We start from the raw sequence: 56,053 nt of genomic DNA, 5'->3' as shown, positions 1-56,053 counted from the left end.
GCTTTTCGGACAGCGGATCGATCGGGTCATAGCGATAGCCGGTGTGATCGGTGATCCAGCCGCGCTCGCCGCAATTCGTCATCGCTACCGACATCTGATAGCCGCCGGGCGTCGTCATCTGCCGAAACGACGACTGCGCCGTGATCGCGCGGACGGCGGTAATCAGCGCGTGCTCGATCGGCTTCGCAAATCCACGCAGCAGCACGGCTCCGTCCGCGATGTCTTCGCGCGGTGGCTGCGCCTCGGCGAGGCTGTCAAACAAATCCGCCGTCAACGGCTGCGCTCACTTCGCATCATGAAAGATCACCCCCAGCGTATGGCGTTGTCCGGACCGGATCCGGCTGACGCCGTGGCGCAGATTAACCCGATAGGTGCCGCGTGTCCCATGCACCGGGCGATGATGCACGGCGAAAGCCACCGCATCGCCCTGTGCGAGAGGCACGACCTCGGCGCGCGACTGCATGCGCGGGCGCTGCTCGGTCAGCACGAACTCGCCGCCAGTGAAATCGCGCCCGGGCTCCGAAAGCAGGATCGCGACCTGGATCGGGAAGACGTGCTCGCCATAGAGATCCTGGTGCAGGCAGTTGAAGTCGCCGGCCTCGTATTGCAGCAGCAGCGGCGTCGGCCTGCTCTGCCCCGCCTCGTGGCAACGCTTCAGGAACGCCGCATGCGCCGCGGGATAACGGATGTCGATCCCCATCGCCTCGTTCCAACGATTGGCCACGCCATGCAGATGTGCGTAGAGCGCCGGGCGCAATTGCGCGATCAGATCGGGGAGCGGATAGGAGAAATACTTGTACTCGCCCCGGCCAAAGCCATGACGGCCCATGACGATGCGGCTGCGGAAGTGTGCGTCGTCGGGATAGAGCGCGGCTACGCTGCGGCATTCGTCGGGCGTGAGCAGGCTCTTCAGAACTGCGCAACCCTGCGCGTCGAGCTCGCCCTCGATGTGCGCCCAGTCGAGTTCGTCGACCCTGGCGGCACGAGCTGCGGAGGAGAATTGGGCTGGTTTTCGTGCGATCGCTGTCATGGCATTCATCCTCGCACCCCCGGCGCCCACGCCGCCACCCGATTTCCGACCGCCTCCCCGTCATTGCGAGCGAAGCGAAGCAATCCAGAATCTTCCCGCGGAACCGCCTGGATTGCTTCGTCGCCTCAGCGCAAAATTGCTTCGCAATTTTGTCGCGAGCTCCTCGCAATGACGGTGGAGACGCATCAGCCCAGCACCGGCAGCGTAATCACATCATAGGCGTGCTTGATCGTCCGCTTCAGCACCGGATCCTCCAGCTCGAACTCGAAGCGGTCGGCGGGGCGGATGCCGCCCTTGGCCGCGAAGGTGCCGCCGAACATCGCGCAACCATCGGGCAGCTTCTTATCGTCGAACCCGCGCGCGATCAGCTCATCGACCGGCAGCATCGCCTCCAGCGTGCCTTCCTGATAGAGCACGCGCTCGCCCTCGATCCAGGCGTAGGAGCGCAGGATCATCTTGTCCCAGTGGTCGATCACATCCTCGAGTTCCCACAGCACGGGCGCGACGACCTTGTCACACATCTGCTTCGAGACGGTCACACTGTAGGCCTCGACCTTGCGGTCGGTATGATCAGAGCCGCAGCCGACGAAGATGCGGCCCTGCCAGCCGATCAACACGAATTCGACCTCGCCAGAGGACTCGCCGCCGCAACATTCGATGCAGTCTTCCATCGTCAGCCGCCGCGCCGAGACGCGGTAGTAGATCGGCGTCGATGCCGGCCGCGCGATGCCGACGGCCTCAAGCTCGGCAATGTGCTTGTCGCGCGCGACGGGATCGCGGCCGGTCCAGCCGGCGATGACGGCCTGGTCGATCGCAAGCGTCAGCGGCGTTGTCGTGTCCTGGGCGTCGACGGTGAAGGTCAGGTCAAACACGGATCACGGCCTCCATGCCGGCAGCAAGCTCGAAAATGCGATGGTCCGATCCACCAGCGCCTGCCAGCATCAGGCCGACGGGAACCTCGCCCTCGCGATGGGCCGGCAGCGAGATAGCGCAGCCATCGATCATGTTGATGAGCGTGCAGTTGCGCAAGGCACGCAGGTTAGCCGTGGTGAACGCCTTGTCGTCGGCAAGATCGGCGATCTTCGGCGGCGTGTTGGCGGTGGTCGGCAGCACCAGCGCGTCATAGGGCGCGATCCGTGCATTGACCCGCGCGATCAGCGAGCGGCGCTCGTTGAGAAGATCGATGTAGTCGGCCGCAGTCTGCGCCTCGCCGCGCATGATCCGAACCGCGACGCGGGGATCATAGACGTCACCCTTGGCCGTGATGAGGTAGCGATGCCATGCGAAGCTTTCGGCGGCCGCAAAGCCGCCCTTGGCGTTCATCGGGCCGATGTCGTGGAATTCCGACATCTCGATGCGCTCGATGGCGGCGCCGTGACTGGCGAGCGCTTCCAGCGCCCGCTCGAAGGTCTGCGCCACGGCCGTATCGAGGTCGTCGAGTGCAATGGTGGTCGGCACCGCAAGCCGCATGCCCTTCACCGGGCGCGGCTTCAGCGGAACGATCGGCTCGTCCGCCAGCACGGCGTCGAGTACCGCACAGCAACTGACCGTTCGCGCCAGTGGGCCGATGCTGTCGAGCGAGAATGACAGTGGCACTGAGCCATCGAGCGGCACGCGACGTTGCGTCGGCTTGTAGCCGACGATGCCGTTATAGGCCGCCGGAATGCGGCAGGAGCCACCGGTGTCGGTACCGAGCGCAGCATGCGCCATACCGTCCAGCACGGACACCGCCGCGCCGGAGGACGAGCCGCCAGGCACGTGGCCCTCGGCCCGGTTCCAGGCGCCCTTCGGCGTGCCAAAATGCGGATTGATGCCGATGCCGGAATAGGCGAACTCGGTCATGTTGGTCCGCCCCATCACCACGAAGCCGGCACGGCGCAGCCGCGCCACCGCCGCCGCGTCGTGCTCCGCCGGATCGGAATCGTCGAGCGCCCGCGAGCCCGCGCGCGTCGTCTGCCCCTTGATGTCGAAGAGGTCCTTGATCGAGATCGGGATACCAGCATAGCGCGACGGCGCCGCGTTGGCCTTGCGCAATCCATCCATCGCATCAGCCGAGGCGAGCGCCGCAACCTTGTCGACATGGATGAAGGTGCGTTGGCCTTCGCCGGCCGGATCGGCGATCCTGGCGAGGCATTCCTCAACCAGCTTTCGGGAGGTTGTGCGGCCACTCTCGAGGTCTTCGGCAAGCTTCGCCAGTGTCGGAAAAAAGTTGGGCATGTCTGTCTCACGGAATATTGGCACGCGCAATCTATCGCGCTGGCTCAGTTCGACACAAGCATTGCGCGCGAGACGGTATAGTTACCATGCGCGCACGTCGCTGGACCGTTGACTGCCAATAGTCAATTGTCGCATCAAGATCGAAACGGGCGGGCGTGACGCCTGCGTCTTGGGAGGACATACTTGGGAGGACCTGCCGCAATGGCCGAACCGCAGCGCGCGCGACCGAAGCCGACGCCGGAAACGCAGCATTTCTGGGACGGCACGAAAGCGGGCGAGCTGCGCCTGCAACGCTGCGTCGCCTGCGCGCATGTCTATTTCCCTCCGCGTCCGTTCTGCCCGTCCTGCGCTTCCCGCAAGGTCAGCATCTTCAAGGCGAGCGGCAAGGGTTTTCTCTACAGCTATGTGATCAACCACCGCCCCGCCGCGCCGGGCTTCACTCCACCGTACGCGATCGCTGTGGTCGAGCTTGCGGAGGGGCCTCGGATGATGAGCAACATCATCGACTGTCCGCAGACGCCGGAAGCACTCGCGCTCGACATGAAGCTCGAGGTCGTCTTTCAGAAGCTCGATGATGCCATCACCCTCCCCGTGTTCCGTCCGGCGAAGGGATAGGCCATGCGCAGGAACCAGGTTGCCGTCGTGGGCGCAGCCGAGACCACCGAGCTCGGCGTCATCCCAACCATGTCGCAGCTCCAACTTCATGCGGATGCGGCGCTCAATGCCATCGCGGACGCCGGACTGGAGCTGTCCGACATCGACGGCTTTGCCACCGCCGTCGAGACGCCGCAGCAGGTCTGCCATTATCTCGGCATCAAGCCGACCTGGGTCGACGGTACGTCGGTCGGCGGATGCTCGTTCATGCTCCACGTTCGCCATGCCGCCGCAGCCATCGAAGCCGGCCTGTGCAAGACCGTGCTGATCACCCATGCCGAGAGCGGCAAGTCGATGATCGGCAAGCAGCCGCGCTTTACCGCGCCGGACAGCCTCAACGGCCAGTTCGAGGCACCCTTCGGCGTCTACGGCCCGCCCAGCATGTTCCCGATTCCCGTGCTGCGCTTCATGAAGACCTACGGCATCACCCATGAGCAGCTTGCGATGGTGGCGGTGGTGCAGCGGGAATGGGCGGCGAAGAACCCGCGCGCGATGATGAAGGAGCCGATCACGGTCGCCGACGTGCTCAACTCGCGCATGATCGCCTACCCGTTCCGGCTGCTGCAGTGCTGTCTCGTCACCGACGGCGGCGGCGCGCTGATCCTGACCTCGGCCGACCGCGCCAGGGATTTTCCGCACAAGCCGGTCTACATCATGGGCACCGGCGAGAGCGTGGAGACGCCGATGGTCAGTCAGATGGAGACGTTCAACTCCTCGCGTGCCTTCAAGGTCGCGGGTCCGCTCGCCTTCAAGGAAGCCGGCATCGCGCACAAGGACGTCGATCATCTCATGATCTATGACGCGTTCGCGCATCTGCCGCTGTTCGGTCTCGGCGATCTCGGCTTCATGCCCTATGAGGAGACAGGCAGTTTCATTGCCGACGGCAACACGCGGCCCGGCGGCAAGCTGCCGCTCAATACCAATGGTGGCGGCCTCTCCTACATGCATTCGGGCATGTACGGCATGTACGCGCTCCAAGAGAGCGTGCGCCAGATGCGCGGCATCGCGCCGGCGCAGGTACCGAGCGCGAAGATTTCGGTGTGCCACGGCGTCGGCGGCATGTTCGCCGCGAGCGGCACGATCGTGTTCACGAACGAGAGGTGACAGCCCGTCATTCCGGGGCATGCGTGGCATGAACCCGGAATCTCGAGATTCTCAGGTGCGCAATTACGCACCATAGTTCGCGCTTCGCGCCCCGGAATGACGGCGGAGATTGGAACAGATAGCGGAGAACTCACATGACAAATTCACTGCAGGACAAGGTCGTCGTCGTCACCGGCGCGGGCCGCGGCATCGGACGAGAGATCGCGCTGCTGTGCGCAGCCGAGGGCGCCAAAGTCGTCGTCAACGATCCCGGCGGAGCGTCGGATGGCTCGGGCTCCAGCGCAGCACCGGCGGAAGAGGTCGTGGAGGAGATCAAGAAGCGTGGCGGCACGGCGGTGGCCAATTTCGAGAGCGTCGCCGAAGCCATTCCCGCCAGCAAGATCGTCAAGAGCGCGACCGATCGTTTCGGCCGGCTCGACGGCGTCGTCAACAACGCCGGAATTCTGCGCGACATGATCTTCCACCGCATGAGCGTGGAAGCCTTCGAGGCCGTCATCAAGGTGCACCTGATGGGCTCGTTCTATGTCAGCCACGCCGCCGCACGGCTGTTCCGCGAGCAGGAGAGCGGCTCCTTCGTGCACTTCACCTCGACCTCCGGCCTGATCGGCAATTTCGGCCAGGCCAACTACGCAGCGGCCAAGCTCGGCATCGTCGGCCTGTCGAAGTCGATCGCGCTCGACATGAACCGTTTCAACGTGCGCTCGAACTGCGTCTCGCCGTTCGCCTGGAGCCGCATGATCGGCACCATCCCGACCGAGACCGACGCTGAGAAGGCGCGCGTGGCGAAGATCCAGAAGATGGGCCCGGAACTGATCGCGCCGGTCGTCGCCTATCTCCTCAGCGACGCCGCCAAGGACGTCACCGGTCAGATCTTTGCCGTCCGCATGAACGAGATATTCCTGATGAGCCAGTCACGCCCGATCCGCTCCGTGCAGAGCAGCGATGGCTGGACACCGCAGTCGATCGCCGAGCACGCGATGCCGGCGCTGAAGGGTTCGTTCTACAAGCTCGATCGCTCGGCCGACATCTTCACCTGGGATCCGGTGTGACGGTCACCGCTTAGCGCCCATCGCCTCCACACGTCATGGCCGGGCTTGCCCCGGCCATCCACGTGCAGACACGACTGCGCAGAGACGTGGATGCCCGGGTCAAGCCCGGGCATGACGACTGAATGTGTTGCGCTAACCCGTATTCCGCAAGCCCGCCGAGATGCCGTTGATGGTGAGCTGAATGCCGCGCAGGACCTGCTCGTCCGGATTCTGCGCGCGGTGCTCTTTCAATAGCTCGACCTGCACGTGGTTGAGCGGGTCGAGATAAGGGAAGCGGTGACGCACCGAACGCTCCAGCAGCGGGTTGCCTTGCAGCAGCCGGTCCTGCCCCATGATATCGAGCAGCGTCTCAATGCATGAATGCCATTCGCGGCGGATGCGGCCAAAAATTTTCTCGCGCAAGGCTTCGTCCGGCACGAGCTCCGCATAGCGCGAGGCGATCGCGATCGAGCTTTTTGCAAGCACCATGTCCATGTTCGACAGCAGCATGCGGAAGAACGGCCATTCCTTGTAGAGTTCTTTGAGGAACGGCATGCCCTTGTCGGGATGCTCCGCGATCCAGGTCTCGACCGCGCTGCCAAAACCGTACCAGCCGGGCAGCATCAGGCGGCACTGCGCCCAGGAGAACACCCAGGGGATCGCCCGCAGATCCTCGATCGCGCGGGTCTTCTTGCGCGAAGCCGGGCGGCTGCCGATGTTGAGCGTCGCGATCTCGTTGATCACGGTCGACGACCAGAAATAGTCGACGAACCCATCGGTCTCGTAGACGAGGCCGCGATAGGCCTTGAAGGCGAGGCTCGAGAGTTCGTCCATCGCGGTCAGATATTCGCGCCGCGGCGCGCTCTGGCGCGGATGCAAGAGACTCGCCTCCAGCGTCGCGGCGGCGAGGATCTCCAGATTGTTGCGACCGACTTCGGCGTTGGAATATTTCGACGAGATGATCTCGCCCTGCTCGGTGATGCGGATCTGGCCGTTCACCGCGCCGCCCGGCTGAGCGATGATCGCGTCATAGCTCGGCCCGCCACCACGGCCGACCGAGCCGCCACGGCCGTGGAACAGGCGCAGGCGCACGCCGTGGCGCTCGAACACTTCGACGAGATTGATCTCCGCCTTGTAGAGCTCCCAGCCCGAGGTGACGAAGCCGCCGTCCTTGTTGCTGTCGGAATAGCCGAGCATCACCTCCTGCACGCTGCCCCGGCTGTCGACGAGCCTGCGGTAATCGTGCAGCGCCAGCATGCGGTCCATGATGCCGGATGAGGCCTGCAGGTCCTCGATGGTCTCGAACAGGGGCACGACGTTGATGGCGCTGCGCCCCGACGGATTGACGAGACCGACCCCCTTGAGCAGCACGGCCACTTCGAGCATGTCCGACATGCCCTTGCACATCGAGATGATGCATTGGGGAATGGCGTCCGAGCCGAACTTCGCATGCGCCTCCGCGGCAGCATGGAATACGTTGAGCTCGCCCATCGTCTCGTCACTGTACTTGATGAATTGCGAGACCAGCGAGCGCGTGCTGCGCAATTCGTTGGTGAGCAGCGCAATGCGCGCCTCCTCGCCGAGCGCGAGATAGGACATGCCGGGATTTGCCGCATCGATCAGCTCGGCGATGGTGCGCTCATGCACCGCCGAGTTCTGGCGGATGTCGAGTCGCGCCAGATGGAAGCCGAAGCAGTCCACGGCGCGGCGCAATAGCCGGAGCCGGCCGCGGGCGATGACGCGGGCGTTGTTGGAGATCAGCGAGCGATGCAGCACGTCGAGATCGGCCTGCAGTTCCCTGACGCTCTCGTACGGCGCGCCCTTGCCGACCGGGCGGCGCGTGATCTCGACCTGGAGCTTTTCGGCCGTCGCGGTCAGACGGGCATAGATGCCAGAGACCGCGAGGCGATAGGGTTCGCCGCTCCGGTGCGGCGAGGTGTCGGGCGAGCGCTCGGCGAGCGCGCGCAGCTCCTCGGAAATATCGGCAAGATGCGCCGCGATCGACAATTCCGAGCCGAGCACGTGCAGCTCGTTGAGATAGAACTGCATCACCCGGCTCGATTGCAGCCGTAGCGTGCCCCGCATGACGTCGGCGGTGACAAAGGGATTGCCGTCACGATCGCCGCCAATCCAGCTTCCCATGCGCAGGAACGAGGCGAGCTCGGCTGCCGCCTGCTCGCCGCCCTCTTCCAGCCGATCCTCCAGCGCGTTGATGAGGCGCGGAACCTCGCGAAGGAAGGTGTAATCGTAGAACGACAGGCCGTTGGCGACCTCGTCGAGCACGGTGAGCTTGGTCCGGCGGAGCAGATTGGTCTGCCACAGCGTCAGCACCTCGCGCCGCAACTGCTCGTCGCTGGCCGCGGCCTCGTCCGCCGTCATGGCAAGGCGCTCGCGGCTGTCCAGCAGCGCCGCGATCTCCATCTCGCGGTCCATGGTGCTCTTGCGGCGGACCTCGGTCGGATGCGCCGTCAGCACCGGACTGACGAGGGCCTCCTTGAAGAAGCCGCGCAACGCGTCGGCGCTCACGCCCGCGCTCTTCGCATGCGCCAGCGTCTCCGCCAGCACGCCCGATCCGCCGCGTGATCCGGTTTCCTTGGCGGCGCTCCGGGCGCGCATCTGGCGGATGTTGTTCTGGTCCTCGGCGATGTTGGCGAGGTGGGAGAAATAGCTGAAGGCGCGGACGATGCGCAAAGTATCGGGGATCGACATGCTGTCGAGGATCTGCTCGAGCTCGCGGCGAGCGAGCCGGTCCTCGTCGCGGTGGAACCGGATCGAGGTCTGGCGGATCCGCTCGACCAGGTCGAACACGTCGGCGCCCTCCTGGTCACGCACCGTGTCGCCCAGGATGCGCCCGAGCAGGCGAATATCGTCCCGCAGCCGGACATCGGCCTCCAGCGCCTGGGCCTCCTCGGCGCGGTTGGAACGATCGATCGCTGTGTCAGATGGTACGGTCTGGAGGGACATGGCTAAATTCCCTTCGAAGTCCCTTGGCTGCCCGGCTCGGCGAGTGTGCAAGTTTTTTGCCGCGGTGCAAGATAAACTTGGGGGCGGCGCACACTGGAGGGCGAAGGGCAACGTCGTTCAGACGACTGCCCTAACGGCGCGCGCGATTTCATTTTCCTCGAAATCAACCCCATGCAAAGTAGGGCTTGCCCGACGCATCGAACCAGAAACACAAGATGTTGTAGATGGGATGGTTGGGGCTAGGCCGGCACGATCACCTTGCCGATCGGCCAGAGCGCGATGCCCGCGAGCTTCAGGTGAGCCCAGGCGAAGGGAATGCCGATGATGGTGATCGCCAGGATCACGGCGGTAATGACGTGGCCGAGCGCCAGCCACCAGCCGGCGAGCAGGAACCAGACGATATTACCGAGCACGCCGAGCGGGCCAGTGCCGATATCGCTCTCTCCGGTGACCTCGTCGCGCCGCACCGCTTTTGAGCCGAACGGCAGGAGCGTGTAGACGGCGATGTTGAACGCCGCCCTCGCCCAGGGCAGGCCGATGATGGTGATGGCCATGATGATGGAAGCCACCAGCCAGCCGAACGCCATCCAGGCACCGCCGATGAGAATCCAGAGCAAGTTGAGCAGGATCGAAACCGGAGCCATGAGATAATCCGCCGTCAATGACCCCGCTTGTATAAGCTCGAAAGCTGTTGCTGCGAAGACAGCTCCGAAATTCGCTCCAGGCAATGCCGGGAATTGGCCTTCGCGTTGGTTAAGAGCTTGTAGCCCGCATGAAGCGAAGCGGAATGCGGGTCGGTACCGTCAAAGTCCCGGATGTCGCTTCGCTTATCCGATTTATGAAACAGCGATAGACCTCCGAACTTCCGCCCCACCTATCAAGGCGCAACCTAGGACACGTTTCGTTGTTCAGGACGAAGAGGGCAGAATTCGGAACAAGCGGATGCGCAAGATTCCCGAGCACGGCGGCAGTCCAACACGAGTGGCCGCAGGTCAGAGGATTTTTCAGACTTCGGGGCTTGATCTACGTCAAAGGGCTCGAGTCTCGGCCACTTAGCCTTCCAATAGTATCTGAAGCATTTTTCCCAAGAACGGAGTAAGAAGATGCTGAAGCGCCTTCTGATTGCTCTGGCCTTGCTAGCATCTCCACCGGCTCTTCATTCCCAGGCGGTAGCGGAAGACGTTGCAGCATCGCCAACAATCCAAGAGGAAATCTGGGCGCTCCCCTTCCCACTTCCTATGCTTGCCTTCGTGGTAAGGCCGATCGGCGATGGCCCATTTCCTCTTGTGATCATGAATCACGGAATTGCGCTCGGCCTTCAGGAACGGACTATGTTCCCGACTATCGAGTACCGCGCGGCTGCGCGGTGGTTCGCGAGCCGCGGCTATTTTGTCATATCACCGGTGAGATACGGAGCCAGTAGCCTGGATGACAAAGATCAGGGGCTCTATGGAGCGGTCTTTGCGCACGTTGGCACCTGCAACAACCCTAACTTCAAAGGCCCGGGACTTGCCATCGCCACCATGAATGAGTGGGTCATCGACTACATGAGCAAGAAGAAATTCATTCAGCCCGGCAAGGTTGTCGTCGTGGGTCAGTCTGGCGGTGGATGGGGGTCGATGGCTCTCGCGAGCCTCAACCCATCGTCAGTTCAAGCTGTCATTACCTTTGCGGCAGGACGCGGAGGCAGAGTAGATGGCAAACCGAACAACAACTGTGCTCCCGACGAACTCGTCGCAACGACAAGCGAGTTCGGTCAGTCGGCGCGAGTACCGATGCTATGGATATACACGGAGAACGACACCTATTTCGGGCCAGAGCTGACGAAGCGGATGCATGATGCTTTCGTAGCGGCGGGAGGAAACGCCGAATATCATGTGCTGCCAGCATTCGGAGGCGACGGCCACTTCATGATCGATTCCCCCGACGCAGTACCCATCTGGTCTCCGCTGGTAAGCCAATTTCTTGAGAAGCATTCAGCAACCAGCAGCGCGCAGCAACAAATGGGCGGCTCCCGTTCTGGTGCGGAGTTACAAGCAAAAGCTCCCAGGGTGCGCCTACCTCAAACGATTCAATACTTGGCTTGGAGAAAGCTCTGTTTCAATTCCAGTGATGGGACTGCGATCTGCCGTACGACATCGACCGGCACCGACGATCTTGGTCAGGTCGTGGCCAGAGTCGATCTGATCCGGCGCGCTGACGGCGCTGCTCGCATGCAACTTTTCGTTCCACAAGGGGCGAACCTGCAAAAGGGCGTCAAAGTCAGCGTGGATCAGGGACCCCCGACTCAGTTTCCTTTCAATTGGTGCCTGACTAACATCTGCATTGCAGCCGCCCCCGTTAACTCTAATCTCATCGCGAAGCTCGACTCCGGAAAGCAACTGAAGCTCGAACTTGCGGACCTGAACTCCTCATCCATCGCGTTGACGCTATCGCTTGATCAATTTGGCACCGTTCGGAAGGGAGCACCCGCGGAGACATTTGACTTCGGCATGGATCAGGAATGAGCCGTTTTCCGGTGTTTCAAAGAAAGCGTTAGAGCCCGCCATGCGCAGTGTCGTCGGTTCGCGTCAGCCCGCGACATAGGCGGGCAACAGCGCAACCGCGATGACGTTCCAAGCAAGCCATGCGACGGGATACGGTTACCTTGGTTCTTGATGTACCCCGTCCCTCGTGGGGCCTATTAAAAGCACGGTTCGGCATCGGATCGGCTCCAGTCAGATACGAGCATTGTTAGTGGCGGGCTCGCGCAGACGGTTGACCTGAATCAATCTTCCAAAAGAGACGGAAGGTATGATTTGCAGTCGAACGCCCGGTGTTGCGTCCGATTGAGGCTCGCGAGCCAAGATGAAGATTACAGCCGTCTTTCCTTCTCAGGGCCGCGACCTGCGTCTTGATTTGCTGCGAGGAGTGGCAAATTGGGCGATTTTTCTCAATCACATGCCGAATAACGTGGTCAACTGGATCACCACGCGCAACTACGGCTTCAGCGATGGGGCCGATCTATTCGTGTTCATATCAGGATACACGGCAGCGCTAGTCTTTGGCCGCATGATGCGAGACCATGGGTTTGTCGTCGGTGCGACGCAGCTATGGAGGCGGGTTTGGCAACTCTACGTCGCGCATGTCATGGTGTTTGTGCTCTACGTCGCGACGGTCGGATATGTCGCTTATCGCTTTCAATTTGACACCCTTGTCCATCAATTCAATGTGGCAAGACTGGGCGACAGACCTTTCGCGATGCTGATACAAGGCCTCCTGTTGCGGTTCAAGCCGGTCAACCTCGACGTCCTACCTCTCTACATCGTATTGATGGCGCTGTTTCCGTTGGTGCTATGGATCATGCTGCGACGCCCTGGTCTCACGCTACTAGCGTCGTTCTTGCTCTATCTCGCGGCCCGTCATTTCGGCTGGAACCTTGCCGCCTATCCCGAAGGCCATTGGTTCTTCAATCCCCTCTGCTGGCAGTTCCTGTTCTGTCTGGGCGCGTGGACTGCACTCGGTGGAGGCACAGAAATCCGACCTTTCCTCATTTCACGGTGGGTCGTGAGTTTGGGCATCGGCTATCTGGTTTTTGCCCTCATCCTAACGCTGGCGGCTTCCGTCGAAAGCATCAGGCAGATCGTTCCAGACTGGATGTTTGATGCCTTCAATCCGAACGACAAGACAAATCTTGCGCCTTACCGAGCCGTGCATTTCGTTGTGATCGCATTGCTCGTGATCCGCTTCATGCCAATGGATTGGAAGGGGCTGAAGAGCCCCATTTGCGATCCGCTCATCAAATGCGGCCAACAGTCCCTGCGGGTGTTCTGCGTCGGCATATTTCTCTCGTTCCTCGGCTTTTTCGTGCTGACGACTAGCTCAGGAACGTTACTTGCTCAAATTCTGATAAGCGTCGTTGGGATCGGAATTCTATGCGCCCTGGCGTACTACGGCGACTGGTCGAAAAAGGTCGACAAGATCATCAAGCGGCCACGCAAGGAAGCACCCATCGCGGCCAAGTCGGGTGCGAGAATGGTGGTTTGAACGTAACCGTCGGTTCTATGCCGCGTGTGCACACCGAGCCTGAAGCAACTTCTCAAGCGGACATCGGGAGCAAAATCGTGATAGATTGCTCAGTCTGCCAGCGATCTCACGCGCAACCTCGAACGCGGCCGCCCGGAGATCATCGCGGATGCGCGTGGATACGCGGAGCCGATCCCGGATTGCGCTTCGCTCCATCCGGGCTACTGCACGACCTCAGATCCTCCGTCCCGCCTCGTCCCAATAGGGATCGCGCAGACGGCGCTTGAAGATCTTTCCGGAATCTTCGCGCGGCAGCTCCGTGCGGATCTCGATGTGCTTCGGCACCTTGTAGTCGGCGAGCTGGGCCTTGAGCCGGGTGCGGATAGAGCCCTCATCGAGCGTGATGCCGGCTTGCGGCTCGACCACCGCCATCAGCGCCTCACCGAATTCGGCGTCGGGGATGCCAAACACGGCGCAATCGTGCACGCCGGGAACAGCGTGCAGCACGGACTCGATCTCGGCCGGATAGATGTTGACGCCGCCCGAGATCACCATGTCGCGCTTGCGGTCGCAGATGAAGACGTAGCCGTCCGCGTCGATATAGCCGACGTCACCCGAGGTGATGAAGCCGTCGCGATCGATCTCCGTGCGCTTCTCGGGCTTGTTGTGATAGGTGAAATCCGCCGTCTCGCGCATGCGCGAATAGATTTCTCCGATCTCGCCCACATCAAGCACGCGGCCGTCTTCGCCCAGGAAGCGCAGCTCGGCGCCAGGCGAGATTTTGCCGACCGTGCCGGGTTTCCTCAGCGCGTCATCTGACGTCGCGAAGGTCACGGCGCCGGATTCGGTCGAGCCGTAGAATTCGTAGATCACCGGCCCCCACCACTCGATCATCGCGCGTTTGACGTCGGGCGGACAGGGCGCGGCGGCGTGGATCACGTGGCGCAGCGAGGAGATGTCGTACTTTTGGCGTACCTCGACCGGCAGCTTCATCAGGCGGATGAACATGGTCGGCACCATGAAGATGGTGTCGATGCGATAACGTTCGATCAGTGCCAGAAACTCTTCCGGCTCGAAGCGCGGCATCAGCACAAGAGCACCGCCGAGCCTTCCTGCGCGGATGCCGAACGAGTTCGGCGCGGAATGATAGAGCGGTCCCGGCAAAAGCGCGCGCGAACCGGGTTTCAGGCCATAGATCATCGCGCGCATGCGATCGCCCGCAGCCATCTGTTCCGGTGTAGGCGCACTGCGCCGCACGCCCTTGGGATGGCCCGTCGTGCCCGAGGTGTAGATCATGTTCATCGGCTGCGGCACGACGGGGCCGTCATAGGGCTGAAATTGTGCGAGCCACAAATCGAAATCGATGGCGGAGTCCGGTATTGCCAGATGACCGGGATCGATCTTGTAGGTCTTCAGGATTTCCGGCGGCGTCGGCACGCTGAGCACGGTGATGCCTTCAGGAATAGCATCGTGCAAGGCGTGCAGCATGTCGGCATGCGCGATCAAAACGCGCGTGCCGGAGTCTTGCAGGATGTAGTTAATCTCGTCCGGCTTGAAGTGCCAGTTGATCGGCACGCCGTAGGCACCTAGCCGCATCGCGGCGTAGGCAGCTTCCAGGAAGGCGATGTCGTTGCGCATGAGCATGCAGACGCAATCGCCTTGTCTGACGCCGATCCCGGCGAGCCCGCTTGCGATGCGATCGGCACGGTCGGCGACTTCCGCATGGCTGCGGTGGCGTTCGCCGGAGGCGAGGCCGAGGAAGAGTTGGGACGTTTCGCTCATTTTTGCTTTTCTTCGTTGACCGGCGACAGGTCGGTTATTTCGTCATCACCGGGCTTGTCCCGGTGATCCACGACCTTGCTTCGTCGCCTTCGACCAACAACGTGGATGGCCGGGACAAGCCCGGCCATGACGAAGAGTTCATCAATCCGCGAACTTCGGCGCGCGCTTTTCCATGTTGGCGCGAACGGCTTCGGTCTGGTTCGCACTACCGATCAGCTTTTGCTGCTCGACGGATTCGGCAAGCAGCGCGGGAGCCGGATCGACCGAGAGATTGTTCAGCATGCGCTTTGCGGCGCGGATCGCATCGGGGCTCTTGCCGGCGATCTCGCGCGCCACCTCGAGCGCGACAGCACGTGGGTCATCGCAGATACGCGTCGCGAGGCCGTAGGACATCGCCTCCTGCGCCGAGAAGATGCGGCCCGTATAGGTGAGCTCGCGCAGGATGTCGTCGCGCACGAGGCTTGCCAGGATCGGCGTGCCCGCCATGTCGGGCACGAGGCCCCATTTGATCTCCATGATCGACATCCGCGCATCGGGTGCGACGAAGCGCATGTCGGCGCCGAGCGCGAGCTGGAAGCCGCCACCGAAGGCGACGCCGTGCACGGCGGCGATCACGGGCACCGCAAGTTGACGCCAGCCCCACACCGCCTGCTGCGCAAAATTCGCCTTGCCGTGCGTGCGCACGGTGAGATCACGATTTTCGCCACCCGGAATTCCATTGCCGCCCTTCTCCTTCATCGCGGCAAAACGACCCATGTCGAGGCCGGCGCAGAACGCCCGCCCCTCGCCGGACAGCACGACGACGCGCACGCCTTTTTCCTTGGAAAGCCGGTCGGTTGCGTCGACCAATGCCTGAAACATCGCCTGATCGAGCGCATTCATCTTGTCCGCCCGCACCAGGCGAACGTCGGCGACGCCTTCCGAAACCGAGATCGACACGCGCTCTTCCATCGACGGATTCTCCCCTGTTCTTGATCGGTCGCGGCTTTACAGGACGGCGGCGGCCAGATTTAGTCAATCGACCAATTAACTCAAAATCCATCGAGGGGAACCGCCATGTTCAAGGAAAATCTTCTGGCCGGCCGGCGCATCCTTGTGACCGGTGGCGGCACCGGTCTCGGCAAGTCGATGGCGGCGCGCTTTCTCCAGCTCGGCGCCGAGGTGCACATCTGCGGCCGGCGCAAGATCGTGTGCGACGAGACCGCGACTGAGCTGATGGACCTCTACGGCGGCCGCGTCACCAGCCATGGCGTCGACATCCGCAACGCGCTCGCGGTCGAGGAGATGATCGAGAACATCTTTCGCGAGGGCGCGCTGACCGACCTCATCAACAACGCCGCCGGAAATTTCATCTCGCGCACGGAAGAGCTCTCGCCGCGCGGCTTCGACGCAGTCGCCAACATCGTCATGCACGGCACGTTCTACGTGACGCATGCCGTCGGCAAGCGCTGGATCGCCGCGAAGCAGCCGGGCAACGTGGTGTCGATCACCGTGACCTGGGTGCGCAACGGCTCGCCCTACGTGGTGCCGTCAGCGATGAGCAAGTCCGCGATCCACGCCATGACGATGTCGCTTGCGACCGAATGGGGCCGCCACGGCATCCGGCTGAACACGATTGCGCCGGGCGAAATTCCAACCGAAGGCATGAGCAAGCGCATCAAGCCGGGCGACGAGGCCGGCGCGCGCACCAAAGCGATGAACCCGATGGGCCGCGTCGGCAGCATGGAGGAATTGCAGAATCTCGCCGTGTTCCTGATCTCCGGCGGCTGCGACTGGATCAACGGCGAGACCATCGCCATGGACGGCGGGCAGGCGCTGGCCATGGGCGGCAATTTCTACCAGCTCCGCGACTGGAGCGACGACGACTGGAAAGCGGCGCGGGAGTCCATCATGGCGCAGAACGAGAAGGACCGGGCTGCGAGGGGCTAGGTCTCGTGCCCCGGACGCAACGCAGCGCGGGGCGCTTGCGGCGTGATGCGTTGCAGAGCCGGGGCCCAGCCTGCTCGCACGTGCGCGAAAGTGTGGGTCCCGGCTCTGCGCAGCAGCGCATCGGACGAAGCTTCGCTTCGCCGGGAGAGCGCTGCAGCGCGTCCGGGACACGAAACCGAAGCTCCCCTCCCCCGTATTGTCTTTACCTGCGGATGACGCCACACTCCGCGGCATAAAAACAAGACGCCACGGGAGAGACATGTCCACATCACAGCCATTGGCGAACCTCGCCGAGATGGTGCGCGAGCGCGCGAAGAGCCGCGGCAACGCCACCGCCTATGAGTTCGAGGGACGCCTCACCAGCTTTACCGAATTCGACGTCAAGACGAACAAGGTCGCCAATGCGCTTCTCGCGATGGGCGTCAGGCATGGCGACCGCATCGCCTATCTCGGCAAGAACAGCGACGTCTACTTCGAGCTTTTGATGGGTGCGATGAAAGCCGGCGTGGTGATGGCGCCGGTGAACTGGCGGCTCGCGGGGCCGGAAGTTACGTTCATCGTGGAGGACTGCAAGGCGCCGGTGTTGTTCGTCGGGCCTGAGTTCATCGCGCTGGCGCGCCAGATCAGGGACAAGCTGCCGAACGTGCGCAGCGTGATCACCACCGAAGGCGGCGCGCCGGAATGGCCCGATTTCACCGCCTGGCGCGATGCGCAAGAAGGCAACGACCCGAACGTACCGATCAACGCGAAGGACATTGCGATCCAGCTCTATACGTCCGGCACCACCGGCAAGCCGAAGGGCGCGATGCTGTCGCATGCGAACTTCCTCAATCTCGTTCAGACCGGAAATGCCCAGGACAAGCCTGAGTGGAACAGGTGGTCGACCGACGACGTGTCGCTGGTCGCGATGCCGATCTTCCACATCGGCGGCTCAGGCTGGGGTGTGATGGGACTCTATCATGGCGCCCGCGGCGTGATCGCGCGCGAGTTCGATCCGACAAAGGTGCTCGACTTCTTCGAGCTGTCGGGCATCACGAAACTCTTCATGGTGCCGGCGGCAATGCAGTTCGTGGTGCGCCAGCCGCGCGCAAAAACGGTCGATTTCTCGCGCCTGAAATACATGCTCTATGGCGCCTCACCGATCCCGGCGGCGCTGCTGAAGGAATGCATCGAGGTCTTCAAGTGCGGATTCGTGCAGATGTACGGCATGACCGAGACGACGGGCACGATCGTCGCGCTGCCGCCGGAGGATCATGTCGAGGGGCTGGAGCGGATGCGCTCCGCCGGCAAGGCGCTGCCGGGCGTCGAGATCGCGATCCTTGATGCCAATGGCAAGCCGCTGCCGCCGCGCCAGGTCGGCGAGATCGCGACACGCTCGGGCTCCAACATGGCGGGCTACTGGAACTTGCCGGAGGCAACCGCCGCGACGCTTCGCGCCGACGGCTGGCTGCGCACCGGTGATGCCGGCTACCAGGACGAGGACGGCTACCTCTACATCCATGACCGCATCAAGGACATGATCATCTCCGGCGGCGAGAACATCTATCCGGCCGAGGTCGAGAGCGCGCTGTGCGACCACCCCGATGTGGCAGAAGCCGCCGTGATCGGCGTGCCCGACGACAAATGGGGCGAGGCGGTGAAGGCGATCGTGGTGATGAAGCCCGGTAAGGAGGCCAGCGCCACCGACATCATCAATTTCACCCGCGAACGGATCGCCGGTTTCAAGACCCCGAAGAGCGTGGAGTTCATCCCCGCGCTGCCGCGTAATCCGTCAGGCAAGATTTTGCGGCGACAGTTGCGCGAGCCGTATTGGGCGGGCAAGGATCGAAGGGTGAATTGATTCTCGCTCGTCGTCTCGGGGCGCGCGCAGATTCCGTAGGGTGGGCAAAGGCGCGAAGCGTCGTGCCCACCATCCCACCGCGTCTTCGGCAGAAGTGGTGGGCACGCTTCCGCCTTCGCCCTTCGAGCTACGGCGGATGAGTCGCTTTGCCCACCCTACGACTTCGCGCCTCAATGCTTCCCCGGGCCCATATACCCGAACAAAAATCCCGCCACCTTCCGCATCTGGATCTCCTCGCTCCCCTCCGTGATGCGGTAGCGTCTGTGATGCCGGTAGATATGCTCGAAGGGCTTATGGCGTGAATAGCCCATGCCGCCATGGACCTGCATGGCGCGGTCGGCGGCTTCGCAGCAAAGGCGGTTTGCCCAGTAGTTGCACATCGAGACGCGGTCGGAGAGCGTTCGCTCGATCTGCTCCTCGGTGAGCCCATCCATTTCCCACGCGGTCTTGCGGATCAACAGGCGCAGCATCTCGGCTTGGGTGGCGAGTTCGACCAGCGGGAACTGGATCGCCTGGTTCTCCGCGAGCGCCTTGCCGAAGGGCTTTCGCTCGCGCGCGTATTTGACACTTTCGTTGATGCAATAGACCGCAGCGCCGAGCGAGCTTGCGGCCTGACGGATGCGGTTCTGGTGCACGAAGCACTGCGCGAGCGACAGGCCGCGGCCGACCTCGCCGAAGAGCGCGTCCCCGGGCACGAACACGTCCGTAAAACTGACACGGGGATGGTCCGTCGGCATGTTGAAGGTCCACATGTACTCCTCGACCTTCACACCATGGCTGGTCGCCGGCACCAGGAAGCAGGTGATGCCGCGCGCATCGCCATCATTGCCTGACGTGCGCGCGAACAGCGCGCAATGGGTCGCGACGTGCATGCCGGTCGTCCACATCTTCTGGCCATTGATGATCCAGCCCTTGACGTTGTCGCGCGTCGCAGCAACGGCACGCGTCTCCATGTGGGTGGCATCCGAGCCGTGATGCGGCTCGGTCAGGCCGAAGGTGATGCGATACTTGCCTTTGATCGAGCCGTCGATCATCGCCTTCTGGTCGTCGCGACCGTAGCGGTCCAGCATGGTCACGACCGGGAAATTGCCGACGATGGAATGCTCGTTCTGAAGATCGTTGTGCAGGCCGAGACCCTTTGCGGCGAAATGTTCGCGAATGACGGCCATCCAGAGGTTGGAACCGTCCTTGCCGCCATATTGCCGGGACACCGCGAAGCGCAGATGGCCGGCGGCATCCGCGCAATCCTTCGCCCTGCGCAGCAACGCCTCCCATTCATGCCGCGGCAGGCCGCCATTCTCGAAATCGGTGCGCGCCCATTCGCGGCGATGATCGAAGAAGCGGATGTTGTCGTCGGCCTCCTCCATCGGCCTGATCTCGCGTTCGATGAAACGGTCGAGCTCTCCGAGGTAGGCGACGAGATCGGCAGGCAATGAGAAATCCACGGCAGTCTCTCCCGGAGCTATCTTGTTGTTTTGCGTTAAGGCGCTACGCGCTTTTTGCTTGCCTCGAATAAGGTGAGAAGAGCGCTGGCAAGTCAAGCAAGCCGAGAGGCGCCGGTTACGCAATGCGCGCTTGCGCAATTGGATGGTGCTGAGGTCCGGCCGCGCGTTAGTATGGCGATCAATTCCTTCCAACAGAAAATGCGGGAGCGATCATGGAGCTGAAATTTTCCAAGGTGGAACGCAAGGGTCCGCTCACCATCGTCACGCTGTCGCGGCCCGAGGTCTACAACGCGCTGCATATCGATGCGCATTTCGAGCTCAACAAGGTGTTCGACGATTTCTCGGCAGACCCTGCGCAGTGGGTTGCGATCGTTACGGGAGCCGGCGACAAGGCGTTCTGCGCCGGCAACGACCTGAAATGGCAGGCGGCGGGAGGAAAACGCGGCTGGGACAAGGGCGGCTTTGCCGGCCTCACCTCGCGCTTCGACTGCGACAAGCCGATCATCGCCGCCGTCAATGGCGTCGCGATGGGCGGCGGCTTCGAGATCGCGCTCGCCTGCGACCTGATCATCGCCTCGGAGAATGCGACCTTCGCGCTGCCCGAGCCACGCGTCGGCCTCGCCGCGCTTGCCGGCGGCCTGCATCGTCTGCCGCGGCAGATCGGATTGAAGCGCGCCATGGGCATGATCCTCACCGCGCGCCACGTCAGCGCCAAGGAGGGCCTTGAGCTCGGTTTCGTCAACGAGGTGGTGCCGCAGGGCGAAGCGCTCGCGTCAGCGTTGCGCTGGGCGGAGATGATCACCAAGAACTCGCCAATGTCGATCCGCGCGTCGAAGCAGACCATCCAGAAGGGGCTCGCCGTGTCGTTGGAACAGGCGATCGAGGAGCAGCGGGAGTACCCGGCGGTGAAGGCGATGGTGGCCTCGCAGGATTACATCGAGGGGCCGAAGGCGTTTTCCGAGAAGCGGCCGCCGAAGTGGCTGGGACGGTAGGGCTCTGCGCCTGTCATGGCGAGGGCCCTTTCACATCACCGGTGTCATGCCCCGCGAAAGCGAGGGCATCCAGTATTCCAGAGGCAGCGATATTCATAACAACTGCCGCGGCGTACTGGATCGCCCGGTCAAGCCGGGCGATGACGGCTGCGAATGGGGCTGGATCATCCACCCCTCGACAACTCCCGCTTGTACGATGCGTAATTCGGCTGATCGACGGCGAGCTTGTCCATCGTGGTCTGCCAGAGATGTTCGGCGAGCCCCGGCGTCGCAAGGTCCAGCTCGCCTTTCGCGATGCGCTCGGCGAGCGCGCGATTGAGCTCGGTCAACGCGCCGTCCATGCCGAGCAGCACGCGCAGCCGCGTCATCTCGCGCCCATCACTCCCCTCCTCCAGAGTCAACTGCCGCACAACGAGGTCGAGGGCGTTGATGGCGACGCGCAGCTTGAATGCCTGGTGGCCGGAGATCAGCGGCACGATCTCACTGCGGAGGAAATCGGCGACCGCATGGGTCAGCTCGATCGGGCTCGGCTCGTCCTGCATGCTCAGCTCCCTCGCGGCGCCAGCAGGCGCAACAGGTCGATTTCGGTCTCTGAGGCGCGGCGGCCGATCATGGCGCGCTCCATGGAATGATCGGGGCCAGCGCGAAACCGCTGCATCATGGCGCCGCACATCAATCCCCAGCGCAGCGTGCCCATCACTTCCCAGAACTTCACCCGCGCCGCATCGACCCTGCGGCCAGCAGCCTCGTAGCCGGCAAACATTTCCTCGCGTGGGCCGAAACCGCCGACCGGCTTGTCGATCTCGCCGAATCGCCAGGAGTTGACGCAGATCCAGCCGAGATCCTCCATGGGATCGCCAAGATGAGCGAGCTCCCAATCCAGCACCGCGCGCACGCCATCCGCCCCAATGATGAGGTTGCCGTTGCGGAAATCGCCGTGGACCAACGTCACCTCGTCGGACGGACCGGGATCGTGGTCACGCAGCCAGCGCAGCGCAAGTTCGAACACCGGTTTCGGCCAGTTGAAGTTGCGATAGTCGCGCTCCAACTCGTCGAGCTCCTTTCTCGCGGTCATGCGGCGAAGCTCCGGCAGCTCGGCTTGCGGCAGCTTATGCAGGCCGGCGAGGATGCCGCCGATCTGGCGCGCCAGCAGCGGGCGTGCCGCGGCGAACTCATCGTCCCGCAAGATCTTGCGGGCAATCGTCTCACCCTCAACCCGCTGCATGATGAACCCGGTGCCGAGATCGTCCTCCGCCGTCAGGACATGCAGCACGCGCGGCGACGGCACTCCCGCCTCGTATGCAAGCTGCATCAGCCTGGCCTCGGCGACGAAGCCTGCCGCTCGCGACGGCGCCACGCGATAGTCCCTCGACGCACGACGCAGGATCGCGCCAACGTTCCCATTGGGATGCAGAATGTCGAAGCGCCAGCTTTCCTGGTTGGCACCGCCGGACAGTTTTGCAGCCCCCGTGACGCCGGTTGCCCCAGGACACCAGCGCGCGACGCTACGCGAAAGCTCCGCCTCGATCATTTGCCTCTGATCATTTACCTCTGAATTTGGCCGGACGCTTCTCGAGGAAGGCGCCGACGCCCTCGCGGAAATCCTCGGTGTCACCCGCACGAAGCTGGCACTGGAATTCGAGATTGAGCTGCTCCTCGAAGGAATTTTCCGGGCTGTCCCAATAGAGCTTGCGGATCAGCGACAGCGCCACCGTCGGCCCGTTGGCAAGCTCATGCGCGAGCTTCATCGCCTCCTCCATCAGCGCGCCGTCGTCATGGACGCGGTTGACGAGGCCCCATTCCAGCGCCTTTTCCGCCGGCAGCCGCTCGCCCATCAGCGACAGCTCGATCGACCGCGCCTTGCCGACGAGGCGCGGCAACAACCAGGTCGAGCCGCAATCGGGCACGAGGCCGATGCGGCGGAAGGCTTGCAGGAAATAGGCCGATCGCGCGCATAGGATCATGTCGCCGAGCAGCGCAAAGCTCATGCCGGCGCCGGCAGCCGGACCGTTGACCGCCGTAACGATTGGACAGTGCAGATTGCGGATCCGCCGCAGGAACGGGTGAAAGCCGGTCTCGAGTGTCAGGCCGGCCTTGGTCTTCTTCGACTGATTGTTGCGGCCCTGCAAGTTCGCGCCGGTGCAGAACGCGCGCCCCGCGCCGGTCAGCACCACGCAGCGGACCTCGCTCTTCCGTTCCTCGATCTCGTCGAGCGCCTCCGTGAGCCCGCCCAGCATGTCCACCGACACGGCGTTCATGACCTCCTGGTGATCGAGCTTCAGAATGGCGACCGGCCCGTCGAAATCGAGCGCGACGTGTTTGAACTGCATGGTTTCCTCACCCCCGTTGCGGCCGCGATGTTCCGCAGACCGGAATTGCTTTTCGTCGGAGCGCATATTTGATTTTTGTCGGCGGCTTGTCCATGGTGATCGGGACATAGCGGACAATCTTGTGCGCACAGGCTGATGCGCGTCATGCCAAGAAACAGCGGGGAAACACCCATGACCATTTTCGATCTCACCGGCCGCGTCGCCGTGATCACCGGCGGCAATGGCGGTATCGGGCTCGGCATCGCGCAGGCGCTGGCCGCACAAGGCTGCAACGTCTCGATCTGGGGCCGCAACGCCGAGAAGAACAAGGCTGCCGTCGCCAGCATGGCCGGCTCGCCCGGCAAGGTCGATGCCCGCGTCTGCGACGTCACCGATCCTGCGTCAGTGAATGCGGCGATGAAGGCGACGCTCGACACGTTCGGCCGGGTCGACGGCTGCTTCGCCAATGCCGGCATCGGCGGCGGCGGACGGCGCTCCTTCATCGAACGCACCGAGGAAGAATGGAGCTCGATGTTTGCGACCAATCTCGACGGCGTGTTCCACGCCTTCCAGGCCGCGGCCAGGCACATGACCGACCGCGCCAATGCCGGCGATCCCTTCGGCCGGCTGGTTGCAACCTCGAGCCTCGCCTCGATCTTCGGCACCGCGCGTAACGAGCATTACGCCGCGACCAAGGCCGCGATCAACGCGCTGGTGCGCGCGCTCGGCGTCGAGCTGGCGCGCTACGGCGTCACCGCGAACGCGATCCTGCCGGGCTGGATCAGGAGCGACATGACCGCCGGGATCATGGCCAACGAGAAATTCGTCGCCAACGTGATGCCACGGATTCCGCAGCGGCGCTTCGGCGAGCCATCCGATTTCGGCGGCATCGCGGTGTACCTGATGAGCAAGGCATCATCCTATCACACGGCGGATACATTCGTGATCGACGGCGGCTATACCGCGTTTTGAGATTTGTAGGGTGGGTTAGCCGAAGGCGTAACCCACCATGGAATTATCCGCGTGAAAGAGATTGGTGGGTTACGCTTCGCTAACCCACCCTACAAACTGAGTCACAACAACAGGGGGAAAAGAGCAATGTTCTCGCACGTGATGATCGGCACCAACGATCTGGACAAGGCCAAGGCGTTCTACGACAAGCTGCTGGCGACACTCGAGGTGCGGCCGGCGCGGGTCGACGGCCATCGCATCTTCTACGTCACCAGGGCCGGCGTGTTCTCGGTGAGCAAGCCGATCAATGGCGAGCCTGCGACGCACGCCAATGGCGGCACCATCGGCTTTGCCTGCAATTCGCCCGAACAGGTCGAGGCCTGGCACGCGGCCGGCATCGCGGCCGGCGGGAAGACCTGCGAGAATCCTCCCGGCATTCGTGAGGGCGCGGCGGGCAAGGCTTACCTCGCCTACTTGCGCGATCCCGACGGCAACAAGATCTGCGCGATGCACCGGATGGTGTGAGCGGGCAATCGCTCCCGCCCAATCGAAGCTGTCATTCCCCGCGAAGGCGGGGAATCCAGTACGCCGCGGCCTCTCGTTGGACTCACTGATCTCACGGAGTACTGGATCGCCCGATCAAGTCGGGCGATGACGCCGGGGACTGCGGCGGGCATGGCGTTTCAAACGCTGTTTGATCTACATCGATTCAAAAAACCACGCTCGCGCTTTGACCTCGCCGCGTCTATTGTCGCGGCAATCGCGGCCCACTCAATCGGGAGGAACAAGAATGAAACACGCCTATGTGCCCCGCACCACCAACTACACGCTCAATCCCGGCGACGAGCTCAATGATCTCAGAATGTCTGACCAGGTCCGGCCGCTCTATGACCACGTGAAGAAGTTCATCCGCGAGACCGTCGAGCCGATGGCGGTGGAGTTCATCAAGCATGGCGAGAAGAAGGACGACCGCTGGAGCTTTACGCCGGGTCAGCTCGAGGTGCTGGAGAAGGCCAAGAACAAGGCCAAGGAGGAAGGCCTCTGGAACTTCTTCCTGCCCGATGACGACACCGGCCAGGGCCTGAAGAACCTCGACTACGCCTATATCGCCGTCGAGCTCGGCAAGAGCCCGCTGGCTTCGGAAACCATGAACTGCTCGGCGCCCGACACCGGCAACATGGAGGTGCTGGAGCGCGTCGGCACCAAGGCGCAGAAGGAGACGTGGCTGAAGCCGCTTTTGAACGGCGAGATCCGCTCGGCCTACGCGATGACGGAGCCGAACGTCGCTTCATCCGATGCCAAGAACATCTCGACCACTGCAAAGCTGGTCGGCGACGAATGGGTGATCAACGGCGAGAAGTATTACATCTCGGGTCTCGGCGATCCCCGCTGCAAGATCATGATCGTGATGGTCAAGACCAATCCCGATGCGCCGCCGAGCAAGCAGCAGTCGCAGATCCTGGTGCCGAAGGACACGCCCGGCGTCGAAATCCTGGGACCGATGCACGTGTTCGGCCAGGACCACGCGCCGCGCGGACACATGCATATGCGCTTCAACAATGTGCGCGTGCCCAGAGACAACATCCTGCTCGGCGAAGGCCGCGGCTTCGAGATCTCGCAGCTCCGCCTTGGACCCGGGCGTATCCATCACTGCATGCGCACCATCGGCAAGGCCGAGAAGGCGCTCGACATGATGGTGCAGCGCGGCCTCACGCGCGAGGCCTTCGGCAAGAAGATCGCCCATCTCGGTGGCAACCTTCAGATCATCGCGCAGGCGCGCTGCGAGATCGAGGCGATGCGGCTGATGGTGCTGAAGGCGGCAAAGGCCATGGACGTGCTCGGCAACAAGGAGGCGCGCGTCTGGGTCTCCATGGTCAAGGCCATGGTGCCGGAGCGCGCCTGCACCATCATCGACCAGGCGATCCAGATGCACGGCGCCACCGGCATCTCGCAATGGACGCCGCTCGCCGAGATGTACCAGGACGTTCGCCACCTGCGCTTTGCAGATGGCCCGGACGAGGTGCACTGGATGGTGGTGGGACGGCATGAGCTGAGCATGCCGTAAGCCTGTTGCTGTCGGTGGGCAAGGGCGCGCTCTTCGCGCGCCATGCCCACCATCCTTCCGCATTGGTTGACATGAGCGGTGGGCACGCTTCGCTTTGCCCACCCTACGACTACAACTCGTGGAGGGGCTTACGACGCAGCCGCCGTCTGAAGCTTGTCCTGCGTCTTGGTCTCGAAGTCGGAAGCGTCGTGACGCTCGTGCAATTGGCTTGCGGGGTCGCCGGAGACGCGGTTGACCATGCGGCCGCGCTTCACCGCCGGGCGCTTGGCGATCTGATCGGTCCAGCGCTGCACGTTCTTGTAGTCCTGCACGGACAGGAATTCGCCAGCGCCATAGACGAGCCCCTTGGCGAGCGCGCCATACCACGGCCAGACCGCGATGTCGGCGATCGTGTAGTCACCGCCCGCCAGGTACTCGCTCTCCGCAAGCCGCCGGTCGAGGACGTCGAGCTGGCGCTTGGTTTCCATCGCGAAGCGATCGATGGCGTATTCGATCTTGGTCGGCGCATAGGCGTAGAAATGACCGAAGCCGCCGCCGAGATAGGGTGCGCTGCCCATCTGCCAGAACAGCCAGGACATCGCTTCGGTACGCGTCTTGATATCTTTCGGCAGGAAAGCACCGAACTTTTCGGCAAGGTAGACCAGGATCGAGCCGGACTCGAACACGCGGATCGGCTCGGGACCGGAGCGGTCCAGCAGCGCGGGGATTTTCGAGTTCGGATTGATGGCGACGAAGCCGCTGCCGAACTGATCGCCCTTGCCGATATTGATCAGCCAGGCGTCGTATTCCGCGCCCTTGTGGCCGAGCGCAAGCAGCTCCTCCAGCATCACGGTCACCTTGACGCCATTCGGCGTGGCCAGCGAATAGAGCTGGAACGGATGCCGGCCGACCGGCAGCTCCTTGTCATGCGTCGGGCCTGCGATCGGCCGGTTGATGCTGGCAAACTGCCCGCCGCTCGGCTTATTCCAGGTCCAGACTTTGGGCGGCTCATAGGCGGGTGCGTCGGTCATGAAAAAGAGCTCCAGCGCGGAAGGGCGCGTGGGCTGTTAGCTAGCGATACCGGCGAGATTGGCAAGAGCGCCGGGTTGCATTGGCGGATGGGCGCCCTCCCCGTTTCGTCATGGCCGGGGTGCTCCGTCCGTCCGGCGCCTACACGCAAGAAGCCCATGGCGAAGCGGCTTTGCATGGTGGCGAGGCCAAGCCAGCGTTTTCGCCAAAGCAAGAGCAACGCGAAGGCGGCCGCCGGGGAGAGACAGATGAAATCGCCTATCTGCGAGATGCGGGGAATCAAGTTCCTCCTGTTCGCCTTCAGCCATTGCCGCGACGTCGTGGCCGCCGTGAGCCGCGCCGGCGATTTTGGCGTGCTGGGCGCCACCGTGCACACGCCGGCCCGCGCGGCCGCCGCGGGCAATGCGCGGGCACGCTACTTCGTCCAGAATCTTTCCGCGGAGACAGCCTGGATTGCTTCGCTTCGCTCGCAATGACGAAATAACCGACACCGTGAATTGGAAGTCATGACAGGCAAGACCAGCATCCCCCCAGACCGCGTTCCCGTCATCGTCGGCATCGGCGAGATCGTCGATCGTCCCAAGGAGATCACCGCGGGCCTCGAGCCGCTCGATCTTCTCGAACAGGCGCTCCGGCGGGCCGAAGAAGATGCTGGCGCAAGGCTGCTTGGCGAGGTGCAATCGCTCGACGTCGTCAACTTCCTGAGCTGGCGCTATCGCGATCCCGAAAAGCTGCTGGCGCGGCGGCTCGCTGTTCAACCTTCGCATTGCTACTACGGGCCGGTCGGCGGCGAGAGCCCGATCCGCTATCTGCATGAGGCGGCGCAGCGCATCGCGCGCGGCGAATGCAGTGTGGCCGCCGTCTGCGGCGCGGAGGCGCAATCGACCGCGACCAAGGCGGAACGCGCCGGAGCAAAACTGCCATGGACGCCGTTTGCGCATGACGTCGAAGAGCCGAAGCGCGGCGCAGCGTTCCAGAAGCCGCTCGCCGTGAAGCTCGGCGTGTTTCGTCCCGTCACGGTCTATCCCTTCTACGAGGCCGCATCCTCCGCGCATTGGGGGCAGACGCCGCGCGAGGCGATGGCGGAATCAGGCACGCTGTGGTCGCGCTATTCGGAGGCCGCCGCGCAAAATCCGAACGCCTGGTTGAAGCGGCGCTTTGCGCCGGCCGAGATCACGACGCCGACCGCGGACAACCGCCTGATCGCGTGGCCCTACACGAAACTCATGGTCGCCAACCCAATGGTCAACATGGGCGGCGCGCTGCTGCTCACCAGCCTTGCGAAGGCGCGCGCGGCCGGCATTGCCGAGGACCGGCTGGTCTATCCGCTCGGTGGCGCCTCGGCCGAGGAGCCGCGCGACTATCTCCTGCGCGATCAGTTCTATGAGAGCCATCCGCAGAATGCGGTGCTGAAGGCGGTGATGGATCTCGCCGGCGGTGACGGCACGCAGTTCGACGCAATCGAGCTGTATAGCTGCTTTCCTTGCGTGCCGAAGATGGCGCGGCGGACGCTGGGGCTCGGGCCCGATGTGCAGCCGACCGTGACCGGCGGCCTTACCTTCTTCGGCGCACCGCTCAATAACTACATGACCCACGCGGCCTGCGCGATGGTGCGCAAATTGCGCGGTGGCGCGAAACTCGGCCTGCTCTACGGCCAGGGCGGTTTCGTCACCAAGCACCACGGGCTCGTGCTCTCGAAAACGCCGCCGCGCGCGGCGCTGGCGCAGGCCTCGAGTGTGCAGCTTGATGCCGACCGCAACAAGCGCGCGGTGCCGGAGTTCGTGACCGAGGCCTCAGGCCCGGGCAAAGTCGAGAGCTTTACGGTACTCTACGGCCGCAATGGCAACGTCGAGCACGGCGTCGTCATGCTGCGCACGGAGGACGACCGGCGAACATTGGCGCGCATTCCGGCAAGCGACAACGCGACACTGGCGCATCTGCTGAACATGGACCGCACGCCCGTAGGATCGCTCGGCGGGATCGCGATGGCGGAAGACGGCGTGCCCGAGTGGAAGGTGAGCTAGTTCTCGTGTCCCGGACGCGGTGCTGCGCTTAGCGCTGCTCCGCAGAGCCGGGACCCAGATGGGCAACAGGCTGCGCTTTGGCAAGTGGGCCCCGGCTCAGCACCGCATCACTTCGTGCTGCGCTGCGTCCGGGGCACGAGACCACCCTAGCTCCTCGGCGCCTGCTTTTCGGACGCGGTGGCGGGCTTGCCCTTGGCGCCACCGTTCACCACCCGCACCTGGTCGCCGTCGGCGAGGCCGTCGGGCGGCGCGGTGATGACGCGGTCGTCGGGAGCCATGCCGGAGGCGATCTCGATCTCGCGGCCGAGATCGCGCGCGATGGTCACGGTCTTGAACGCCACCTTGTCGTCGGGCGTGACGGTCGCGACGCGCAGGCCGCTGCCGTTGAAGATCAGGGCGCTTGCGGGAATGCTGAGCGGCGCGGAATCACGCTGCAAGTGCAGCTTCACGCTGGCATAGCCGCCGGGCATCAGCTCGCCGCTGGAATTGTCGAGCCCGAGCTGCATGCGCGTGGTGCCCGAGGAGACGTCGACGGCCTGCGAGGAGGCTTCAACCGTCGCCGGGAAGGTCCGGTTCGGATACTCCGGCAGCGTGATACTGGCCTTGGCGCCGATCTTGATCGCCGGCACATAATTCTGCGGCACGCTGACGTAAACGCGCAGCTTGGTGATGTCTGAGATCACGAACATCGAAGGGCCCGAGCCGCCGCCCGCATTGATCAACGCGCCGACATCGGTGTCTCGTGCAGTGACGACCCCGTCGAAAGGCGCAGTAATCTTCTTGTAGCCGGCGAGCGCCTCGAGGCGCTCGACATTGGCCTGGCCCGAATTGACGGCAGCCTTCTTGTTGGAAAGATCGGCGGTGCGCTCGTCGATCTCCTGGGCGGAGACGAAGTTGGAGGCGACCAGCGTCTTGCGCCGGTTCAAGGTCGCTTCCGAGAGCCTCGCGCTCGCCTGCTGGCTGGCGAGATCCGCGCGGGCTTGCAGGAGTTGCTGGTCGAGGTCGGGCGCCTCGATCTCGGCGATCACCTGCCCTGCCTTGACGCGAGTGCCGATGTCGGCGCTCCAGCTCTTCAGATAGCCCGAGACGCGGGCGAAGATCGGCGCGCGGTAGTAGGCTTCCAGCCGGCCCGGCAGGTCGATGGTGGCGTTGAGTACCTTGGCGTTGGGTAGCGTCACCGCGACACTTGGAATGGCCTGGTCGTCAGTCCACTGCTTCAGCTTCGAGCCCTGCTCCTCGCGGGCGCGGATACCAGTGCCGACGACGAGACCCGCCGCGATCAGCGCCACGACGCCAAATATGCCCAGTTTCCGGCGCGACACCGGCGAGCGGGGTTCAGTGGACGGCATGCGGCTTCTCCGGTGAGGCAGCGGCGGCGGCCTTGGCGCCTTGTTTCTTGTGTACCATACTAAAGACCACGGGAACAAACATCAGCGTGGCGAAGGTCGCGAAGATCAGGCCGCCGATCACGGCGCGCCCGAGCGGTGCGTTCTGCTCGCCGCCCTCCCCCAGCCCCAACGCCATCGGCGCCATGCCGATGATCATGGCGAGCGCCGTCATCAGAACCGGGCGGAACCGGACAAAGCCGGCTTCCAGCGCCGCTGCGACGGGATCGCCGAGCTCTTCGTAGCGCTCGCGGGCAAACGAGATGACGAGCACGCTGTTCGCCGTCGCCACGCCCATGCACATGATGGCGCCCGTCAGCGCAGGCACCGACAGCGTCGTCTCGCTCGTGAACAGCATCCAGACGATACCAGCGAGCGCCGCCGGCAGCGCGGTGACGATCACGAACGGGTCGGACCAGGATTGGAAGTTCACGACGATCAGGAAATAGATCAGCACCACGGCCGCCAACAGGCCGAACAGCAGCCCGGCAAAGGCGCTGTTCATGGTCTGCACCTGGCCGAGCAGCACGACGGAAGACCCCTTCGGCACCTCCTTGGCGGTATCGGCGATCACCTGGCGGATATCGGTTGCAACCGCGCCGAGGTCGCGGCCTTGCGTGGTCGCAAAGATCTGCACCAGCGACTGGATGTCGTATTGCGACACCACCGCGCTCGATGTCGAGCGCTTGATGTCGGCGATGCCGCCGAGGATCGGCGACTGTGAATTTCCGGCAGCCGTGATCGGCAGCGTCTGGAGGGCACTCAGAGAATCGATCTGATACTGCGGCGTCTGCATCACGATGGAATAGGACACGCCGTTGTCGGGGTTGAGGTAGTAGGTCGGCGCGACCTGCGAGGAGCCGGCGAGGTTGACCACGAGGCTGTTGGTGACGTCGCGCTCGGTCAGGCCGACATATTGCGCGCGGGTGCGGTCGACGTCGATGTTGAAGGTCGGGTTGTTCGGCGACTGCTGGATGCGCACATCCGCCACGCCGGGAATGCGGCGAACCCTGGCAAGCAGCTTGTTGGCGTAAGCGAAGTTCGCTTCGAGATTGGCGCCACGGATCTGCAAATCGATCGGCGCCGGAGCGCCGAAGTTCAGGATCTGGCTGACGATGTCGGCCGGCAGGAAAGCGAAGCTGACGCCTGGGAACAGACGTGGCAATTGCTCGCGCAGCACACGCACATGTTCCTCGGTCGGCTTGTGACCCTCCTTCAGCTTGATCTGGATGTCGCCATCCTGCGGGCCGATCACGCCGGTGTTGTTGTAGGTCATGTTGATGCCGGAGATCGGCATGCCGATGTTGTCGGTCAGCGTCTCGATCTCACCCGGGATCAGCTTGCGAATCGCCTTCTGCACGTCGGCGAGCTGGTTGGCGGTCTCCTCGACGCGGGTGCCGACCTGGGTGCGGACATGCATCAGGATATTGCCGGCATCGACCGCGGGGAAGAAGTTGCGTCCCAGGAATGGTACCAGTGCGAATGACGCGCCGATCACGCAGAGGAAGCCGATCACGAACACCGCGCGATGCGCGAGCGCGAGCGACAGCAGGCCGCGATAGCCGCCGCGGATGCGCTCGAACCGTGCCTCGAAACCACGCTGAAACCAGACGAGCGGATTGCGCGACTTCGGCTGCGCTCCGTCGTGATGGACATGCGCCTGCAACAGATAGTTCGCCATGGTCGGCACCAGCGTGCGCGACAGGATGAATGACCAGATCATCGCGAACATCACGGCTTCGGCCATCGGCACGAACAGGAAGCGCGCGACACCGGTGAGGAAGAACATCGGCACGAACACGATGCAGATGCAGAGCAGCGAGACGAAGGCCGGCGTCACGATCTGGTTGGCGCCGTCGAGGATCGACTGCTCGACCGGCTTGCCCTGCTCCAGATGATAGTTGATGTTCTCGATCGTCACGGTGGCGTCGTCGACGAGAATACCGACCGCAAGCGCGAGACCGCCGAGCGTCATGATATTGAGCGTCTCGCCGATCGCCGAGAGCATGATGATGGCGCCGAGCACCGAGAGCGGGATCGAGACCGCGATGATCACGGTCGAGCGCCAGCTTCCGAGGAAGAGGAGAATCATCACGCTGGTCAGCAGCGCCGCGATCACGCCCTCGAAGGCGACGCCCTCGATCGCGCCGCGGACGAACACCGACTGGTCGCCGATGAAGCCGATCTTCAGCGCATCCGGCAACTGGTCCTTGACCTCGATCACTTTCTGCTTGATGCCGGAAATGATATCGAGCGTGGAGGTCGCGCCGGCCTTCAGCACCATCATCAGCACCGAACGATTGCCATCGACGTGGACGATGTTGGTCTGCGGCGGGTTGCCGTCCCTGACGGTCGCGACGTCGCGCACATAGACCATCGCGCCGTTGACGGTCCTGATCGGCAGATTGCCGAGCTCCTCCATCTTCAGGGGCGAGTTGTTGAGCTGGATGTTATACTCGAAGCTGCCGATCTTCTGGGTGCCGACCGGCGTGATCAGGTTTTGCGCAGCAAGCGCGTTGGCGACGTCCTGGCCCGACAGCCCACGCGCCTGGAGCGCGGTCGGATCGAGATCGATCTGCACCTGACGCTGCTTGCCGCCGAAGGGATAGGGAATCGCGGCGCCCGGCACGGTGACCAGCGGCGTGCGGAGCTGATTGATGCCGATATCGGCGAGGTTCTGCTCGGTGAGCCCTTCGCCCGACAGTGCCACCTGGATGATCGGCACGGTTGAGGCCGAGTAATTCAGGATCAATGGCGGCGTCGCGCCCGGCGGCATCTGCTTGAGCAGTGTCTGCGAGATCGCGGTCACTTGCGCGTTGGCGGTGCGGATGTCGACGTTCGGCTGGAAGAAGATCTTGATGATGCCGAAGCCATTGTAGGAGTTGGCGGCGATGTGCTCGATGTCGTTGACCGTCGTCGTCAGCGCGCGCTGGAAGGGCGTGGTGATGCGGCCAGCCATCTGGTCCGGCGGCAAGCCGGTGTACTGCCAGACCACGCCGATCACGGGGATGCGAATGTCCGGAAAGATGTCGGTCGGCGTTCGTAGCGCCGCGAGCGGTCCGATGATCAGAAGCAGGAGCGCGAGCACGACAAAGGTGTACGGCCGGCTCAGGGCGATGCGGACCAGAGCTATCATTCGCCAGTCAGTTCCAGGTCAAGCGAGAGATGGAATCCGCCCCCGCGGGCATTCCTCTTTCCCTTTACCCGAACCCCGTCGCAAGCGCCAACGCGAAGCAGCGCCGCAGCATTCACTTCCCTGCTACCGCACTGCGGAACAAGCATCGCAGCTATGCGCCTCGCCTGCAATGTCGTCCTGGCGAACGAAAGCCAGGGACCCACACCCCAGGGAAAAGTTGAGGAGCGAAGACGGTGATCACGAGTCTTCGCCAAACTGCTCCCTGGGTAATCGCGACGAGCCCAAGGCGCTCGCGCGGGGGTCCAGGATCTGCGCTCCGCTTGTCCAGGACGACAGCAGAGACTCGACGATCACGCCGCGCGAACGTTGGTCAGGAATTTGCTGACCTCGGTCTTCAGCCGGCTCGAATCGTTGGACAGCATCTGCGCCGCCGACAGCACTTGCGAGGAGGCCGTGCCGGTCTCGGTCGCGCCGCGCTGCACGTCGGTGATGTTGGAGGAGACCTGCTGGGTACCCTGCGCCGCCTGCTGCACGTTGCGGGCGATCTCCTGGGTCGCAGCGCCCTGCTCTTCCACCGCCGCCGCGATGGCCGAGGATATCTCGGAGAGGCGTTCGATCGTCGAGGAGATTTCCTTGATCGCGCCGACGGAGTCGTTGGTGGCGGCCTGGATGCCAGTGATCTGCTGGCCGATCTCGCCGGTCGCCTTCGCGGTCTGCTCGGCGAGCGCCTTCACTTCGGATGCCACCACCGCGAAGCCGCGGCCGGCCTCGCCCGCACGCGCCGCCTCGATGGTCGCGTTCAGCGCCAGAAGGTTGGTCTGGCCGGCGATGGTGTTGATCAGCTCGACGACGTCGCCGATGCGGGAGGCTGCCTTGGACAGCTGGCTGACGCGTTCGCTGGTGGTGCGGGCCTGGCCGACGGCGTCGCCCGCCATCCGCGCCGATTCCTGGACCTGCCGGCTGATCTCGCCAACCGATGACGCCATTTCCTCGGTGGCCGAGGCCACCGACTGCACGTTGGTGGAGGCTTCTTCCGAAGCCGCCGCGACCGTGGTCGCCATTTTCTGTGAGCGATCGGCACTCGCCGTCAGCGTCGAGGCGGAGGCTTCGAGCTGGGTGGAGGCGGACGAAACTGTCTGCACGATCTCGCCGATCATGGATTCGAATTCGCGGGTGATATTGTCGACGCGGCGACCGCGCTCGATCTTGACCTCCGCATCGCGCGCGGCGGCTTCGTCGGCCGCCTTCTTGGCGATCAGCGCTTCCTTGAACACCTGGAGCGCGTCGGCCATGGCGCCGATCTCAGTCTTCTCTCCCCGATGCGGCACTTCCGCGCTCAGGTCGCCCTTGCCGAGCGCCTGCATCGGCTCGACGATAGAATTGATGCCGCCGGAGACATCACGGATCATGTAGAAGCTGAGGCCGATACCAATGACGAGTGCGACGCCGAGAATGACGGATACCAGCATGAAGGCGGAGGCATAGCTGTCGGCGGCGTCCTGGGCAGCCTGGTCGCCACCTTTGTTGTTGAGCTCGATATCCTTTCTCAGCACCTCGTCCGATCGCTGGCCGATCTTGCCAGCGGTTTTGTTCAGCTCAAGCGCTTCGTGCGGAATCTTGCCGATATCCTTGCGCGACAGCGCCATGACATCGTCCGTACTGTTCTTGTAGTCGTCCCACAGCTTGGACCATTCGGTGTACAGTGCTCGCTCCTCCGGCGAGCTGATCATCGGCTCGTATTGCTTGCGGGACTTGGCCAGTGCCTCGATCACGTCCCCGATCGTCTTTTCTGCCGCAAGCTTTTCCTCAAGCGTCTCCGCCAACAGTTGACCACGTACCATGGCGCGGTAAGCCAGGGCGTTGGCCCGGATCTCGCCGAGCACCCGCACGCTGGGAAGCCAATTCCTGGTGATATCGGCCGTGTTGGCGTTGATCGACTGCATTTTCGTGACGGCAAGCAGACCCATGCCGGTCATCGCGGCCAGGAGAAAGGCCACGACGCTGATGATCTTGGCACGAATGGAAATTTTCGCGAGCATTGCTTCAGTCTCTCGTCTTGGACCGGGGCTTTTCGGCCACGACCGCGCGTCAGGATATAGCTGCAACCCAAAGGAGTGCGGCCGCCATCCAACACCAAAGGAACTGAGCAGATGTTAACTACGACTCCGTACGAGTACGGAACGCGAAAGAAATAAACAGAGGACTAAGGGAGCCCTGCGCTCAGCGCATGAGTCCAAGCGCATCGGAGAAAAACTCCGGCCCACCGAAATTGCCTGATTTGAGGGCAAGCAGCATGCTGCCTTCCTTGGCACCGACTGCGCGCAACACCGGGACTCCCGCAGCGATCTCCGCGCCGACGAGGAAGCCCGGAATCTTCAGGCGATCGACAACGGCACCCGACGTCTCGCCGCCGGCAACGACCAGACGCCGTATGCCGGACTGCACGAGTCCTTCGGCGATATCGGCCATGGCCTGCTCGATGGCGTGACCGGCCGCATCGCGGCCGTGCCGCGCCTGCACCGCGCCGACCGCCTCCGGCGTAGCGCTCGAGGCGATCAGCACCGGACCATCAGCGAGCCGGGGCTTCGCCCAGGCGAGCGCGCGCTGCGCTTCGCCGCCGCCTGCGACAATTTGCTCGGGATCGAGATGCAACACCGGCATGACACGTTCGGCATTCGTGATCTGCTGAAGGGTCGCCTGCGAGCAGCTTCCGGCCAGACACGCCGCCGGTCCGCCGACCGGCGCGCCCGCTTCAGCGGCTGCGACATTCGGACTCACCCTTCCCGTAGAGACCAGCGCGCGCGCCAGCCCAAGGCCGATGCCGGAAGCTCCGACCGACAGCCGATGGCCAGCTGCGACGAGGCCGATGGTCTCGAGGTCGCGGTCGAACACGGCGTCGATGATCGCCGCGCCGGTACCCTTGGCCGACAGCTCAGCAAGCTGCGCATGCACGGCATCCGCACCGCGCGTCACGCTTCCGAGATTGACGAGACCGACCTCGGTCCTGCTCTGCCGCGCCAGCACCCGCACCAGGTTGGAATCGTGCATCGGGTTGAGCGGATGGTCCTTCAACGGGCTCTCGTTAAGCGGCACCGCGCCGACAAAGAGATTGCCCTGATAGACGGTGCGGCCGGTCTCCGGGAAGGCCGGCGTCACCAGCACGATCGCCTCGCCGCAGTCGTCGCGCAGCGCGTCCATCACCGGGCCGATATTGCCTGCGTCGGTGGAATCGAAGGTCGAGCAGATCTTGAACAGCACGTGGCCCGCGCCGCGGCCGCGCAGCCATTTGTCCGCCGCGCGCGAGCGCGTCACCGCAAGCCCCGCTTCGATCGAGCGGCTCTTCAAGGACACCACGACCGCGTCGACCTCGGGCAGTCCCAGGTCGTCAGACGGCACGCCGATTGTCTGCACCGTGCGCAGGCCCGCGCGCGTCAGCGTGTTGGCGAGATCGGAGGCACCGGTATAGTCGTCGGCGATGCAACCCAGCACAAGTGTCACGACTTTGCTCCGGCGTAAGGCTTGAACCAGGCGAGGCCATCGGTGGTCTTGCCGCGCGGATTGTATTCGCAGCCGACGAAGCCGGCATAGCCGAGCCGGTCGAGCTCGGCGAACAGGAAGGGATAGTTCAGCTCCTCGCTATCGGGCTCGTTACGCGAGGGGATAGAGGCGATCTGGATATGGCCGATGATCGGCATCATCTCGCGCAGGCGCATGGTGACGTCGCCATGGATGATCTGGCAGTGATATATGTCGAACTGGAGCTTGAGGTTCGGGATCCTCAGCTCCTCGACCACGTCGCGCGCGAAGCCGAAGTCGTTGAGGAAATAACCGGGGACGTTGCGCGGATTGATCGGCTCGATCACGATGTCGATGCCGTGTGGCGCGAAGAATTCGGCAGCCCACGCCACCGACTTGTAGAAAGCCTCGATCGCGAGACGATCGCCGCGGTTGGCGATGCCGGCCATCAAATGCAGACGCTTGACGCCGGTCGCCCTGGCATAAGGCAACGCCGTCTCCAGACTCTGCTTGAGATCGCCGAAGCGCGAAGGCAGCGCCGCAAAGCCCTTCTCGCCGGCGTCCCAGTTGCCGGGCGGCAGGTTGAACAGCGCCTGCGTGAGCCCGTTGCGCTTGAGCCGCTCGCCAACCGCGTCGACCGGGTGATCATAGGGAAACAGGAATTCGACGGCGGTGAACCCGGCCTGTGCGGCGGCATCGAAGCGGTCGAGGAACGGCACCTCGGTGAACATCATCGAGAGGTTGGCGGCAAAACGGGGCATCGGAATCCTCCTATTTATCGCCTGGCAGCTTCACGCCGGTGACCTGCGCATACATCCGCGCCACCGACGCATCGTCGTCGCGGCCCATGCCGGCTGCTGCGGTCATGAGGAACATCTGGAGCGCCGCGGCCGAAACCGGCACCGGGAATTTTGCCGAGCGCGCCATGTCCTGGATGATGCCGAGGTCCTTCACGAAAATCTCGACCGCGCTGCGCGGGGTGTAGTCACCGTCCAGCACGTGCGGCATGCGGTTCTCGAACATCCAGGAATTGCCGGCGGAGGCCGTGATCACCTCGTAGACCTTCCGGATGTCGAGGCCCTGCTTGGCGGCAAAAGCGATCGCTTCGGATGCCGCGGCGATATGCACGCCGGCGAGGAGCTGGTTGATCATCTTGAAGGCGGCGCCCTGGCCGGCGGCATCGCCAAGCTCGTAGAGCTTTGCCGCCATGGCATCGAGCGCGGGGCGCGCCTTGGCGAACGCGGCGGGGCTGCCGGAGGCGAGAATTGTCAGCTCGCCTTGCGCGGCGCGCTGCGCGCCGCCGGAGATCGGCGCATCCAGGTAGTGCCGGCCGGTCGCCTCGAGCTGCTTTGCGAGGCGCCGGGCGACGTCGGGGTCCATGGTGGCGGAGGAGATGAAGACGCTGTCCTTCGGCATGGTCTCGGCGGCGCCGTTTTGGCCGAACAGGATCGCTTCAGTCTGCGCGGCGTTGACCACGACGCTGACGACGACGTCCGCCTCCTTCGCCGCCTCCGCCGGTGTCTTCGCACCCGCCCCGCCGTCCTTGACGAAGCGCGCCACCGCGTCGGCCGACACGTCGCAGCCGGTCACGGTAAAACCGGTGCGCTTGAGCGATGTGGCCATGCCAAAGCCCATCGAGCCAAGCCCGATGACGGCGATACGCGGATTTTGCGAGGCAGACGACATGCGATTGGTCCCTTGGAACGTTCCTCAATGGCCGGTCTCGGCGGCCTCTTGAACCGCATATCACGGCTTGGCCGCGCTGCCAAAGCGTGAGACAACGAGGCCATGAGGGCGGCCCTTTCATGAGCAATGACAGCAAACTACGCGAGGATATCTGCCGCTTCGGCCGCTCGTTGTTCGAGCGAGGCCTGACGCCGGGCTCCTCCGGCAATATCAGCGTCAAGCTTCCCGACGGCGGCTGGCTGGTGACGCCGACCAATGCCTCGCTCGGCTTCCTCGACCCGGCGCGGCTGTCACGGCTGGATCAATCCGGCCGGCTCGTCTCGGGCGATGCACCGACCAAGGAGGTTCCGCTGCACACCGCGCTCTACGAGACCCGCGGCGCGGCACGCGCGATCGTACATCTGCACTCGACCCATTCGGTCGCTCTCTCGATGCTGCCCGAAATCGATCCGCGCGCCGCGCTGCCGCCGATGACGGCCTACTACCTGATGAAATGCGGCGCCACCGCGCTCGTGCCCTATTACCGCCCCGGCGATCCCGCGGTGGCGGATGCGATCAAGGGGCTGGCGGGGAAATATTCATCCGTGCTGCTCGCCAATCACGGCCCAGTCGTCGCCGGCGACACGCTGGAAGCCGCCGTGTTCGCGACGGAGGAGTTGGAGGAGACGGCGAAGCTGTATCTGCTGCTGCGCGGGCTGAACCCGCGCCATCTGTCGCCGGAGCAGGTGAAGGATCTCGTGAAGGTGTTCGGGGTGGCGCTGCCGGAGCATGGGGAGCATCACTAGCGCCCACTGCTATGGGTACGCCCGCGGCCTCCCACCCGCCGCTGTCATTCCCCGCGAAAGCGGGGAATCCAGTACGCCGCGGCTTCTCCGTATTCGTCACCGCCTCTGGGATAGTGGATCGCCCGCCTTCGCGCCTTCGCGGGCGATGACGCAGAGATTGTTGCAAGGTCGTGTCCCGCTCGCAATGACGCAGGAATCCGTCGAGCTGGCAAGGCGACTTGTCCGCCGTAGCTCGAAGAGCGAAGTCGGAAGCGTGCCCACCATCTATGCTTCCACGAAAGCGGTGGGCACGGCGCTCGCGCGCCTTTGCCCATCTTACGAAATGTCCTTCGCGGCTACAGTCCCAGATACGCCTTGCGCACGTCCGGATTGCCCTTGATCTCCGCGGACGGGCCCTGCATCAGGACGCGGCCGGTTTGCAGGATGTAGGCGCGGTCCGCGATCTCGAGGCATTCGGCCATGCGCTGCTCGACGATCAGCACGGTCATGCCGGCGTCGCGGATACGTTTGACGGCCTGAAAGATCTCGTCAACGAGCTTTGGCATGATGCCCTGCGAAGGCTCGTCCAGCATCAACAGCCGCGGGCGCGTCATCAGGGCGCGGCCGATCGCGAGCATCTGCTGCTCGCCACCGGAGAGCGTTTCCGCGCGCTGCTCGAGACGCTCGGACAGACGCGGGAACAAGTTGAAGACGAGCTCGAGCGGTTCGTCGCGGTTCGCATCGCCGCGATAGAGATAGCTGCCGAGGCGAAGATTGTCGCGCACCGACAGACGCGGGAACAGGCGGCGGTTCTCCGGCACATAGGCGATACCGGTTGCCGTGATGTGATGCTGCGCCATGCCGTCGAGCCGCTTGCCGTCGAACGTCACGCTGCCCGAACGCGGGCGCTCGGCGCCGGCGATGGATTTTAGCAGCGTCGACTTGCCCGCGCCATTGGCGCCAGCGACGCAGACGATCTCCCCCTTCTCGACGCCGATCGACACCGACGAAATCGCAACCAGCCCCTGATAGGCGGTCGTGACTTCATGCACTCTGAGCATGTCGATCTCCCAGATATGCGCTGATCACCTTGGGATCGCGAACGACGTCGGCGGGCTTGCCCTCGACCAGCACCTTGCCGAGGTCGAGCACGATGGCACGGTCGACCAGCGGCATCACGATCTCCATGACGTGCTCGACCATCAGCACGGTGATACCGGCATCGCGCACCTTGCGCACCAGCGCGACGCCGGTCTGCGCTTCCGTCGGCGTGAGGCCGGTGAGGACTTCGTCCAGCAGCAGCAGCTTTGGCTCGGTCGCAAGCGCGCGCGCCACTTCAAGGCGCCGTTTCTCGGCCGGCACGAGGTCGCTTGCGAGCACGCCGGCGCGCGCGGCGAGGCCGGTGAACTCCAGCACCTCATGCGCCTTGCGACGGGCCTCGCGCATCACGGTGTTGCGCACCAACGCGCCGACGATGACGTTGTCGACGACCGTCATGGTCTCAAAGCTCTTGACGACCTGGAAGGTGCGCCCGACGCCGCGCTGGCAGCGCTCGGCTGCCGGCATGCGCGTGACGTCCTCGCCGTCGAATAGAATCGAGCCTTGCGTCGGCGGCAGGACGCCGGCGATGAGATTGAACAGCGTCGACTTGCCGGCGCCGTTGGGGCCGATCAGCCCGACGATCTCGCCGCGGCCGACCGAGATCGAGACGTCGGAATTGGCGACGAGGCCGCCGAAACGCTGCCAGACACCGCGGGTTTCGAGGAGCGCGGTCATCGTGCGGCTCCCTTGCGCGACGAGAACAGGCTCACCAGCCCTCGCGGCAGCGCCAGCGAGATCAGGATGATCAGTGAGCCATAGACGATGAGGTCGACGCCGCGGCCCGAACCGCCGATATAGGAGCGCGTCAATTCCGTCAGCGGGATGAGGATGACCGCGCCGAGCGCGGGCCCCCAGAGGGTGCCGATCCCGCCCAGCACCGCGGGCAGCGCCATCAGCAGAGAGAACTGGAAACCCATCACGCTCTCAGGATCGATATACGAGACGAACTGCGCGTAGAAGCTGCCGCCGACCGCGACGAGGAAGGCCGAGACGGCCGCGGCGCCCATCTTGGAATTGAACACGTCCACGCCCAGGCTCTCGGCGGCCTGCGGATTATCCTTCACCGCTCGCCACCAGAAGCCCCATTTGGAATCTTCCAGCCACCAGGTGACGAACCAGGCGACGCATGCGAGCGCAAGAGCAAAATAGAAATACGGCAGCTTGCTTCGCGTGAACTGGAACTTCAACCAGCTGTCGCCGCGTACGGGGATGTCGATGCCAAGCGCCGCGCCCGCCCAATCCCAGTTCTGGATCAGCAGCAGCGCAATTTCGGCGATCACGATGGTGGCAATCGCAAAATAGTGGCCGCCGAGGCGGAAACAGGGATAGCCGAGCGCCATCGCGATTGCTGCGGAGATCAAGCCGCCGGCGATCATTCCGAACCACGGCAGCACTCCGAACTTCATGAAGAGAAGCGCCGTGGTGTAGGCACCCAATCCGAAATAAAGGGCGTGGCCGAGCGAAATCTGTCCACAATAGCCGGAGAGGATATTCCAGCTCTGCGATAACGCTGCGTACATCAGCGTCAGGATCATGATGTTCTGGACGTAGACGTCCTTCACGAACAGCGGCACCAGTGCCGCGATCACCGCCAGCACGACGGCTATGATCAGGTCGCGGCGGCGCCGCGCGGAGAAATCCTTGTCCATCACATCGACCCGAACAGGCCGCGCGGCCGGATGAAGACAACGAGGAGATAGACGGCATAGATGCCGACCGATTTGAGCGACGGCGGCAGAACCAGCGCGGTCGTTGCTTCGACCAAACCGACGACGATGCCGCCGGCGAAGGCGCCGAACACGCTGCCGAAGCCGCCGAGCGCCACCGTGACATAGGCGATCAGCGCAAAGGATGCCCCGACATCGGGATAGATGTAGAAGAAGACCGCCATGATGGCGCCGGACAAACCGACCAGGGCCGCGCCAAGGCCCCATCCGAGTGCGAACACGCGGTTCTTGTCGATGCCAACCAGCGCCACCGCGCCGGGATCTTCACGAGTTGCCTCCAGCGCGCGGCCGAAATCGGTGCGGTTGATGAAGAAATAGAGCGCGGCAAATGCTGCGATCGACACCAGAGCGCCAACCAGCTGCGGTGCCGGCAGGAAGATGCCGGCGACCGCGATGGTCTTGCCGCCGAGCCAGGAGTGGGTGACGCTGCGATAATCCGGCGTGAAGAAGAGCTGCGCCAATCCCCGCATCACGATCGCCAGGCCAAAGGTCGCGAAGATCTGCACCATGCCGGCATTGGCCTTGGCACGCATCGCAAAGCGCACAACCAGAAGATAGATCAGGGCCCCGAACACGAACAAGGCCGCCGCAACCAGCGGCGCCGACAACAAGGGATCGATCGCAAAGAACGCGAACAGGAAGAAGGTCGCGTACATCGCGATCATCAGGAACTCGCCATGGGCGAAGTTCACGACGTCCATCAGGCCGAAGATCAAAGCGAGCCCGACGGCGATCAGTCCGTAGAGCAGCCCCATGAGAAGGCCGCTCGCAAGACTTTGGATAATGGTCTCGGCTGTCACAGTGCTTGGTCCCCCACCCTGCCCTGCGCCCCGGCTACTTCATCGGCCAGATCGGTTCGGCCACGGCCGCCTGTGCCGGCGAGATGGTGACGAACTTGCCGCCGACATATTGCAGAAGAACCGGATCGGCGTCGTTGTTCTGGCCCATCTCGTCGAACTTGACGCGCTTCCAGGGCATGATGGTCTGCTCGCCCGGCATGTCGGTCGCGGCCAGGGCATCGCGGATCTTCTCGCCGTCGGTGGACTTGGCACGATTGATGGCGTCCGCCATCACGATCAGCGCCATGAATTCGCGCGAGGTGTTGTCGTTGAGGTCCTTGCCGGACTTCTCCTTGAACATCGCGTTGATCTTGCCGACCATCGGCCGCTTGGCGGCGAGGTCGAGCGAGAAGCTGCCGCGCGTTATCACGCCTTCGACCTTGTCGCTCACGGCATCATAAAGCGCCTTCTCCGAGAAGCCGGCCGCCTGCGCCACGATCGCGTTCGGCTTGTAGCCGAGCTCGGCCATGGTCTTGATCAGGAGGATGCCATCGGTCGTGTAGCTCGAGGGCATCAGCACGTCGGCATTGGCGCTCTTGAGCTGCTGCACCTCGGCCGACAGCGACGGCGAGTTGGCGCGGTACTTGATGTCGGCGGCGATCTTGTAGCCGCGCTCGGCCGCGAGCTTGAGCTGCGCGTTGGCGGAATCGGTGCCGAAGATCGTGTCCTCGTGAAACAGCGCCAGAGAATCGATCTTGGTGCCCTTCTTCTTCATCACATCGAGGAAGTCGAACATCGCGGCCGAGAACATCTCGTCATGCGGCGAGGGACGGAAGTAGTATTTGAGACCACGGCGATGCAGGCTGGGCGAGGAATTGTCCGCCGACATGAACGGAATCTGGTAGCGCTCGCAGATCTGGCTGACGGTTACTGCAACGGCGCTTTGATAGGTGCCGAGCACGGCGCAGACCTTTTCCTGCGTGATCAGGCGTTCGGCCTCGGCGCGACCCTTCTGCGGATCGCCCTGATGGTCGGCAAAGACCAGGCGAATCTTGGCGCCCCCGAGGCCCGGCAGTCCTTCGCCCTTGGCGAGCGGCAGGTCGAAATCGAAGTCCTTGTTGATGATGTCGACCGCCGTCTCGAATGCGCGCTGCGCATCGACGCCGATCTGGGCATTGGCGCCCGACATGGGGTAGGTCAACCCGATCACCACTTCCGAAGTCTGCGCGCGAGCTGAGAGCGGCATGAGTGCAGCAGTTGCGCTAGCAGTGGCTCCGAGCAGAACGTCGCGGCGCGTGATCGTCATTGGCAGATTCCCCTGTTCCTAATTTGCGGCTATCGATGGAGCGATTGATGTGTGCGGTAAAGCCTGAAGAAGCAGCATATGCTGCCCGCTAAATCACGGCCATGTTCTTGTTCTTCAGGTCCGTGACCAGCATCAGCCCCGGCGAATGCGTGATCGCGAACGGCAGCCTGGCGGCGTTGATGACGGACTGCGGCGTGACGCCGCAGGCCCAGAACACCGGGATCTCATCATCGGCGACCGGCACGGGATCGCCGTAGTCAGGCTTGGCAATGTCCTTGATGCCGATCAGGTGCGGATGGCCGAGATGCACGGGCGCGCCGTGCACGGCGGGATAGCGCGAGGTGATCTGCACCGCGCGGATCGCATCCGCCGGCTTGAACGGACGCATCGACACAACCATGGGACCGGCGAACGGACCTGACACACCGCACGCGATGTTCGTGCGGTACATCGGTACGCGCACATTGTGCTCGATGTGGCGGATCGGCATGCCTTCGTCGAGCAGCGCCTCTTCGAACGAGAACGAGCAGCCGAGCACGAAGGTCACGAGATCGTCGCGCCAGTGCTTCGTGATGTCGGTCGGCTCCTCGATGACCTCGCCGTCACGCCACACGCGATAGCGCGGCACGTCGCTGCGGATGTCGAGATCGGCGCCCAGCGCCGGAATGAACGGGCTGCCGACGTCGGACATGCCGATGATCGGGCACGGCTTCGGATTGAGCTGACAGAAGCGGTGAAAGGCGCTGGCGTATTTCTCGGGCAGGACCGCAAGATTGCCCTGAACGAAGCCGGGGGCGACGCCGGCGGTCGAGCCGACCTCTCCGCCGCGGTAGGCGAGCCGAGCCTGGCGGCTCGGAAGGGTGTCGGTTGTTTCAGTTTGCTGCACTGCCACCAAAACAGTCATTTGATTGACCTGCCTATAATCTCGACAAGGACAGCCAACACCAGCCGTGCTATAAAGTCTAATCTTCCTTTCTAATATGGATCGATAAATTCTGTTTATCGGTTGGAAAACTCCTTCCAATGCTGGACTTCAGGTCGATCGAAACGTTCCTCTGGGTCGTGAAGCTCGGCAGCTTCCGGGGAGCTGCGGCGCGGCTCAATACCACCCAGCCGGCGATCTCCCAGCGCATTGCCCAGCTCGAGCGCGAGATGGGCGTAAAGCTCCTCAACCGCGATCATCGCGTCGCCTCGCCGACGCCGAGCGGCCGGCAGATGATGGTCTATGCGGAGAAGCTGATCGGCCTGCGCGCGGCGATGATGGCAGAGATCGGCAACGCGTCCGCGATGCGCGGCGTGATGCGGCTCGGCGTCGCCGAGACCATCGTGCACACCTGGCTGCCGCGGCTCGTCAAGAGCGTCAACGAGATCTATCCGAACCTGTCGCTGGAGATCGAGGTCGACATCACACCGAACCTCACAGCGCGCCTCTTGGCGCAGGAGATCGAGCTTGCCTTCGTGGTCGGCCCGCTGTCGGCTGCCGGCGTGCACAATCGCGTGCTCTCCGACTATCCGATCGGCTTTCTCGCAAGCCCATCGCTCGGGCTTGGCCATGGTCCCGTCACCCGGCAGGATCTCGCGCGATTTCCGATCATCACCTTCCCGCGGAAGACCAGACCCTACGAGGCCGTGCGCGAGGTCTTCGACCGGCCTGAACTCCCGCCGATCCGGCTGCATGCTTCCGCCTCGCTCGCAACCGTCATCCACATGGCGGTCGAGGGGCTCGGCATCGCGGTGATCCCCTCCGCGATCGTCGAGAACGAACTCGCCGACGGGCGATTGCAATTGCTCGATACCGACCTCAACATCACGCCACTGACCTTCACGGCAAGCTGGCTCGCCTCGCCCGACGTCATCGCCGTCGAGCGCGTTGCCGATCTCGCGCGGCAGATCGCGCGACAGAGTCTTGCGGTTGACGCGGAGGTGGCGGCGCGTCATTGAAATTGGGCCGGACAACTCAATCGTCATTCCGGGGCTCGCGAAGCGAGAACCCGGAATCTCGAGATTCCGGGTTCGCCCTTCGGGCGCCCCGGAATGACAGCTAAATGGAAGTCACATGAGCCGAGCCGCCACCAATCTGCAAATCGATTCCGCCCGCCTCTGGGGCTCGATCCACGAAACCGCGCAATTCGGCGCGACGCAGAAGGGCGGCGTGCGGCGGCTGACGCTGAGCGCCGAGGACAAGCAGGTGCGCGACTGGTTCCGCAAGGCGTGCGAGGACGCAGGGCTCGACGTGCACGTCGACGCGCTCGGCTCGATGTTCGGCTTAAGGAAGGGCCGCGACATGTCGAAGCCGCCCGTCGGCATCGGCTCGCATCTCGATACGCAGCCGACCGGCGGCAAGTATGACGGCATTTTGGGGACGCTCGGCGCGCTCGAAGTGATCCGCACGCTGAACGACGCCGGCATCGAGACCGAGGCACCGATCTGCGTCGTCAACTGGACCAACGAGGAAGGCTCACGCTTTGCGCCGGCCATGATGGCCTCTGCCGCCTATGTCGGCGACTTCACCACCGACGATATCCTGTCGCGCAAGGACGCCGAGAGCGTCACGGTCGGCCAGGCGCTCGACACGATCGGCTATCGCGGCGACAAGCCTGTCGGCTTTCAGAAGCTCGGCTGCTTCGTCGAGTTGCACATCGAGCAGGGCCCGATTTTGGAGGCCGAGGGCAAGACCATCGGCGTAGTCGATTCCGGTCAGGGCGTGTTGTGGTACGACGGCCATATCGCCGGTTTCGAAAGCCATGCCGGCTCAACGCCGATGCCGTTGCGCCGCGATGCGCTCGCAACCTTGTCGGAAATCGTGCTGGCGATGGAAGCGATCGCCAGGAAGAACGGACCGAATGCGGTCGGCACCATCGGCGAAGCCGTGATCGCAAGCCCGTCACGCAACGTCATTCCCGGCGAGATCGCCTTTTCGGTTGATTGCCGCAGCGCGGATGCCGCGATCATGGACGCGCTCGATCGCGACCTGCGCGCCGCGATTGCCGATATCGCCGCACGCCGCAAGGTCGAAGTAAAGCTTGATCTGGTCTGGCGCAAGGCGCCGACGCATTTTGATCCCAAGCTCATTGCCGCCGTCGAGAAGGCCGCCAATACGCTCGGCTATTCCAGCCGCCGCATCACCTCCGGTGCCGGTCACGATGCCTGCAACCTCAACACCGTGATGCCGGCGGCGATGGTGTTCGTGCCTTGCAAGGACGGCATCAGCCACAACGAGCTGGAAGACGCGACGCAAAGCGACTGCACCGCCGGCGCCAACGTGCTGATGCATACCGTACTGGCGATCGCCGGCGTTGCGTCTTGAGGGACGAGCGCGCTAACTCAGAAATCGTAGGGTGGGTTAGCGACTTGTCCGCCGAAGCTCGAAGAGCGAAGGCGGAAGCGTAACCCACCGCTTTTGTGCCGCACAATGGTGGGTTGCGCCTTCAGCCAACCTACCCGACGCATCGAGGCCTAATCCACCATCTCCGCGACCGCCTTGCCGCAGGCGGTCGTGTCGGCATTGCCGCCGAGGTCTTTCGTGCGCAGCGTGCGTTCGGCGAGTGTGCGCTCGATGGCGTCGACGATCGACTTGCCGGCTTCCTTCTCGCCGAGATGCTCGAACATCATCGCGCCCGACCAGATCATGCCGATCGGGTTGGCGACGCCCTGCCCCGCGATATCGGGCGCCGAGCCGTGCACGGGCTCGAACACCGACGGGAAATTGCGCTCGGGGTTGATGTTACCCGACGGCGCGATGCCGATGGTACCGGTGCACGCGGGCCCGAGATCGGAGAGGATGTCGCCGAACAGGTTGGAGCCGACCACGACGTCGAACCAGTCCGGATGCAGCACGAAGTTCGCCGTCAGGATGTCGATGTGGTACTTGTCCCACTTCACGCCCGGAAACTTCCTGGCCATCGCCTCCACGCGCTCGTCCCAATAGGGCATGGTGATCGAGATGCCGTTCGACTTCGTCGCCGAGGTCAGGTGCTTCTTCGGCCGCGACTGCGCGAGCTCGAATGCGAATTTCAGGATGCGGTCGACCCCGACACGAGTCATCACGGTCTGCTGCGTCACGAATTCGCGGTCGGTGTCCGGGAACATGCGGCCGCCGACCGATGAATATTCGCCTTCGGTGTTCTCGCGCACCACCCAGAAATCGATATCGCCGGGCTTGCGGCCCGCAAGCGGCGACGGTACGCCGGGCATCAGGCGCACGGGTCGCATGTTCACGTACTGGTCGAACTCGCGGCGGAACTTGATCAGTGAACCCCACAGCGAGACGTGATCCGGAATTTTTGCCGGCCAGCCGACCGCGCCGAAGTAGATCGCGTCATGCTTGCCGATCTTCTCCTTCCAGTCGTCAGGCATCATCTGACCGTGCTTCTCGTAATAGTCGTAGGACGAGAAGTCGAAATGATCGAACTGCACGGAGACGCCGTGCTTCTTCGCGGCCGCCTCCAGCACGCGCAGCCCCTCCGGCATCACTTCCTTGCCGATGCCGTCGCCGGGGATCACTGCAATCCGGTATTGCTTCTTGCTCATCGAAATTGTCCTGGAAGTTTCCCTGGAAATTGTCCTGACTTGATCTGACCGGGCCGACCATGAGCCCTGGTTGATGGCCCTGCAATGGACCAAACGCACCAACAGTGCAACGCTGCACTGCAATGTTGACCGTGGCGCGGACGGCCGCCTGCTGATTTCATCCTGTTCCCCGACGTCAGCGAGAATCCCCATGGACCTGCATCTGCGTGGCAAGCGCGTCCTGATCACCGGCGCGTCCAAAGGCATCGGCGCGGCCGCCGCCGAGGCCTTCGCCGAGGAAGGCTGCCACCTCCTGCTCGCCGCCCGCAACGGCGACCAGCTCAAGACGCTGGCTGACCGTTTGCGCGCGGCGCACCAGATCGACGCGGCGACGAGCGTGGTCGACTTGCGCAAAGCTGAAGACGTCGCGCGGCTCGCCAAGGAAGCCGCCGAGATCGATATCCTCGTCAACAATGCCGGCGATATTCCCGGCGGCTCCATCGACAAGATCGACGAAGCCACCTGGCGTCACGCCTGGGAATTGAAAGTGTTCGGCTACATCAACCTCACGCGCATGGTCTATGCGCAGATGAAGGCGCGCGGTGGCGGCGTGATCGTCAACGACATTGGAGCAGCCGGCGAGAAGTTCGACGCCAACTACATCTGCGGCAGCGCCGGCAATGCAGCGCTGATGGCCTTCACCCGCGCGCTCGGCGGCAAGAGCCTCGCCGACAACATCCGCGTGGTCGGCATCAATCCCGGCCCGGTAGGCACCGACCGCCACGTCACGCTGCTCAAGACCCGTGCAAAGCACCAGTTTGGCGACGAGACCCGCTACAAGGAATTCCAGAAGAGCCTGCCGCTCGGCCGGCCTGCGCATGCGCGCGAGATCGGCGACCTGATGGCGTTTCTGGCCTCGGAGCGCTCCGGCTATACGTCGGGGGTCATCTACACCGTGGATGGCGGGATCAGCGCGGGTTGGGGTTAGTTGACGTCGCTGGACGCCCCAGACACCGTCGTTGCGAGCGAAGCGAAGCAATCCAGAAACGTCTCCGCGGCGACACCGCACCTTGTCCGGGACACAAAGCCGGAAGATCACCGCGTACTCATTGCCTCCAGGCTTCGGCTATAGCGCGACATCGCGAAGCAGAAGGCGAAATAGATCGCCGCGATGAAGATGTAGACTTCGACCGAGAACTGCTGCCAGGCGGGATCGATGATCGCGGTCTTCGCCGTCGTCAGCAGGTCGAAGATCCCGATGATCAGGACGAGGCTGGTGTCCTTGAAGAAAGCGATGAAGGTGTTGACCAGCGGCGGGATGACGTGGCGGATGGCCTGCGGCAGGATGATCAGCCGCTGCTTGCGCCAATAGGACAGTCCCAGCGCATCGGCCGCCTCGTATTGCCCGCGCGGCACGGCCTGGAGACCGCCGCGGACGACTTCGGCAAGATAGGCGCCGGCGAACAGGATGATCGCGATCTGCGCGCGGAGCAGCTTGTCGATGTTGAAACCGCCCGGCATGAACAGCGGAAACATGACGCTTGCCATGAACAACAGGCTCACCAGCGGGACGCCGCGGATCAGTTCGACATAGAGCACGCAGAGCGAGCGGATCGCCGGCAGCTTTGAGCGCCGGCCGAGCGCCACCAGGATGCCGAGGGGGAAGCCGAAGGCCAAACCGAACGTCGCCAGGATCAGTGTCACCGGCAATCCGCCCCAGCGGTCCTGCGAGACAAAGGACAGCCCGAGTACACCGCCCCACATCAGCACGCTGATCACGGCCAGAACGGCGATCCAGACATAGACGAGCTCGCGCCGCCACCACGCGCGGCGGGTCGAGACGTAGAACAGCGCGATGAAGAGCAGGACCGCGAGCGCGGGCCTCCACTGCTCGTCGAATGGATAGGTGCCGAACAGGATGAAGCGGTACTTTTCGGGGATCACGGCCCAGCAGGCGCCCACCCCACGCGCCGCGCGGCAGGCGCTGGAGTCATTCGCAGGCGTCAGCCAGACCGCGTTGGCAATGCCCCATTGCGCGAAGCTGATCACGCCCTTGGCAAGCACCGCAAAGAGCACGAGCGTGATGATCCCGTTCGGAATCGACGAGAACAGGTTGGCGCGCAGCCAGCGTAGCACGCGATTGCCGGACTGCGGGCGGCGCATGGCGCGCGGCGTGTCGGTGATCGCGGTCATGTCAGCGCTCCACCAGCGCAATCCGCGCATTGTACCAGTTCATGAAGAAGCTGATCGACAGGCTGATGGTCAGGAACACCGCCATGATCAGCGCGATCGCCTCAATTGCCTGCCCGGTCTGGTTCAGCGTGGTGTTGGCGATCGAAACCACGTCCTGATAGCCGATCGCAACCGCAAGCGAGGAATTCTTGGTAAGGTTCAGATACTGACTCGTCATCGGCGGCACGATGACGCGCAGCGCCTGCGGCAAAATGATCTGCCGCAGCATGAAGCTGCGGCGCAGGCCAAGCGCGTTGGCGGCGTCCCACTGTCCCCGCGGCACCGATTGAATGCCGCTGCGCACGATCTCGGCGATGAACGCCGAAGTGTAGGTGACGAGCGCGATCAGCAGCGCAAAATACTCCGGCGCCAGTGTCAAGCCGCCGACGAAGTTGAAGCCACGCAGCTCGGGCCAGGCAATGGTCCAGCGCACGCCGAGCTGCCACGACACCAACGCCGGCAGCACGACGATGAGGCCTAGCGCAAAGGGCCACGCCGGTCGCGGCTTGCCGTCGCGCATCTGCTGCGCGATCTGAGCGCGCCTTATGACGTAGAACACGCCTGCGCCGACAAGGGCGGAGCCGAGCACCCAAAGCTGCCCCTCGTCGATCGGAATCGACGGCAGGATCAGTCCGCGATTGGACAGGAAGATGCCCTCGATCGGCCGCCATGCGGCGCGCGCGGCCGGCAGCGCCTGCATCAGCACATACCAGAACAGGAGCTGCAGCAGGAGTGGGATGTCGCGCAACACCTCGACATAGACGGCAGCAAGGCGCGACAGCAGCCAGTTGGCCGACAGCCGCGAGATGCCGATCAACGTTCCCAGCAGGGTCGCGAGCACGATGCCGATGACGGCGACGCGCAAGGTGTTGGCGACACCGACGACGAACGCCCAGAAATAAGTGTCCTTCGGGCTATAGGCGAGCAGGCTATCGGCGATCGGCATGCCGGCCTCACGGCCGAGGAACGCAAAACCGGTCGAGATGCGGCGCGCCGAGAGATTCTGAACGGTGTTGGACCAGAGGAAGACGATGATGGCGAGGGCAACGCCGACGACGAGGACCTGCCACAGCAGCCCCTTGAGCTGCGGGCCTCCCAGCGCGAGCGAGAATGTCCGGCGCGGCGGCGGTCTGGGGCTATCGGTCGTCACAGCACAAAAATCCTCAAAACGCTTTGAAAGCAGCGATTTCCGGCCATGCGCTTCGTCGGCGCGCATCAACTGTTGCACCAAACGATGATCTATGCAACAAATGTTTCATGGCCGAGCCCGCGAAATCCTCGCCGTTGAGCGAACTCTGCAGCGCATTGCCATCGCTCCCGATGCGGCTGCAGGAGGTCGGGCGTTTTGTGGTGGCCAATGACTACGACGCCACTACCCGCTCGATGCGCGATCTCGCGGCCGAGGCCGGCGCCGACCCTGCCGCGTTCACGCGGCTCGCCAAGGCAATCGGCTATTCCGGCTGGGACGCGTTGCGCGCGGAGCTGACCGAGGCGCGACGGCCGGCGCAGACCTCACCCTTCTCCGGTCGCGCCAAAGGGCGCCGTCACGGTCCGAACTCCGACGTTGCGCTGATCACCCACAAGCTCGACGCGGAAGCTGCGGGCCTGCCGAGGATCTCGGCCTCCTCCGTGGCCGATGCCGCAAAGGCATTGCACGGCGCAAAGCGCATCTGGATTGCCGGCTTCCGAAGCTGCCGCAGTGTCGCGGAGCTCCTGAACTATGAACTGCGGCTGTTCCGTGCGGGCGACGTGCAGATCGTCGGTGGTTCCGGCCCTGACGATCTCGACCTCGGCGCCTTCCGTGCCGGCGACGCGGTCGTGGTGATCGGCTTCACGCCCTACACGGGCGCAAGCGTCCGGGTGGCGCAAGCCGCCCATCGCGCCGGCGCGACGCTGATTTCGATCGCGGACAGCGTTGCCGCACCGATGGCCGAAGGCGCGGACTACGTGCTGCTGTTTGAAGCTGCGTCCTCGCCCGGGTTCTTCCCGAGCCTCACCGGCGCGATCGCGATCGCGCAGTCGCTCGCTGCGGTGACGTTCTCGCTCGGCGGCGCGGCTGCAAAGAAGCGTCTTCAGGACACCGAGGCGCGATTGACCGCGACCTCCATCTACGTCTCAGAGAAAGGTTGACCCATGGGCACCCGCACGAGCCGCGTACTGCACCGTTCCTTGCGCGAGACGCCGCCGAAGGCGATCGGCGGCGAAGGCGTTTACCTCTTCGCCGAAGATGGTCGGCGCGTGCTCGACGCATCCGGCGGGGCGGCCGTCTCCTGCCTCGGCCATCAGCATCCGCGCGTGATCGCGGCGCTGGCAAAGCAGGCCTCGACGCTGGCCTATGCGCACACCGCGTTCTTCTCCTCCGAGGCGGCGGAGCGGCTGGCCGAAACGCTGGTCGGCCATGAGCCCGGCGGTCTCGCCTACGCCTATTTCGTCAGCGGCGGATCGGAAGCGATCGAAGCGAGCATCAAGCTCGCGCGGCAATATTTCATTGAGCGCGGCGAGCCGCAGCGGCGGCACTTCATCGCCCGGCGCCAGAGCTATCATGGCAACACGCTCGGCGCGCTCGCCGCCGGTGGCAATGCCTGGCGCCGCGAGCCCTACGCGCCGCTGCTGTCCAGCGCTTTCAGCCACGTGACACCGGCCTTTGCCTATCACGAGAAGCGCGACGACGAGTCCGATGCGGCGTTCGTGGCGCGGCTGGCCGCCGAGCTCGAAGCCGAGTTCCAGCGGCTCGGTCCCGACACCATCGCAGCCTTCCTTGCGGAGCCGGTCGTGGGCGCCACCGCCGGTGCCGTCACTGCGCCCGACGGCTACTTCAAGGCCGTGCGCGAGATCTGCGACCGTCATGGCGCGCTGCTCATCCTCGACGAGGTCATGTGCGGCATGGGCCGCACCGGCACGATGCACGCCTGGCAGCAGGAAGGCATCGCACCCGACATCCAGGCAATCGCCAAGGGTCTTGGCGGCGGCTACCAGCCGATCGGCGCGATGCTTGCAAGCGGCAAGATCATCGATGTCATCCGCGCCGGAAGCGGCGCGTTCCAGCACGGCCACACTTATCTGGCCCATCCCCTCGCTTGCGCGGCAGCACTCGCCGTGCAGGAGGTGATCCGCGAAGATGCCCTCCTCGATCGCATCAAGGAGCGCGGGCGTCAGCTTGAGCAACGATTGACCGAGCGTTTCGGCAATCACCGCCACATCGGCGATATCAGGGGCCGCGGCCTGTTCTGGGGGATCGAGCTCGTCGCCGATCGCGCGACGCGCACCTCGTTCGATCCGGCAATCAAGCTGCACCAGAAGATCAAGGCGGCCGCCTTCGCCGAGGGGCTCGGCTGCTATCCCGGCGGCGGCACCGTCGATGGCGTCCGCGGCGACCACGTGTTGCTGGCGCCGCCCTATATCGCGTCGGCGAACGAGATCGACCTGATCGTCGACAAGCTCGGCACGGCCGTCGACAACGTGTTGCGTAGTGTCAATCACTGAGGGGAGAGTAGCATGATGAGGAACGTGATTATCGCGGCAGGCTTGCTTGCGGCTTCGAGCAGCATGGCGTCAGCCGCAACGCTCGACACCGTGAAAAGCCGCGGCACGCTGGTGTGCGGCGTCAGCGCCGGCTTTGCCGGATTCTCCGCGCCGGACTCGCAAGGCAACTACAAGGGACTCGACGTCGACTATTGCCGCGCCCTCGCCGCCGGCGTGCTGGGTGATCCCAACAAGGTGCGCTATGTCGCGCTGACCGCGCAGAATCGCTTCACCGCGCTGCAATCGGGCGAGATCGACGTGCTTTACCGCAACTCGACGCAGACCTATCTGCGCGGCACGACGCTGGGCCTGCGGCAGGGACCGATCAACTTTTACGACGGCCAGGGCTTTGTCGTGAAGAAGGATCTCGGCGTGAAGGAGCTCAAGGACCTGAAGGGCGCCACCGTCTGCGTCGCTCAGGGCACCACGCATGAGGTGACGCTCGGTGACTACGGCCGCGCCAACGGCATCGACTGGAAGCCGCTGGTGTTCGACCGCGTCGACACCATGTACCAGACCTTCTTCGGCGGGCGCTGCGATGCCATGACCCAGGACGCTTCGGCACTCGCCGGCGCAGTGACCACGGCCGCACCGAATCCGGCCGACTACGTCGTGCTGCCGCAGACCATCAGCAAGGAGCCGCTCGGGCCCTTCACCCGCAATGGCGACGAAGTCTGGAGCGACATCATCACCTGGCTGCATTACGGGCTGATCGAGGCGGAAGAGCTCGGCGTGACGCAGGCCAATGTCGAGGAGATGGCGAAGTCGCAGACACCAGCGGTGCAGCGACTGCTAGGTGCCTCCGGCGATCTCGGCTCCCGGCTCGGGCTCGACAACAAGTGGCTGGTCACGGCGATCAAGGCGACCGGCAATTACGGCGAGATCTATGAGCGCAACGTCGGCAAAGGCAGTCCGCTGAAGCTCGAGCGCGGCCTCAACGGCCTCTGGGACAAAGGCGGCTTGATGTACGCCATTCCGTTCAAGTAAAGTTTCGAAGCCCGGATGAAAGCGCAGCGAAACCCGGGACCAGTTTCACCCGGTCG

At 63.8% G+C, this 56,053-nt stretch carries 48 protein-coding genes and 1 pseudogene; 20 read left to right on the top strand and 29 right to left on the bottom strand.

Annotated features, from left to right (window positions below):
• The 4 genes from SO139_RS01260 to SO139_RS01245 form a co-directional block, all read right to left on the bottom strand.
• Nucleotides 1-274, bottom strand: a 274-nt coding sequence (locus SO139_RS01260) for an alpha-ketoglutarate-dependent dioxygenase AlkB (protein ID WP_498539569.1), incomplete at its 3' end; no start/stop codon positions are given.
• Between the two features lie 9 nt (nt 275-283).
• Nucleotides 284-1,030: a 2OG-Fe(II) oxygenase gene (locus SO139_RS01255; RefSeq protein ID WP_449379603.1), complete on the bottom strand. Its 747-nt coding sequence runs from the start codon at nt 1,028-1,030 to the stop codon at nt 284-286.
• A gap of 185 nt (nt 1,031-1,215) precedes the next feature.
• Complete coding sequence (locus SO139_RS01250) at nt 1,216-1,902, bottom strand: DUF2848 domain-containing protein (RefSeq protein WP_449379604.1); 687 nt, start codon at nt 1,900-1,902, stop codon at nt 1,216-1,218.
• A complete protein-coding gene (locus SO139_RS01245) occupies nt 1,895-3,247 on the bottom strand; it encodes an amidase (RefSeq protein ID WP_449379605.1) in 1,353 nt (450 codons plus the stop codon). The genes SO139_RS01250 and SO139_RS01245 overlap by 8 nt, the downstream gene beginning before the upstream one ends.
• 201 nt (nt 3,248-3,448) lie before the next feature.
• On the opposite strand from SO139_RS01245, the gene SO139_RS01240 reads away from it, so the two are divergent.
• The 3 genes from SO139_RS01240 (at nt 3,449) to SO139_RS01230 (ending at nt 6,054) form a co-directional block, all read left to right on the top strand.
• On the top strand, nt 3,449-3,862 hold the full coding sequence (locus tag SO139_RS01240; RefSeq protein ID WP_449379606.1) for a Zn-ribbon domain-containing OB-fold protein: 414 nt from the start codon (nt 3,449-3,451) through the stop codon (nt 3,860-3,862).
• Between the two features lie 3 nt (nt 3,863-3,865).
• On the top strand, nt 3,866-5,005 hold the full coding sequence (locus SO139_RS01235; RefSeq protein ID WP_498539568.1) for a thiolase C-terminal domain-containing protein: 1,140 nt from the start codon (nt 3,866-3,868) through the stop codon (nt 5,003-5,005).
• A gap of 134 nt (nt 5,006-5,139) precedes the next feature.
• Complete coding sequence (locus SO139_RS01230; RefSeq protein ID WP_449379608.1) at nt 5,140-6,054, top strand: SDR family NAD(P)-dependent oxidoreductase; 915 nt, start codon at nt 5,140-5,142, stop codon at nt 6,052-6,054.
• Nucleotides 6,055-6,186: 132 nt separating this feature from the next.
• Here SO139_RS01230 and ppc read toward each other — a convergent pair whose 3' ends face one another.
• Together ppc and SO139_RS01220 are read right to left on the bottom strand one after the other, a co-directional pair.
• Nucleotides 6,187-8,997 carry a phosphoenolpyruvate carboxylase gene (ppc, locus tag SO139_RS01225; RefSeq protein WP_498539567.1) on the bottom strand — a complete coding sequence of 937 codons (2,811 nt, stop codon included), beginning with the start codon at nt 8,995-8,997 and terminating at the stop codon, nt 6,187-6,189.
• 239 nt (nt 8,998-9,236) lie between these two features.
• Complete coding sequence (locus tag SO139_RS01220) at nt 9,237-9,641, bottom strand: YccF domain-containing protein (protein ID WP_449379610.1); 405 nt, start codon at nt 9,639-9,641, stop codon at nt 9,237-9,239.
• Nucleotides 9,642-10,100: 459 nt separating this feature from the next.
• On the opposite strand from SO139_RS01220, the gene SO139_RS01215 reads away from it, so the two are divergent.
• Together SO139_RS01215 and SO139_RS01210 are read left to right on the top strand one after the other, a co-directional pair.
• Nucleotides 10,101-11,504: an invasion associated locus B family protein gene (locus SO139_RS01215; protein WP_449379611.1), complete on the top strand. Its 1,404-nt coding sequence runs from the start codon at nt 10,101-10,103 to the stop codon at nt 11,502-11,504.
• Between the two features lie 340 nt (nt 11,505-11,844).
• Nucleotides 11,845-13,023, top strand: coding sequence for an OpgC domain-containing protein (locus tag SO139_RS01210; RefSeq protein ID WP_498539566.1), 1,179 nt, complete (start codon nt 11,845-11,847; stop codon nt 13,021-13,023).
• Between the two features lie 213 nt (nt 13,024-13,236).
• Here the strand turns inward: SO139_RS01210 and SO139_RS01205 are convergent, their stop codons facing one another.
• From SO139_RS01205 to SO139_RS01195, 3 genes are read right to left on the bottom strand one after another with little or no spacing between them, the layout of a single operon-like run.
• Nucleotides 13,237-14,784 carry an acyl-CoA synthetase gene (locus tag SO139_RS01205; protein WP_498539565.1) on the bottom strand — a complete coding sequence of 516 codons (1,548 nt, stop codon included), beginning with the start codon at nt 14,782-14,784 and terminating at the stop codon, nt 13,237-13,239.
• Nucleotides 14,781-14,912 (bottom strand): hypothetical protein, encoded by a 132-nt coding sequence (locus SO139_RS01200; RefSeq protein WP_449379614.1) that lies wholly within the window; start codon nt 14,910-14,912, stop codon nt 14,781-14,783. Before SO139_RS01200 ends, SO139_RS01205 begins: the two co-directional genes overlap by 4 nt.
• A 13-nt stretch (nt 14,913-14,925) precedes the next feature.
• A complete protein-coding gene (locus tag SO139_RS01195; protein ID WP_449379615.1) occupies nt 14,926-15,735 on the bottom strand; it encodes a crotonase/enoyl-CoA hydratase family protein in 810 nt (269 codons plus the stop codon).
• Between the two features lie 105 nt (nt 15,736-15,840).
• Here SO139_RS01195 and SO139_RS01190 point away from each other — a divergent pair, with 105 nt between their 5' ends.
• Entirely contained in the window at nt 15,841-16,713 is an 873-nt protein-coding gene (locus SO139_RS01190) for an SDR family oxidoreductase (RefSeq protein WP_449379616.1), read from the top strand.
• Nucleotides 16,714-16,972: 259 nt separating this feature from the next.
• Entirely contained in the window at nt 16,973-18,553 is a 1,581-nt protein-coding gene (locus SO139_RS01185; RefSeq protein ID WP_449379617.1) for a fatty acid--CoA ligase, read from the top strand.
• A gap of 170 nt (nt 18,554-18,723) precedes the next feature.
• Here SO139_RS01185 and SO139_RS01180 read toward each other — a convergent pair whose 3' ends face one another.
• Complete coding sequence (locus tag SO139_RS01180) at nt 18,724-19,998, bottom strand: acyl-CoA dehydrogenase family protein (RefSeq protein ID WP_449379618.1); 1,275 nt, start codon at nt 19,996-19,998, stop codon at nt 18,724-18,726.
• A gap of 212 nt (nt 19,999-20,210) precedes the next feature.
• On the opposite strand from SO139_RS01180, the gene SO139_RS01175 reads away from it, so the two are divergent.
• Nucleotides 20,211-20,990 carry an enoyl-CoA hydratase-related protein gene (locus tag SO139_RS01175; RefSeq protein WP_449379619.1) on the top strand — a complete coding sequence of 260 codons (780 nt, stop codon included), beginning with the start codon at nt 20,211-20,213 and terminating at the stop codon, nt 20,988-20,990.
• A gap of 164 nt (nt 20,991-21,154) precedes the next feature.
• Here SO139_RS01175 and SO139_RS01170 read toward each other — a convergent pair whose 3' ends face one another.
• The 3 genes from SO139_RS01170 to SO139_RS01160 are packed head-to-tail and all read right to left on the bottom strand — an operon-like array spanning nt 21,155 to nt 23,320.
• Complete coding sequence (locus SO139_RS01170) at nt 21,155-21,532, bottom strand: DUF6285 domain-containing protein (protein ID WP_449379620.1); 378 nt, start codon at nt 21,530-21,532, stop codon at nt 21,155-21,157.
• Nucleotides 21,533-21,534: 2 nt separating this feature from the next.
• Nucleotides 21,535-22,521: a phosphotransferase family protein gene (locus SO139_RS01165; RefSeq protein ID WP_449379621.1), complete on the bottom strand. Its 987-nt coding sequence runs from the start codon at nt 22,519-22,521 to the stop codon at nt 21,535-21,537.
• A 10-nt stretch (nt 22,522-22,531) separates the two neighbouring features.
• Nucleotides 22,532-23,320 carry an enoyl-CoA hydratase/isomerase gene (locus SO139_RS01160; RefSeq protein ID WP_498539564.1) on the bottom strand — a complete coding sequence of 263 codons (789 nt, stop codon included), beginning with the start codon at nt 23,318-23,320 and terminating at the stop codon, nt 22,532-22,534.
• 171 nt (nt 23,321-23,491) lie between these two features.
• On the opposite strand from SO139_RS01160, the gene SO139_RS01155 reads away from it, so the two are divergent.
• The 3 genes from SO139_RS01155 (at nt 23,492) to SO139_RS01145 (ending at nt 26,315) form a co-directional block, all read left to right on the top strand.
• Entirely contained in the window at nt 23,492-24,271 is a 780-nt protein-coding gene (locus SO139_RS01155) for an SDR family NAD(P)-dependent oxidoreductase (RefSeq protein ID WP_449379623.1), read from the top strand.
• Nucleotides 24,272-24,397: 126 nt separating this feature from the next.
• Nucleotides 24,398-24,775, top strand: coding sequence for a VOC family protein (locus tag SO139_RS01150; RefSeq protein WP_449379624.1), 378 nt, complete (start codon nt 24,398-24,400; stop codon nt 24,773-24,775).
• Nucleotides 24,776-25,040: 265 nt separating this feature from the next.
• Nucleotides 25,041-26,315 (top strand): acyl-CoA dehydrogenase family protein, encoded by a 1,275-nt coding sequence (locus SO139_RS01145; RefSeq protein WP_449379625.1) that lies wholly within the window; start codon nt 25,041-25,043, stop codon nt 26,313-26,315.
• Between the two features lie 128 nt (nt 26,316-26,443).
• Here SO139_RS01145 and yghU read toward each other — a convergent pair whose 3' ends face one another.
• Nucleotides 26,444-27,325, bottom strand: a complete 882-nt coding sequence (gene yghU, locus SO139_RS01140; protein WP_449379626.1) for a glutathione-dependent disulfide-bond oxidoreductase — start codon at nt 27,323-27,325, stop codon at nt 26,444-26,446.
• Between the two features lie 246 nt (nt 27,326-27,571).
• On the opposite strand from yghU, the pseudogene SO139_RS01135 reads away from it, so the two are divergent.
• Together SO139_RS01135 and SO139_RS01130 are read left to right on the top strand one after the other, a co-directional pair.
• Nucleotides 27,572-27,703: pseudogene (locus tag SO139_RS01135) on the top strand (nitronate monooxygenase); the annotation flags it as partial.
• Between the two features lie 126 nt (nt 27,704-27,829).
• Complete coding sequence (locus SO139_RS01130) at nt 27,830-29,347, top strand: acetyl-CoA acetyltransferase (protein WP_498539563.1); 1,518 nt, start codon at nt 27,830-27,832, stop codon at nt 29,345-29,347.
• A gap of 146 nt (nt 29,348-29,493) precedes the next feature.
• Here SO139_RS01130 and SO139_RS01125 read toward each other — a convergent pair whose 3' ends face one another.
• The 6 genes from SO139_RS01125 to ltnD all read right to left on the bottom strand — a co-directional run bounded on the left by SO139_RS01125 (nt 29,494) and on the right by ltnD (nt 39,070).
• Nucleotides 29,494-30,696, bottom strand: a complete 1,203-nt coding sequence (locus SO139_RS01125) for an efflux RND transporter periplasmic adaptor subunit (protein ID WP_449383978.1) — start codon at nt 30,694-30,696, stop codon at nt 29,494-29,496.
• Nucleotides 30,683-33,868, bottom strand: coding sequence for an efflux RND transporter permease subunit (locus SO139_RS01120; protein ID WP_498539562.1), 3,186 nt, complete (start codon nt 33,866-33,868; stop codon nt 30,683-30,685). Before SO139_RS01120 ends, SO139_RS01125 begins: the two co-directional genes overlap by 14 nt.
• 350 nt (nt 33,869-34,218) lie before the next feature.
• Complete coding sequence (locus SO139_RS01115; RefSeq protein ID WP_498539561.1) at nt 34,219-35,907, bottom strand: methyl-accepting chemotaxis protein; 1,689 nt, start codon at nt 35,905-35,907, stop codon at nt 34,219-34,221.
• A gap of 181 nt (nt 35,908-36,088) precedes the next feature.
• Entirely contained in the window at nt 36,089-37,366 is a 1,278-nt protein-coding gene (gene otnK / locus SO139_RS01110) for a 3-oxo-tetronate kinase (protein WP_498539560.1), read from the bottom strand.
• Nucleotides 37,363-38,145 carry a 2-oxo-tetronate isomerase gene (gene otnI, locus SO139_RS01105; RefSeq protein WP_449383974.1) on the bottom strand — a complete coding sequence of 261 codons (783 nt, stop codon included), beginning with the start codon at nt 38,143-38,145 and terminating at the stop codon, nt 37,363-37,365. Before otnI ends, otnK begins: the two co-directional genes overlap by 4 nt.
• A gap of 10 nt (nt 38,146-38,155) precedes the next feature.
• A complete protein-coding gene (gene ltnD / locus SO139_RS01100; RefSeq protein ID WP_498539559.1) occupies nt 38,156-39,070 on the bottom strand; it encodes an L-threonate dehydrogenase in 915 nt (304 codons plus the stop codon).
• Between the two features lie 119 nt (nt 39,071-39,189).
• On the opposite strand from ltnD, the gene otnC reads away from it, so the two are divergent.
• Nucleotides 39,190-39,855, top strand: coding sequence for a 3-oxo-tetronate 4-phosphate decarboxylase (otnC, locus tag SO139_RS01095; protein ID WP_498539558.1), 666 nt, complete (start codon nt 39,190-39,192; stop codon nt 39,853-39,855).
• A 335-nt stretch (nt 39,856-40,190) separates the two neighbouring features.
• Here otnC and SO139_RS01090 read toward each other — a convergent pair whose 3' ends face one another.
• From SO139_RS01090 to SO139_RS01065, 6 genes are all read right to left on the bottom strand, one after another.
• Entirely contained in the window at nt 40,191-40,895 is a 705-nt protein-coding gene (locus tag SO139_RS01090; RefSeq protein WP_449383971.1) for an ABC transporter ATP-binding protein, read from the bottom strand.
• Complete coding sequence (locus SO139_RS01085) at nt 40,879-41,610, bottom strand: ABC transporter ATP-binding protein (protein ID WP_449383970.1); 732 nt, start codon at nt 41,608-41,610, stop codon at nt 40,879-40,881. Before SO139_RS01085 ends, SO139_RS01090 begins: the two co-directional genes overlap by 17 nt.
• Entirely contained in the window at nt 41,607-42,584 is a 978-nt protein-coding gene (locus SO139_RS01080; protein ID WP_498539557.1) for a branched-chain amino acid ABC transporter permease, read from the bottom strand. The genes SO139_RS01085 and SO139_RS01080 overlap by 4 nt, the downstream gene beginning before the upstream one ends.
• Nucleotides 42,584-43,462 (bottom strand): branched-chain amino acid ABC transporter permease, encoded by an 879-nt coding sequence (locus tag SO139_RS01075; protein WP_498539556.1) that lies wholly within the window; start codon nt 43,460-43,462, stop codon nt 42,584-42,586. Before SO139_RS01075 ends, SO139_RS01080 begins: the two co-directional genes overlap by 1 nt.
• A 34-nt stretch (nt 43,463-43,496) precedes the next feature.
• Complete coding sequence (locus SO139_RS01070) at nt 43,497-44,747, bottom strand: ABC transporter substrate-binding protein (protein WP_498539555.1); 1,251 nt, start codon at nt 44,745-44,747, stop codon at nt 43,497-43,499.
• A gap of 88 nt (nt 44,748-44,835) precedes the next feature.
• Nucleotides 44,836-45,651, bottom strand: a complete 816-nt coding sequence (locus SO139_RS01065) for a putative hydro-lyase (protein WP_498539554.1) — start codon at nt 45,649-45,651, stop codon at nt 44,836-44,838.
• Between the two features lie 119 nt (nt 45,652-45,770).
• Here SO139_RS01065 and SO139_RS01060 point away from each other — a divergent pair, with 119 nt between their 5' ends.
• The gene (locus SO139_RS01060; RefSeq protein ID WP_449383965.1) at nt 45,771-46,688 is read left to right on the top strand and encodes a LysR family transcriptional regulator; all 918 of its coding nucleotides are present in this window, start codon (nt 45,771-45,773) and stop codon (nt 46,686-46,688) included.
• A gap of 115 nt (nt 46,689-46,803) precedes the next feature.
• Nucleotides 46,804-48,054 carry a Zn-dependent hydrolase gene (locus SO139_RS01055; protein WP_498539553.1) on the top strand — a complete coding sequence of 417 codons (1,251 nt, stop codon included), beginning with the start codon at nt 46,804-46,806 and terminating at the stop codon, nt 48,052-48,054.
• 149 nt (nt 48,055-48,203) lie between these two features.
• Here the strand turns inward: SO139_RS01055 and SO139_RS01050 are convergent, their stop codons facing one another.
• Nucleotides 48,204-49,277, bottom strand: a complete 1,074-nt coding sequence (locus tag SO139_RS01050; protein ID WP_498539552.1) for a tartrate dehydrogenase — start codon at nt 49,275-49,277, stop codon at nt 48,204-48,206.
• Nucleotides 49,278-49,467: 190 nt separating this feature from the next.
• Here SO139_RS01050 and SO139_RS01045 point away from each other — a divergent pair, with 190 nt between their 5' ends.
• Nucleotides 49,468-50,244 (top strand): SDR family oxidoreductase, encoded by a 777-nt coding sequence (locus tag SO139_RS01045; protein WP_498539551.1) that lies wholly within the window; start codon nt 49,468-49,470, stop codon nt 50,242-50,244.
• Between the two features lie 107 nt (nt 50,245-50,351).
• On the opposite strand, the gene SO139_RS01040 is transcribed toward SO139_RS01045, so the two are convergent.
• Nucleotides 50,352-51,449, bottom strand: a complete 1,098-nt coding sequence (locus tag SO139_RS01040; RefSeq protein WP_498539550.1) for an amino acid ABC transporter permease — start codon at nt 51,447-51,449, stop codon at nt 50,352-50,354.
• Between the two features lies 1 nt (nt 51,450).
• Nucleotides 51,451-52,638, bottom strand: a complete 1,188-nt coding sequence (locus SO139_RS01035) for an amino acid ABC transporter permease (protein WP_498539549.1) — start codon at nt 52,636-52,638, stop codon at nt 51,451-51,453.
• Between the two features lie 107 nt (nt 52,639-52,745).
• Here SO139_RS01035 and SO139_RS01030 point away from each other — a divergent pair, with 107 nt between their 5' ends.
• From SO139_RS01030 to SO139_RS01020, 3 genes are read left to right on the top strand one after another with little or no spacing between them, the layout of a single operon-like run.
• Complete coding sequence (locus SO139_RS01030) at nt 52,746-53,618, top strand: MurR/RpiR family transcriptional regulator (RefSeq protein ID WP_498539548.1); 873 nt, start codon at nt 52,746-52,748, stop codon at nt 53,616-53,618.
• Between the two features lie 3 nt (nt 53,619-53,621).
• Nucleotides 53,622-54,971, top strand: a complete 1,350-nt coding sequence (locus SO139_RS01025; RefSeq protein WP_498539547.1) for an aspartate aminotransferase family protein — start codon at nt 53,622-53,624, stop codon at nt 54,969-54,971.
• 12 nt (nt 54,972-54,983) lie between these two features.
• Entirely contained in the window at nt 54,984-55,997 is a 1,014-nt protein-coding gene (locus SO139_RS01020; protein ID WP_449383247.1) for an amino acid ABC transporter substrate-binding protein, read from the top strand.
• Nucleotides 55,998-56,053 lie beyond the last annotated feature (56 nt).

This window comes from Bradyrhizobium sp. UFLA05-89 (assembly GCF_059803475.1).
The sequence above is the reverse complement of the archived record's forward strand: the minus strand, read 5'-3'. Positions and strand labels throughout refer to the sequence as shown.

Excerpts from the sequence above, each read along its gene's own strand:
- SO139_RS01255 (WP_449379603.1), bottom strand. The coding sequence starts at position 1,030 with ATGACAGCGATCGCACGAAAACCAGCCCAATTCTCCTCCGCAGCTCGT.
- SO139_RS01245 (WP_449379605.1), bottom strand. The coding sequence starts at position 3,247 with ATGCCCAACTTTTTTCCGACACTGGCGAAGCTTGCCGAAGACCTCGAG.
- SO139_RS01240 (WP_449379606.1), top strand. The coding sequence starts at position 3,449 with ATGGCCGAACCGCAGCGCGCGCGACCGAAGCCGACGCCGGAAACGCAG.
- SO139_RS01235 (WP_498539568.1), top strand. The coding sequence starts at position 3,866 with ATGCGCAGGAACCAGGTTGCCGTCGTGGGCGCAGCCGAGACCACCGAG.
- SO139_RS01230 (WP_449379608.1), top strand. The coding sequence starts at position 5,140 with ATGACAAATTCACTGCAGGACAAGGTCGTCGTCGTCACCGGCGCGGGC.
- ppc (WP_498539567.1), bottom strand. The coding sequence starts at position 8,997 with ATGTCCCTCCAGACCGTACCATCTGACACAGCGATCGATCGTTCCAAC.
- SO139_RS01220 (WP_449379610.1), bottom strand. The coding sequence starts at position 9,641 with ATGGCTCCGGTTTCGATCCTGCTCAACTTGCTCTGGATTCTCATCGGC.
- SO139_RS01215 (WP_449379611.1), top strand. The coding sequence starts at position 10,101 with ATGCTGAAGCGCCTTCTGATTGCTCTGGCCTTGCTAGCATCTCCACCG.
- SO139_RS01210 (WP_498539566.1), top strand. The coding sequence starts at position 11,845 with ATGAAGATTACAGCCGTCTTTCCTTCTCAGGGCCGCGACCTGCGTCTT.
- SO139_RS01205 (WP_498539565.1), bottom strand. The coding sequence starts at position 14,784 with ATGAGCGAAACGTCCCAACTCTTCCTCGGCCTCGCCTCCGGCGAACGC.
- SO139_RS01200 (WP_449379614.1), bottom strand. The coding sequence starts at position 14,912 with ATGGCCGGGCTTGTCCCGGCCATCCACGTTGTTGGTCGAAGGCGACGA.
- SO139_RS01195 (WP_449379615.1), bottom strand. The coding sequence starts at position 15,735 with ATGGAAGAGCGCGTGTCGATCTCGGTTTCGGAAGGCGTCGCCGACGTT.
- SO139_RS01190 (WP_449379616.1), top strand. The coding sequence starts at position 15,841 with ATGTTCAAGGAAAATCTTCTGGCCGGCCGGCGCATCCTTGTGACCGGT.
- SO139_RS01185 (WP_449379617.1), top strand. The coding sequence starts at position 16,973 with ATGTCCACATCACAGCCATTGGCGAACCTCGCCGAGATGGTGCGCGAG.
- SO139_RS01175 (WP_449379619.1), top strand. The coding sequence starts at position 20,211 with ATGGAGCTGAAATTTTCCAAGGTGGAACGCAAGGGTCCGCTCACCATC.
- SO139_RS01170 (WP_449379620.1), bottom strand. The coding sequence starts at position 21,532 with ATGCAGGACGAGCCGAGCCCGATCGAGCTGACCCATGCGGTCGCCGAT.
- SO139_RS01165 (WP_449379621.1), bottom strand. The coding sequence starts at position 22,521 with ATGATCGAGGCGGAGCTTTCGCGTAGCGTCGCGCGCTGGTGTCCTGGG.
- SO139_RS01160 (WP_498539564.1), bottom strand. The coding sequence starts at position 23,320 with ATGCAGTTCAAACACGTCGCGCTCGATTTCGACGGGCCGGTCGCCATT.
- SO139_RS01155 (WP_449379623.1), top strand. The coding sequence starts at position 23,492 with ATGACCATTTTCGATCTCACCGGCCGCGTCGCCGTGATCACCGGCGGC.
- SO139_RS01150 (WP_449379624.1), top strand. The coding sequence starts at position 24,398 with ATGTTCTCGCACGTGATGATCGGCACCAACGATCTGGACAAGGCCAAG.
- SO139_RS01145 (WP_449379625.1), top strand. The coding sequence starts at position 25,041 with ATGAAACACGCCTATGTGCCCCGCACCACCAACTACACGCTCAATCCC.
- yghU (WP_449379626.1), bottom strand. The coding sequence starts at position 27,325 with ATGACCGACGCACCCGCCTATGAGCCGCCCAAAGTCTGGACCTGGAAT.
- SO139_RS01130 (WP_498539563.1), top strand. The coding sequence starts at position 27,830 with ATGACAGGCAAGACCAGCATCCCCCCAGACCGCGTTCCCGTCATCGTC.
- SO139_RS01125 (WP_449383978.1), bottom strand. The coding sequence starts at position 30,696 with ATGCCGTCCACTGAACCCCGCTCGCCGGTGTCGCGCCGGAAACTGGGC.
- SO139_RS01120 (WP_498539562.1), bottom strand. The coding sequence starts at position 33,868 with ATGATAGCTCTGGTCCGCATCGCCCTGAGCCGGCCGTACACCTTTGTC.
- SO139_RS01115 (WP_498539561.1), bottom strand. The coding sequence starts at position 35,907 with ATGCTCGCGAAAATTTCCATTCGTGCCAAGATCATCAGCGTCGTGGCC.
- otnI (WP_449383974.1), bottom strand. The coding sequence starts at position 38,145 with ATGCCCCGTTTTGCCGCCAACCTCTCGATGATGTTCACCGAGGTGCCG.
- ltnD (WP_498539559.1), bottom strand. The coding sequence starts at position 39,070 with ATGTCGTCTGCCTCGCAAAATCCGCGTATCGCCGTCATCGGGCTTGGC.
- otnC (WP_498539558.1), top strand. The coding sequence starts at position 39,190 with ATGAGCAATGACAGCAAACTACGCGAGGATATCTGCCGCTTCGGCCGC.
- SO139_RS01090 (WP_449383971.1), bottom strand. The coding sequence starts at position 40,895 with ATGCTCAGAGTGCATGAAGTCACGACCGCCTATCAGGGGCTGGTTGCG.
- SO139_RS01085 (WP_449383970.1), bottom strand. The coding sequence starts at position 41,610 with ATGACCGCGCTCCTCGAAACCCGCGGTGTCTGGCAGCGTTTCGGCGGC.
- SO139_RS01080 (WP_498539557.1), bottom strand. The coding sequence starts at position 42,584 with ATGGACAAGGATTTCTCCGCGCGGCGCCGCCGCGACCTGATCATAGCC.
- SO139_RS01070 (WP_498539555.1), bottom strand. The coding sequence starts at position 44,747 with ATGACGATCACGCGCCGCGACGTTCTGCTCGGAGCCACTGCTAGCGCA.
- SO139_RS01065 (WP_498539554.1), bottom strand. The coding sequence starts at position 45,651 with ATGACTGTTTTGGTGGCAGTGCAGCAAACTGAAACAACCGACACCCTT.
- SO139_RS01060 (WP_449383965.1), top strand. The coding sequence starts at position 45,771 with ATGCTGGACTTCAGGTCGATCGAAACGTTCCTCTGGGTCGTGAAGCTC.
- SO139_RS01055 (WP_498539553.1), top strand. The coding sequence starts at position 46,804 with ATGAGCCGAGCCGCCACCAATCTGCAAATCGATTCCGCCCGCCTCTGG.
- SO139_RS01050 (WP_498539552.1), bottom strand. The coding sequence starts at position 49,277 with ATGAGCAAGAAGCAATACCGGATTGCAGTGATCCCCGGCGACGGCATC.
- SO139_RS01045 (WP_498539551.1), top strand. The coding sequence starts at position 49,468 with ATGGACCTGCATCTGCGTGGCAAGCGCGTCCTGATCACCGGCGCGTCC.
- SO139_RS01040 (WP_498539550.1), bottom strand. The coding sequence starts at position 51,449 with ATGACCGCGATCACCGACACGCCGCGCGCCATGCGCCGCCCGCAGTCC.
- SO139_RS01030 (WP_498539548.1), top strand. The coding sequence starts at position 52,746 with ATGGCCGAGCCCGCGAAATCCTCGCCGTTGAGCGAACTCTGCAGCGCA.
- SO139_RS01025 (WP_498539547.1), top strand. The coding sequence starts at position 53,622 with ATGGGCACCCGCACGAGCCGCGTACTGCACCGTTCCTTGCGCGAGACG.
- SO139_RS01020 (WP_449383247.1), top strand. The coding sequence starts at position 54,984 with ATGATGAGGAACGTGATTATCGCGGCAGGCTTGCTTGCGGCTTCGAGC.